This is a genomic window from Kineosporia mesophila (assembly GCF_021129235.1).
Lineage (GTDB): Bacteria > Actinomycetota > Actinomycetes > Actinomycetales > Kineosporiaceae > Kineosporia > Kineosporia mesophila.
Map to the genome: position 1 here is coordinate 172,131 of NZ_JAJOMA010000003.1, position 57,671 is coordinate 229,801.

Below are 57,671 nucleotides of genomic sequence, written 5' to 3' on the forward strand. Positions count from 1 at the left end.
GCTGCACCGGGCCCTGGACTGGCCCGACGTGTCCGACGCCGCCCTGCTGGAGCGCGCGCAGGAATGGCTCCTCAGCGCCCGCCGGCGCTCCGACCTGCAGCGCGTCGACCTGGTCCAGGCCCTGCGGGGCCTCCTCGACCATCGGGAGAGGGCACAACTCGACGCTCTGGCACCCGAGCGGATCGTCGTCCCCAGTTCCTCGAACATCGCCCTCACCTACTCCGACGACCTGACCGACCCCGCCGACCCGGTGCTCGCGGTGAGACTCCAGGAGGTGTTCGGCTGGGCCGCGGCGCCACGGATCGCCGATGGCCGGGTGCCCGTCGTGCTGCACCTGCTGTCCCCGGCGGGCCGCGCGCTGGCCGTGACGAGTGACCTGGAGTCGTTCTGGCAGAACGCCTATCCGGGGGTGCGGTCCGAGATGCGGGGGCGGTACCCGAAACACCCGTGGCCCGACGACCCGGCGAGCGCCGTGCCCACGAAGCGGACGAAGCATCCGGCCCGACGGTAATTCGTTCGACCTGCTGGGAAAGGGCGAGTAAGGTGCCCCCTCGTGTCTGCCGCCCTTGATGATGTCCTCGGTTCGGAGCAGGACTACCTGGCCCGGGCCCGTGCCGACCTCGAAATGATGCGCCAGCAGGTGCTTTCGCTGGACGTGCAGGGCGGGAACGAGGTGTCCGCCCAGTACCTGAGTGCCGCCCTGTACCACCGCGCGCAGGCCCTGCGGGACGATCCGGGCACCACGCTGTTCTTCGGCCGCACCGACCACGACAACGGCAACCGCTGGTACGTGGGACGCCGGCACGTCGCCGACCCCCAGGGCGACCCGGTCGTCATCGACTGGCGCGCCGAGGTGGCCAAGGCCTTCTACCAGGCCGGCCGCAACGACCGGATGGGCGTGCAGAAACGCCGCCGGTTCGGCATCGAGCAGGGCGCGATCACCGCGTACGAGGACGAGGTGCTCACCGACCCCGCCACCCCGGAGAAGAAGAGCCAGATCCTGGCGCACGAGATCGAGCGCCCGCGGGCCGGGCCGATGCGCGACATCGTCGCGACGATCCAGCCCGAGCAGGACGTCATCGTGCGGGCCGGCATCGAGACCTCGGTCTGTATCCAGGGGGCGCCCGGCACCGGGAAGACCGCGGTCGGACTGCACCGCGCGGCCTGGCTGCTCTACGCGTTCCGCGACCGCCTGGCCCGCTCCGGGGTGCTCGTGGTCGGGCCCAACGAGTCGTTCCTGGAGCACGTCAACGCGGTGCTGCCGAGCCTGGGCGAGGCGCAGGTGCGGCACGCCACGGTCGAGCAGCTGGTGGTGACCTCACCCGGCGGGGCCGAGGTCCTGCTCACCGTGAAGGGTTCCGACACCCCGGCCGTGACCGGGCTGAAGGGTGATGCCCGGATGGCCGAGGTGCTGCGACGCGCGGTCTGGGCCGGGGTCACGAAGCCGGCCGAGGCTCTCGTCGTTCCCCGCGGTGCCCGCAAGTACCGGCTGCCCGGCTATCAGCTCGCCGAGATCGTCGAGGAGCTGACGAACCGCGGCGTGCGGTATGCCGCGGCCAAGGACATGCTGCCGCAGCGCATCTCGCACGCCGTGCTGCTGATGATGGAAGAGGCCGGTGACTCCCCCGACGACCGGGTGCAGGACGCCGTGGCCCGCAGCCGCGAGGTGAAGAAGTACGCCGACGCGGTCTGGCCCGCCATCGACCCGAAGAAGCTGCTGTTCTCGCTGCTCTCCGACCCCACGGTGCTGGCCCGGCACGCCGAGGGCGTTCTCACGCAGGACGAGCAGCAGCAGCTGATCTGGGCCAGGCCGGCCCGCACGGCCGGTTCGGCGCGGTGGAGCCAGGCCGACGCGGTGCTGCTCGACGAGCTGACCGACCTCACCCGGCGTTCGCCCAGCATGGGTCACGTGGTGCTGGACGAGGCCCAGGACCTCTCCCCGATGCAGCTGCGTGCGGTCGGCCGGCGGTGCTCGACCGGCTCGATGACCGTGCTGGGTGACATCGCGCAGGGCACCACGCCCTGGGCCACCCCGTCGTGGGAGGTCACGCTGGAGCACCTGGGTCAGGTCGGCGCCGTGATCGACGAGCTGGACCGCGGCTTCCGCGTGCCCGACGCCGTGATCCGTTACGCGGCCAGGCTCCTGCCCTCGATCGCCCCCGGCCTGAACGCCCCGACCTCGGTGCGTGACTCACCGGGCAGTCTGCGGATCCTTCCTGCGGTGGACGAGGAGGAACGGCGGACGCTCGTGGAGACGTCCGTGCGGGAGGCCCTGGCCGAGCTGGGGTCGATCGGGCTGATCGTGCCGGACTCGCAGGTGCTCGCGGTTGCCGCGCAGCTGCGGGAGGCGGGGATCGAGCATTCCGTGCTCGGGCCGCACGGAGCCGAGCTGGACGGCGCCTCCGGTGCCCCCGATCCCCTGAGCCTGCGGGTCAGCGTGGTGCCCGCCACCACCGCCAAGGGTCTGGAGTACGACTGGGTGATCGTGCTGGAGCCCACGACGATCGCCGCCGAGGAACCGGACGAGCGCACCGGGCTGCGCCGGCTCTACGTGGTGCTGACCCGTGCCGTCACCGGGCTCACCGTGGTGCACCAGAAGCCGCTGCCGGAGGTGCTGGCCCGGTGATCGACGCTGCGGTCGAGGGTTTCGCCTGGGCAATGGCCGAGCTGGGCTCGAACACGCCGGCCGGGGCCCTCGAGCGGCACGGTGACGCGACCGTGCTGGTGTCCGGCGCGGCGGTCCCGTCGCTGAACTACGTCATGGTGATGACGCAGGCCCCGGACCCGGCCGACGTGGCGAGCGCCGCCACCGCGATCCAGGCCTACGGGGTGCCGTGGGGCATGGAGTTCCGGCACGCGCCCACCGACGAGATCATCGCCCTGGCCGCCGGTCTCGGACTCGGGCGACACACGCGTCCTCAGTTCATGACCGTCCGGCCCGAGGATCTCGTCCGCCGCCGGACCGCTCTGACGATCGAGACCGTCGGGCCGGAGCACTGGGAGGAGTACACCGACGTCCTCACCCGGGGTTTCGAGGCTCCGGCCGGGATCTTCGGCGCGACGATGGGCGGCCCCGTGCTCGGCCTGCCCGGATTCCGCGGCTACCTGGCCCGCACCGCCGACGGTGCGGTCGGCACCGCGCTGAGCACGGTGAAAGACGGCGCGCTCTGTGTGTTCAACGTCGCGGTGCGGCCGTCGGCGCGCGGGCGGGGCATCGGCCGGGCCCTGACCGAAGCCGCTCTCGCACAGGACTTCACCGTGGCCTGCTTGCAAAGCAGTACCGCCGGGCGGCCGTTGTACGAGTCGATGGGCTTTCGGGCCGCGGAGCGCTGGCACACCCTCGAACCGGCCTAGAGCTTCGCCTGCACGGCCCGGATCCCCTCGACCATGAGCTCCACGCCGAGGTTCAGGTAGTGGTCTTCCATCGGCTTGCTGACCAGGATCGGCGCGCAGGCGACAATGTTCGGGTAGCGCTCCGGGGCCAGGCTCTCCAGCGCGATCCGCTTCTCCCGGGTGCGCCGGCGCACTTCTTCCTCCGACGCCCTGAACGCTCGTTCGCCCGGCTCCATCGTCACCAGCACCACCATGTTGTGCAGCGCCTGGATGCCGATCTCGCCCATCCGCTGCTGGTCGAAACCGGCCTCGTGCAGGGCGGCGAAGAACATCTCGGCCAGGTCGAGCCCACCCACGCAGCCCATGAACCGCCGGTGCACCAGGTCGGCGACCTCGGGGTGCTGCTGCAGCGACCGGAGGATCGCCAGGCAGACGTCGCGGATGCGCACGTGCCACTCGGGTAGCCCGCCGGCCGGGTAGACCGGGATCTCCACCTCGTCGAGCACCCGTTCGGCCAGGCCGTCGAGCAGCAGTTCCTTGTCCTTGAAGTGCCAGTAGAGGGCCATCGGGGTGACTCCGTGGTCGGTCGCGAGCCGCCGGATGGTGACCGCGTCCAGCCCCTCGGAATCGGCCAGGGCCAGCGCCGACGAGACGATGACCTCCCGGCTCAGGCGCTCTTTGACGCTCCTCTTGGCAACCACGACATCGACTGTACCCCGTACAGGCCGGGCTTGCGCAGGCCTTCCTCTACGCTGTACATGTACGTCGTACAGTTTTCCTTCGGAAGGTTTCGCCATGAGGCGTAGTCCCTGGTCGACGCTGGCCGTGCTGGCACTGGCCCAGTTCATGGTCGTGCTCGACGTCACGATCGTGAATGTCGCGCTGCCCGACATGCAGACCGATCTCGGTTTCAGCACCGACCGACTGCAGTGGGTGATCAGCGCCTACACCCTGGTCTTCGGTGGGTTCCTCCTGCTCGGCGGTCGCGCCGGTGACCTGCTGGGACGGCGCCGGCTGTTCGTCGCGGGCCTGGTCGTGTTCGGTCTCGCGTCGCTGGCCGGAGGTTTCGCGCAGTCCCCGAACATGCTGATCGCCCTGCGGGCCGTTCAGGGCCTGGGCGGCGCGATGCTCTCCCCCGCAGCACTTTCCATTCTCACCGTGACCTTCGCGCCGGGACGCGACCGCAACATCGCCCTCGGCATCTGGGGCGGTCTGGCCGGGCTGGGCGGCACGCTCGGGGTGGTGGCCGGCGGTTTCCTGGTGGACGACGCCAGCTGGCGCTGGGTGTTCTTCGTGAACGTGCCCGTCGCCGCCGCCCTGGTCGCGATCACGCCCCTGATCGTGCGCGAGAGCCGGGTCGGGAATGCCTCAGGTGGACGCACCTTCGACCTCCCCGGCGCCCTTCTCGCCACCACCGGCACGCTGGCCCTGACCTACGGCGTGATCCGCGCCGAACCGCTCGGCTGGAGCGACCCCGAGGTGTTCGGTTCCCTGATCGCGGCGGTCGTGCTGCTGGCCGGGTTCGTGGTGGCCGAGAGCCGCTCCAGCGCACCACTGGTGCCCCTGCGGATGTTCCGTTCCCGCTCGCTCAGCCTGTCGTCGGTACAGCTGGGCCTGAACGGCGCCGCGTTCCTGTCGATGTTCTTCCTGGCCGCCATCTTCCTGCAGCAGGTGCGGGGCCGCTCGGCCGTCGAGACCGGCGTGCAGTTCCTGCCCATGGGCGTCGCCGCGATCGTCGGGGCCACCCTCGCCTCCGCCCTCGTCACCCGGATCGGCACCCGGCCGGTGCACCTCGCAGGTGCGGTGATGAGCGTGGCCGGACTACTGCTTCTCACCACGGCGGGCGCCGACGGCAGCTACGCGGCCGAACTGCTCCCCGGGTTCACCCTCTTCGGCTTCGGGATCATGTGGGTCGGCGTGCCGGGGCAGATCTCGGCGGTGTCCGAGGTGGACCACCGCGACGCCGGCGCGGCCTCCGGGCTGGTGTCGGCCGGCTACCAGATCGGCGGCGTGCTGGGCCTGGCCGTCGTGAACACGCTGTCCACGTCCCTGGCCAACAGCCGCCTGGCCGAGGGCGCCGATCCGCAGACCGCCCTGGTCGACGCCTTCCACCGGGGAATCCTGGTGGCGGCCGCGTTCGCCGCGGTGAACGCAGGACTCGCCCTGGTGCAGAAGCAGCGCGTGCCGGACGCGGAGGAGATTGCCGAGGCCGTGCCGGTCTGAGCCGGTCTGAGCTGTGGGCGGGCGGTGTCGGATCAACGACACCGCCCGCCATCGTTAACCCCATGCTTCCGTAGCGTTACAGCAAGTTGCCGGGAGTGGTCCGGACCCGGCTACCATGCCGGTCATTCCGCGTACCGCCACCGAGCCGCCTGCCAGGGAGAATCGATGTCGAGCCGGCCCCCGTCCGTTGTCCCGAACAGCCCGAGCAGCCCGAGCAGCCCGGCCGGTCCGACCCGGGCGAGAGCCCGCCGGCGGGGACTGGCCGCGCTGGGCGCCCTGGCGGTCTGCGCGCCACTGACCACGGTCGCCGTCGCGGCCGGCCCGGCCACCGCGTCCACCCGCAACACACCCACCCCGAAACAGCCGAGCGCCACCGGTTCCGGGGGTGCCGTCACCAGCGTCGACGCCGACGCCACGGCGATCGGGCTGGATGTGCTGCGCCAGGGCGGCAACGCGGCCGACGCCGCCGTGGCCACCGCCGCGGCCCTGGGCGTCACCGAGCCCTACTCCTCGGGCGTCGGCGGGGGCGGGTTCCTCGTCTACTACGACGCGAGGAAGAAGCGGGTCAGCACGATAGACGGCCGCGAGACCGCGCCGAAGACCTTCACCCCCACCACCCTCCAGAAGGCCGACGGCACCGCGCTCGACTTCGCCACCGTGGTCAGTTCCGGCCTGTCGGTGGGAGTTCCGGGCACGCCCGCGCTGTGGGAGAAGGCGTCGAAGAAGTTCGGCACCTGGAAGCTGGGCCGGACCCTCGCCCCGGCCCAGCGCCTGGCCGAGCAGGGCTTCGTGGTCGACCAGACGTTCCACGACCAGACCGCGGCCAACGCCGCACGTTTCGCCAAGTTCCCGGCCACCGCCGAGCTCTTCCTGCCCGGCGGCCAGGCCCCCGAGGTCGGCAGTGTGTTCACCAACCCCGACCTGGCCAGGACCTACGCAGTGCTGCGCCGGCAGGGCGTGCGGGCCGTCTATCGCGGCGACATCGCCGACGCCGTGGTGTCCACCGCGAGCGCGCCGCCGACCACCGACGGCTCCACCGTGTACCCGGGTCAGATCACGAAGAAAGACCTGCGCTCGTACCGGGCCCTGGTCAAGAAGCCGGTGAAGAGCCGCTACGAAGACCTCACCGTCTACGGCATGCCCACCCCCTCGTCCGGTGGCATTGCGGTGGCCGAGGCCCTGAACCTGCTCGAGGAGTACCCGGGCGGGCCGCTGGGCCGGCTGCCGGAGGCCCAGTACCTGCACCGCCTGGCCGAGGCCAGCGCCACGGCGTTCGCCGACCGCAACCGCTACGTCGGCGACCGGGTCGGCACGCCGACGGCCGAGCTGGTCTCGCAAGACTTCGCCGCCGAGCGGGCCTGCCAGCTGTTCGACCCGGAAAAGGCTGCGGCCCGGCCGATCCCGTTCGGCACCCCGGACGGCGACTACGGTGACTGCGACCGGCCGGCGGTCTCCCAGGAGGCCGCCCGCGACGACCACGGCACCACGCACCTCACGGTCGCCGACCGCTGGGGCAACGTCGCGACCTACACCCTGACCATCGAGCAGACCGGTGGCTCCGGTATCACCGTGCCCGGCTACGGCTTCCTGCTGAACAACGAGCTCACCGACTTCGACTTCGTCCCGCTCACCGCGGGCGTCCCCGACCCGAACCTGCCGGGCCCGGGCAAGCGTCCCCGCTCGTCGATGTCGCCCACGATCATGACGAAGAACGGTGAGCCCTACCTGGCCCTCGGCTCGCCCGGCGGCGCCACGATCATCACCACGGTGCTGCAGGTCGCACTCGGGACCCTGGACCGGAACCTGTCCCTGGTCGACGCGATCGCCGCCCCCCGGCTGTCGTCGCGCAACGGCGCCACGTCCGAGGCCGAGCCGGGCATCACCGGTACGGCGCTGGGCACCGAACTGGCCGCGCTGGGCCACCAGCTCAAGGCCAATCCCGAGATCGGTGCCGCCACCGGCATCCGGTTCCTCGGCGGCCGGCGGACGACCGCCGCGGCCGAGCCGACCCGGCGGGGCGGAGGCGCGGCCGGTGTGGTCAGACCGGAGTGATCCTGCCCGGCGGTACGTGACCAGGTGATGAGATCAGCGGTGCCCGCGGGCTGGGGCCGTCGCCTGGCGGCACCGACCATGAGTAACAGCATCGGGTTCATGTTGCTGTCGGTGCTGGCCTACAGCTTCTTCCCGCTCGTGGGCACATCGTCGGTCGATCAGGTCGACCCCACTCTGTTCATCGCGCTCTGCCACCTGTTCGCCTTCCTGGGTCTCCTGCCGGTCGCCCTGGTCATGATCCGGCGGCGGCGCACCGCGTTCACCGCGACGCGGCCGGCTCTGCGCTCGCGTCCCTACCTGGCCGACTGCGCCCGGAGCGGTCTGGTGAACGCGATCAGTCACGCCTCGCTGTTCGCCTCGTTCAGCTATGTGAACAGCGCCTCCAGTACGGCCATCTACGAGATCTGGCCGGTGGCCGCGGTGGTCCTGTTCTCCCGCCTGATCGCCGAGTACCGCGGCACCGAGCTGAGGGACTGGCTCTACCTGGGCCTGTCGGGCGGTGGCGTCGGCCTCATCGCCGTCTCGGTCAGCCTGGGCCGCCGGGCCGACGCCCTGCACCGCGACTGGGACACCACCATCGGCATCGCCCTGGCGCTGCTGTCCGCCGGTGCCATGGCGCTGAGCACCACGCTCAGCGCCAGAGCCTCGCGACGGCTGGGCACGATGCACGACCCGCTCTCCCAGGCGGTCCTGGCCCAGAGCACCATCAAGGTCTTCTCGACCCTGGGGATGACGACGGTCTTCCTTCTGCTGTTCGCCGTCCGCGGAGCGTCGCCACATCTCGACGCAGCGGTGGTGGGTCTGGCGGCCGGCACCGGCATCTTCATCATCGCCCTGGGCGCCGTCACCTTCCAGATCGGCAACATCCTGGCGACGTCGCCGATCATCAACCTGCTGTGGTTCCTGACCCCGGTGATATCCCTGCTCTGGCTGGACATCACCGGACTCGCCGAGATCACCCGGGGCATCGCGACCGGCGCCATCGTGATCATTGCCGGGAACCTCTTGATGACCACCCGCGCCGATCCCCAGACCGCCTACACCGGAACCGTTCTGGGCCTCTGTCTGTCCATCGGGATCTGTGGTGTCGTCCTCGGCGACAACGACGAGCACTACTTCGACATGGTGGCGACCGTCGCCGGAGTCTTCGCCATCCTGGTGGCGTTCATGCTCCAGCGCGTCACCGAGAAGGGGCAGCGCGTCGGCGAGGCGGCCATCGATCTCCTGGAAGCGGTTCGCCGCTCTTCCCAGTTCCCGGACGAGCAGCGGGCCCGCCTGACGGCGAGCATCCTCACCTGGCTGGGGAACCGGCACGTGCGCCCCACCCGGCCGCCGGAGGGAACCGAAGGCCTGGTTCCCCCGGAACTGGCGGGAAAGGACGACATGGTGGACGAGCGCGCACGTCGTCTCGTGGCCTCCACCGCCGCTGTGGTCTCGTTCGGTGAACGCCTGGTCCTCGTGATCCTCGCCGGGCTGATCATCGTGATCCTGCACATCAGCCGGCCCAACACGTTCGCCGGTGACCTCTTCCCGGTGGTCCTCAGCGGCGTCGTCATCTTCCTCGGCGTCCGGGTCTGGGAAGAGCACGACTCGGTCCGGGTGGCATCCATCCGTCGCATCTACGGCGGGCCGCAGACGCCGGAACCCTCCTCAGGGACCGGGTCCCGGTTCATGGCCACCGTGAGCGCGTTGCTCCTGGTCGGGATTCTCGCCCTCTACACGCTCACCCTGCTCCGGGTCTACGGAGTCCCTTTCACCTTCGCCCACCAATAACGCTCAGGCCCGGACGGACCGCACCCCGCCGGGCAGCACCGCGTCCAGCAGCCCGGGCCAGCGCTCGTCCAGATCGGCCCGGCGCAGGGACAGCCGGCGCTCACGCCCACTCGGCACCGAGCGCGTCACCCCGGCCTCGCGCAGCACCTTGAGGTGGTGCGACCGGGTGGACTTCGGCATCTGCGGCCCGACCGACGCGCACACCAGGGGCGTCTCGCCCTCACGCCAGACGGCCAGCTGCCCGACGATCTCCAGGCGCACCGGGTCGCTCAGGGCGAACAGCACCGCGGGCAGGCTGAGATCCGCGACGTCGGGATGCTCGTACGTGCTCATGTGCTCACTCTAACCCGGCCCGGGCGGATAGTTCGACAATTTCGGAACCTAGGCCTACGCTGCCACGGTTCCATTCTGTTCGAACTTTCTGGGGGTCCGGATGATCACGCAGTCCCGTCGGGCGGCCGGCTTCTGGCTCGTCGCCCTGACCTCGGTGGTATTCCTCTCGGCGGCCAGCGCGCCCTCGCCGCTCTACGTCGTCTACCAGCAGCAGTGGCACTTCGGGGCGCCGATGCTGACGCTCGTGTTCGCGACGTACGCGATCACGCTGCTTCTGACGCTGCTCGTGGTCGGCGGCCTGTCCGACTTCGTCGGCCGCCGGCCGGTGATCGTGACGGCCATCGCCGTGGAGATCGTCTCCCTGGTGGTCTTCCTGGTCGCGGACGGTGTCACCGAGCTGATCATCGGCCGCGCCCTGCAGGGACTGGCCACCGGCGTCGGGCTGGGCGCACTCGGGGCCACGATCAGCGACCTCGCCCCGCCGGAGCGGCCCGCGCTGGCCTCCGGGCTGAACGTCGCCTCGCCCACCTTCGGCCTGGCCGCGGGCGCCCTGCTCTCCGGTGTGCTGGTGGAGTTCGCCCCGCGCCCGACGACGCTGGTGTTCGAAGTGCTCACCGTGCTCCTGCTCATGCTGCTGGTGGCCTGCGCCGTCGTGCTGCCCCGCCTCACCGAGCCGCGGCCCGGCGCCCTGGCGAGCCTGCGCCCGACGGCATCCGTCCCACCCTCGGCCCGGCGTGCTTTCCGCAACGCCCTGCCGGTCCTGGTCGCGACCTGGTCGATCGGTGGGCTGATCCTCTCGCTCGGCGGGTCGCTGGCCGTGGGCGTCTTCGGCGTGAACAACCACGTCATCGGCGGCATCGTGGTGACGGCCATGGCCGGGTCGGGCTCCGTCGCCGCCTTCGCGGTGCGCAGCCGGCCGGCCCGCACGACGATGCTCGGGGCGTCACTGGTGCTCGCCGCCGGTATGGCCGCGGTCCTCGTGGCGGTCGACATCACTTCTCTCCCGCTGTTCTTCGTCGGCCTGGTCGTCACCGGCCTGGGCTTCGGCGCGGGATTCGTCGGGGCGCTGGGCTCCGTGGCCCAGCTGGTGCTCCCGCACGAGCGCGCCGAGCTGCTGTCGGCCGTCTTCGTCCCGAGTTACGGCGCGTTCGGTGGTGCCGCGGTCCTGGCCGGGCTGGCCGTGCCGCAGTTCGGGTTGCGGCCCACGACCACGGTGTTCGGTCTCGTGGTGATCGCCATGGCCCTGCTCGCCGTGGGCGCCGAGCTCCTGGCCCGGCGGGCGGAGCAGTCGGAACAGTCCCGGCCGGTGGGCTCCCCCGAGGTCACGCCGGCCCTGGCCACCCCCATGCAGTGACCCCTGGTTCCACCGTGATCACTGTGGATCACGGTGGATCGGGGGAAAACCCCCCGAACGGCATCCGAACCGCGAATACTTGCCTGCGTGGTAACTGAGGCCGGGGAGCCGCGACCGTTCCCCTCGTCGCCCGACCCGGATCTGCGGCGCCTGTTGTCACCCCGGTCGGTCGTGGTGGTCGGCGCTACCGACCGGGCCGGCTCCTACGCCGCCCAGACCCTGCTCAATCTGCGGCGTTCCGGATTCACCGGGGCCCTGGCGGGGGTGCACCCGCGGCAGGAAGACGTGCTCGGCGTCGCCTGCCGGCCCGACCTGGCGGGCGCGCTCGACCTGATCGGCGCCCCGGCCGACGCCGTGGTCGTGGCCACCACCGCCGCCACCGTGCCCGACTACCTGGCCGAGGCCGGGCGGCTGGGCTGCGGCGGGGCGGTGGTCTTCGCCGGTGGGTTCGCCGAGACCGGTGACCTGGCCGCCGAACAGCGCCTGGTCGCCGCGTCCGGCCGGTTCGGGCTGCCGACCCTCGGCCCGGACACCGGCGGCCTGGTCAGCAGCCACGCCCGCGCCCCTCTCTGGCGCGACCCGGTGACGCTGCCCGGTCCGGACGAGCCCGATACGGGCATCGCGCTGATCACCGAGAGCAGCGCCGTCGGCCGGCGGGTCCTGGCCCACCGCGGGGGCACCGGCCTGCACACCGTGATCTCCCTGGGCAACGGCGCCGTGGTCGACACCGCCCACGCCCTGACGGATCTGGCGACCACCGCCGGGATCCGGGCGATCGCGCTGTACCTGGAGCAGGTCCCGCCCGGCGCTCGGCTGGCCTCGGCCCTCGCCGTGTGCGCCGATGCCGGGGTGCGGCTCGCGGTGCTGCGCACGGGCCGCCGCACCGGCGACGGTTCGGTGCTCGACGCGCTGCTGCGCGAGGCCGGGGCGGTGCCGTGTGCCGACGTGCACCAGCTGATCGAGACCACGCGGGCCCTGGCCCGGGGGCGGCGGTCCCGCCGGCCCGTCGCCGTCATGACCACCTGCACGAGCGACGCCGCACTGGCCGAGGACCTGGCCGCCGGAGCCGGGGTCGAGCTGGCCGCGCTCCAGACCACCACCCGGCTCAAGCTCCGCAGTCACCTCCCGGGAACGGTGACGCCGTCCAGCCCGCTGAACCACACCACCCGGCTGCACGCCGACGCCCTGGACACCGTCACCGCCGCCGTGGCCGCGGATCCCGGTGTGGGCACGGTGGTCTACGTGCAGGACGAGCCGGCCGTCCCCCCGCCCGGCATCCACGGCGACATCGACGTGCTGGTCGTCGCCGCGATGCCCGGGCAGGAACCGGCGGGGGCGGTCTCCGGCCTGCCCTCCGCCCTGGCCGCCCTCGCCCAGCTACGCGAACCACCGCCGGACGCAACCCGTCTCGCGCGGATCGCCCGGACCGCCCGGGTGGCGGCCTCCTCCGCCCCGACCCTGCCGACCTCGGTCCGGCCGGGCCGACGCCACCTCTTCCCGCCCGAGCACACCATGAAGGCCGTGCTCGACACGGCCGGGATCGACGTGCTCCGGCACGCCGTCGTGCCGGTCCCGCCGAGCGGTTGTGACCCCGCGGCCGTCGCCACGGCCGTGGCGCTGGCCGCCGCCCAGATCGGCTTCCCGGTGACCCTGCGCCTGTCCTCCCCCGGGGCCCCGCCCGACCTCGGACCGACCGGGTCAACCGGGCCGACCGGCCTGACCAGCCTCACCAACGGTGACCGGGTCGGCCGCCGGGTCGCCGGGCTGCTCCGCGAGGCGGATGCCCTGGACATCGAAAGCCGCTGCGATGCAGCCCTCCTCATTGAGACCCAGGCGCGCCCGGGCGTACCCCTGACGATGACCGCGCATCGCGAGGGGGTGGTCCCCGCCCTCACCGTCGGCCTCGGCGGACCCTGGGCCCAGGTGCCCGGCAGCACCCGCACCGTTCCGCTGCCCGCCGACCCGGAGCGCGTCACCCTGGCGGCGGCGTCGCTGCCCGGTACCGCGACCGCCGACCTGGCCGCCGCCGGACGGGCCGGTCACCGGCTCGGAGAACTGCTCGTGGAGGGCCATTTCGCCCATCTGCGCATCACTCTCACCGATGGGACGGCCGTGAGCGCCCAGGCCCGGCGGCAGCCCTGGCCCTGAGGATCGGATTCCCGCGCCCCGGGCGCGTTCGGGGTCCTGTCCCGGCCGGTTGTGGTTGCATGACGCAATGGTGGCGAGAACAGCGACTTCGGACGAGATCTCGGTCAGCACCCTGGAAGTCTCGGTCCCGGCCCCCCGGACCGGGACATCACCGGCGCACCGGGCGAGCGCCCGGGACCGCATCGTCGAGGGCACGGCCGCGCTCCTGGCGCGACGTGGCCTCCAGGCCACATCGCTCAACGAGATCCTCAGCGCCTCGAAGGCCGCGCGCGGATCGATGTACCACTCCTTCCCCCGGGGCAAGGAACAGGTGGTCGCGCAGGCCCTCGGCCTGGCCGGTCAGCGCACCCAGGAATGGCTCGACCGGTGGGACGGTGACGCCGCCGACGTGGTCACCGAGCGATTCCTGCACAGCTGGCGGTTGCTGCTGTCCCGGTCCGACTGCACCACCGGCTGCGCCGTGCTCGCCGTGACCGTGGCCGCCGCCGACACGAAACCCCTTCTCGACGAAGCAGCTTCGGTGTTCCGCGGCTGGCGCACCCGCCTGGCCCAGTTGCTCGAGCACGGTGGCCTGCCCGCCGGCAGCGCCGCGGGCTTCGCCACCCTCCTCATCGCCGCCAGCGAGGGAGCCGTGGTGCTGGCCCGTGCCGAGCGCACCCTCGAGCCCTTCGACGCGACCGCCGAGCAGCTCCTCACCCAGGTCAGATCCCTGCTCGCCGCCCCCCACGCCTGATCCGGCGATCCCCGACCGGCCACGGGTGGGCCTCACCCGGCTGTCCGCGCGAAACCCACCCGCCGGCGGTAATTCTCCGTTCCCGGAACCTACTTGTTCAGCAGCCCGGCGCGACGCAGCGCATCCGCCAGCGCGGTGTCCGGTACCGCAGCGCCACTGCGCCCACCGCCCTGACCACCACGTCCACTGTTCTGGCCACCCTGACCACCCTGGCCGCCCTGGCCGCCACGGTTGCCCTGGCCCCCCTGACCACCGCGTCCACCTGCACCGCCCTGGCCACCACGACCCTGGCCACCCTGGCCGCCGCCCTGGCCCTGACCACCCCGCCCCTGACCGCCACCGGGCCGCTGTCCCCGGTCGCCGCCACCGTTACCGCCGCCCCGGGAACCCCGGCCACCACCGGCGGGCGCACCGATCTCGTCGTCGAGCCGCAGGCTGAGGGAGATGCGCTTGCGGTCGACATCCACCTCCATGACCTTCACCTTGACCACGTCTCCGGGTTTGACGACCTCGCGCGGGTCGGACACGAACTTGTTCGACATGGCGCTGACGTGGACGAGGCCGTCCTGGTGCACGCCGACATCGACAAAGGCGCCGAACGCGGCGACGTTCGTGACGACACCTTCGAGCACCATGGCCGGCCGCAGGTCGGTGACGGTGTTGACCCCGTCGGCGAAGACCGCGGCCTTGAACGCCGGTCGCGGGTCCCGGCCGGGCTTGTCCAGCTCGGCCAGGATGTCCTCGACGGTGGGCAGACCGAACGTGTCGTCGGCGAACTCGTTCGGCTTCAGCGAGCGGATGAGCGCCGTGTTGCCGATCAGCTTCGGCAGGTCGACCTCGGCCCTGGTCAGGATGCGCCGCACCAGCGGGTAGGCCTCGGGGTGCACACCGGAGGCGTCGAGCGGGTCGTCGCCGCCCTGGATGCGCAGGAAGCCCGCCGACTGCTCGAAGGCCTTGGCCCCCAGCAGCGGCACGTTGCGTAGCGACTTGCGGCTCGTGAAGGGGCCGTTCGCGTCGCGGTGGGACACGATGTTCGCGGCCAGGGTCTCGCCGATGCCGGAGACCTGACGCAGCAGCGGGGCCGAGGCGGTGTTCACGTCGACGCCGACCGCGTTCACGCAGAACTCCACCACGCCGTCGAGCGAGCGGGCGAGCGACGACTCGGGCAGATCGTGCTGGTACTGGCCGACGCCGATGGACTTCGGGTCGATCTTCACCAGCTCGGCCAGCGGGTCCTGCAGGCGGCGGGCGATCGAGACCGCGCCGCGGATACTGACGTCGAGATCGGGCAGCTCGGCCGAGGCGTAGGCAGAGGCCGAGTAGACCGAGGCGCCGGCCTCGGAGACCACGACCTTGGTCATGTTCAGGTCGGCCGCCCGGGCGATGAGCTCGGCGGCCAGCTTGTCGGTCTCCCGGGAGGCCGTGCCGTTGCCGATCGCGATCAGGTCGACGTGGTGCGTGCGGGCGAGCTTCTCGAGCTCGTCGAGCGACTCGGCCCAGCGGCGGCGCGGCTCGTGCGGGTAGATCGTGCTGTGGGCGACGACCTTGCCGGTGCCGTCGACGATCGCGACCTTGACGCCGGTGCGGATGCCCGGGTCGAGGCCCATCGTGGCGCGGTTGCCGGCCGGGGCCGCGAGCAGCAGGTCGCGCAGGTTGGCGGCGAAGACGCGGATGGCCTCCTCCTCGGCGGCCGTGCGCAGCTGCGAGCGCACGTCGAGGCCGAGGTGCACGGAGATCCGGGTGCGCCAGGCCCAGCGCACGGCGTCGGTGAGGAACTTGTCGCCGGGGCGGCCCTGGTTGGACACGTCGAACCGGTGCGCGATGAACCGCTCGGAGGCGCCGAACTCACCGGGGGCGGGCGGGGCCTCGTCGTCGGCCTCGAAGGTGAGGTCGAGGATCTCCTCCTTCTCACCGCGGAACATCGCCAGCACCCGGTGGGAGGGCAGCTTGGTGTAGGCCTCGGTGAGGGCGAAGTAGTCGGAGTACTTGGCGCCCGCCGCCTCCTTGCCCTCGCGCACGCCGGCGGCCAGCCGGCCCTTGCTCCACATCCGCTCGCGCAGGGTGCCGATCAGGTCGGCGTCCTCGCTGAAGGTCTCGACCAGGATCGAGCGCGCGCCCTCGAGCGCGGCGACGGCGTCGGCCACGCCCTTCTCGGCGTCGACGTACTGCCCGGCCACGACCCGTGGGTCCTGCGTGGGGTCGGCGAGCAGCCCGGTGGCCAGCGGCTCCAGCCCGGCCTCGCGGGCGATCTGGGCCTTGGTGCGGCGCTTGGTCTTGTACGGCATGTAGATGTCTTCGAGGCGGGACTTGGTCTCCGCCTCGCGCACCTGGGCCTCGAGCTCGGGGGTCAGCTTCCCCTGGGACCCGATGGACTCCAGGATCGCCTCACGCCGCTTCTCCAGCTCGCGCAGGTACGCCAGGCGCTCCTGCAGCGTGCGCAACTGCGCGTCGTCGAGGGTGCCGGTGACCTCTTTCCGGTACCGGGCGACGAACGGCACGGTCGCGCCGTCGTCAAGGAGTCCGATCGCGGCGACCACCTGCCACAGCTGCACCTGCAGCTCGTCGGCGATGCGCTGTTCGACGGAAACTGTCACGTTCTTCCACCTCTTGCCCGGTGCTCCTGAAGGACGATCACAGACTCTATGGGGTACCACCGACAGGTTGCGGTCCCGACAGCCGACGGGGAGCCCCCCGAGAGAGCACTCCCGGCCCATCCCCTCCCATATCCGCAGCAAGCGGGCCTGCGGACCGGTGCGGGTGGCGGGCGTCACCCGGTCGGCAGATATCCGGAGGGGAATACCGGCAGCCCTCCTCTACGCTGCACTCCCCGGTTAGTTGCCGTCCGCAACGAACTGCCATCGTCCCCGGGTACATCCCCACGTCAGCGACGACGTGTGCGCTTCACACCCTCAGCAAGAGAAGGCGGAGTACAAGCTTCATGGTCGCGGTCGACTCGTCGAGTCCCACATCCAAGTCCGAGAACGGGCAGCCGCAGACGGGCCTCCTGGTCGTCGGCCTGGCCACGGCGGTGATGACGCTGTCGCTGCTGCAGACCCTCGTCGTCCCCGTTCTTTCCCGTATCGCCGAACAGCTCGACGCCGACCTCACCGCCGTCGCCTGGGTCCTCACCGCCAACCTGCTGGCCGCCGCCGTCGCCACCCCGGTCCTCGGGCGCATGGGCGACGTGTACGGCCGCCGCCCGGTGATGCTCGGCATCCTGGTCACCGTGCTGATCGGCATCCTGCTGGCGCTGTTCACCAGCTCGCTGCCCATCCTGATCCTGGCCCGCGTGCTCCAGGGCACCTCGTACGGCCTGTTCCCGCTCTCCATGGGCGTGCTGCGCGAAGAGGTCCCCCCGCACCAGCTCACCTCGTCGATGGCTCTGGTCAGCGCCACCCTCGGCGTCGGCGGCGTGGTCGGCCTGCTGGCCACCGGCCTGCTCACGCAGGGCGACGCCAGCTACCACCGCCCGTTCTGGTTCGGCCTCGCCGTCACCCTGATCGCCCTGGTCATCGGCTTCTTCACGCTCCCCCGACGCGCCCCCGACGGCCACCACACCTCGGTCGACTGGATCGGCGGCTTCATCCTCGGCGGCGGCCTGGTGCTGCTGCTCCTGCCGATCTCGCAGGGTGAGCGCTGGGGCTGGGGCTCGCCCCTGACCATCGGCCTGTTCGTCGCCGCCGTCGTGGTGCTCGGCGGATGGCTCGTCGTCGAGGGCCGCATCGCCCAGCCGCTCGCCAGCCCGAAGCTCCTGGCCAACCGGGGCGTCGCGATGACCAACCTGGCCGGCCTGCTCGTCGGTTTCGGCCTGTTCGGCGCGTTCCTCGGCATCACCGACTTCGTCGAGACGCCCAGCCAGGTCACCGGCTACGGCTTCGGTGCCAGCGTGCTGCGCGCCAGCGCCCTGTACCTGCTGCCCGGTGGTGTCGCCGGCGTCATCGCGGCCCCGTTCATCGGCAAGTACGTGCACAAGGTCGGCGGCGGCCGGGCCCTGGCCACCGGCGCGATCTTCGGCCTGATCGGCTTCGCCGGCATGGCCCTGTTCCACGACCGCTCGTGGCACATGATCGTGTTCGGCATCTTCACCCAGCTCGCCGTCACCTTCGGCTTCGCCACCCTGCCCGCCCTGCTCGTGCAGAGCGTCTCCCCCGCCGAGACCGGTGTCGCCAACAGCGTGAACTCGATCATGCGGTCGGTCGGCAGCGCCGTGGCCAGCGCCCTCATCGTCAGCCTGCTCACGGCCATGGCCGACGACAGGACCGGGCTCCCCTCCGAGGGCGCCTACGTGGTCATCTTCACCATGGGGGCCGTCGCCTTCGCGATCGTCGCGCTGATCGGCCTGTTCGGCGTGCGCGGCCACCGCCCGGTGCCCGCGCAGGAAGAGCGCGAGGAGGCCGCCGTCAGTATGGCCGGCGAGTTCTCCCCGGTGTCGGGCCTGTCGTCCTGATCCTCCACCAGCCAGGTGCGGTCCGGGTTCGTTCCCGGGCCGCACCTTTGTTTTTGCCTGCTTGCGGACGCCGTCCCGCCCCCGGTTCCGGAGATCAGTTCGCGTCGCACTCGGCTTCCGCCCAGTGCGCAGACCCACCGTGCACCCTTTGACGGAAGTATAATTCCGTGAACTATACTTCTGTGACTTGGACCACCTGGGAGGTCGTGCCGTGGAAAAGGCCCCACACATCTTCGGCAGGTCCCGCGAATGGGACGGCCTGGCCGCCTTCGCCGGCACCCCCCTGGCAGCGACCCAGGGTGGCGCCTCCCTGGGAATCGTCAGCGGTCGGCGTCGGCAGGGAAAGAGCTTCCTGCTTCAGGCCATGGCCGAGGCGGTCGGGGGGCTGTACTTCGCGGCCACCGAGGCTACCGAGGCCGAGTCGCTCCGCCTCTTCGCCGAAGCCCTCGCCCGCCACACCGGGCAGTTCACCGGCGCGCTCTTCCGGGACTGGAACGACGCGATCGCGCACCTGTTCCGTAGCCCGTGGAACGGGCCGACCTTCGTCGCCATCGACGAATTCCCGTTCCTCTCCAAGGCGTCGCCGGCCCTGCCGTCCATCATCCAGCGCGAGCTCGGCCCGGGCGGCAGCGGCCGCACCAGCCCGGTCCGCCTGGTGCTGTGCGGGTCGGCGATGTCGGTCATGGGAAGTCTCCTGGCCGGTCAGGCGCCGCTGCGCGGGCGGGCCGGTCTCGAGCTCGTGGTTCAGCCGTTCCGGTATCGGGAGGCAGCCCGGTTCTGGGGTATCACCGACCCCCGGCTCGCGGTGCTCGTACACGCGGTCGTCGGCGGCACCCCCGCCTACCGTTATGAATTCACCCGGGGAGACGCGCCTTCGAGCATCGAGGACTTCGACTCGTGGGTGGTACGTAACGCCCTGAACCCGCAGACGCCCCTGTTCCGGGAGGCGCGGTACCTCCTTGCCGAGGAGTCCGCCATTCGCGACCCCGCGCTGTACCACTCGGTGCTGGCGGCCCTTGCCGCCGGGAACACCACGAACGGGAGGATCGCGAATTTCATCGGGCGCCGGTCCGACCAGATCTCCCACCCTCTCAACGTTCTCGAGAACTGCGCCCTGATCACCCGGGAACCGGACATGTTCCGGCCCGGCCGGTCGCACTACCGGATCGTGGAACCCCTGATCACGTTCTACGAGGCGATCATGCGGCAGCGCTGGGCCGAACTGGAGATCCACCGGGCCCAGCCGGTCTGGGCCAGCACCCGGCAGACCTTTCTCACCCAGGTCGTGGGACCGCACCTGGAGTCCCTGTGCCGGTCGTTCGCACTCGACGAGGGCGCCGACCTCTTCGGCGAGCAACCCTCCGAGGTCGGCTCCGGTGTCATCAATGACCCGGCGAACCGGACCCAGATCGAGATCGATGTGGTTGCGTTCTCGGCCCAGCAGTCGAACGGCCCCCGGAACGTCGTCTCCCTGGGCGAGGTCAAGTGGGGCGAAGTCATCGGGGTCGACCATCTCAGACGCCTGAAAAAAGCACGGGACCTGCTGCAGGCCAAGAGCTACCACACCGAGAACACCGTTCTCGCCCTGTACGGTGGCGCCGGGTTCACCGACGAACTCACCGCCCTCGCCACCAAGGACGACCAGGTTCTGCTCGTCGACCTCGAGCGCCTGTACTCCTGAGGAAAAGAACGGACGACGTCATGAGCACTCCGGTGGACCCCCGGTTCCTCCAGTCCCTGCGCACCGCGCATCCCCTGTTGACGGTGGCCGAACCGGTCTGCGCCATCGAGGATTCGCGGCTCGTCGTCCGGTTCCGGTTCACCGTGGGGCAACACACCTTCGAACCCTCGATCACGCTGAGCGGTCTGGAGGCGCACGAGCTGGCCCGGGCCAACGACGCTCCGGCCCGCGAACTCCTCCGGGCCCTCGCCGTGGTCGAGGCCTTCTCCTACTGGAAGGCGTTCTGCAGCCCGGAACTGGTCATCCCCGGCACCGACGACCAGCTCGGCTGGTGGAACGGCTTCTGGGCCCCGGCCATGGGGGAATTCTTCTACCGCAACGACATCGACTTCACACAGCCCGGCTTCCTCGAACTGAGGGCCACCGGAGGTCCCGCCCCGGCCGGCGGAACCGCTCCCGAAGGGCCCGCCCTGGTCATGTTCTCCGGCGGCAAGGACTCGCTCGCCCTGACGCTCACCACCCGGAAAGCCCTGCCCATCGACGTCTTTCTCTACAACCCGACCCCGAACCAGATCGCGCTCACGCAGTCGCTGGAGCCCGGCCGGGTGATCACCCTCGAGCGGCAGATCCGGCCCGAGCTGCTGCGGCTGAACGACGAAGGGCGTCCCAACGGGCACACGCCGTACTCGGCCTACCTGGCGTTCGCCGCGATGCTGGCCGGCTACCTGCGCGGCAACCGCCTGGTGCTGGCCGGCAACTCGCGCAGCGACGACGAGCCGAACATCAGCGCCTACCGCGGCCGTCCCATCAATCATCAGTGGACGAAGACGTACGAGTTCGAGGCGAACCTCGCCGACTACCGGCACCGCTGGGTGCCGGCGGCTCCCCCGTACGCCAGCCCGCTGCGTCCCTTGTTCGAACTCCAGATCATCTCCCTGCTGGCCGACGACGTCGACGCCTACCTGCGCACCGCGAGCTGCAACCAGACCAGGAGCACGGGCTGGTGCCGGGCCTGCGCCAAGTGTGCCTGGGTCTTCCTGGCCACCTCGGTGCTGTTCGGGCACGACCTGGCGGTCACCAAACTCGGCGGTGACCTGCTCGAAGACCGTTCGCTGGCCGGGCTCTACGAGCGGATGGCCGGTCTGCACGGCACCAAACCGTTCGAGTGCACCGGCAGTGAGGACGAAGTGAGGGCCTCCCTGCGGTCGGTGCTGGAACGTGACGCCCCGGTTCCGGCGGCCCTGCTGCTCATGGCCGAGGACACCCGGCTCCAGCAGGCACCCACCCTGGGCGAGGTGCTGGCCGACTGGGGCGCCGACGACCTGGTGCCGGAGGCGATCCGGCCCCACGTCGAGAAGGCTCGCGGCCAGGGATAAATCCAGGAAACCGAGGGAGAGTCCGGTGCTGAAGGCGTGTCTCAACGGGTCCCGCACCCGGTCGGAACATCCTGGTCTGCCGGTCACGCCGGACCAGCTCGCCGCGGCCGCGCGCGAAGCGGTGGAGGCCGGGGCCGACGCCCTGCATCTGCACCCGCGAGGGAGAGATGCGGCCGAGTCACTGCGGGCGGCCGACGTGGCGGCGGCCGTCAGCGCCGTGCGTCAGGCGTGCCCGGGAATCCCGGTGGGTGTGTCCACCGGGCTGTGGATCACCGCTCGCGACGTGTCCGCACGGCGTGATCTGGTCGAGGGCTGGTCGGCGCTACGAGCTTTCGAGCGGCCTGACTTCGCCTCGGTGAACCTCTCCGAACCTGGCCGGCTCGAGCTCGCGGCGACCCTGCACACGATCGGCATCGGGGTCGAGGCCGGGGTCTGGAGCAACCGCGACGCCCAGCTCCTCGCGTCCGCCCGCCCCGCCGGCATCATCCGGGTACTCGTCGAGATCATCGATGTGCCACCGGAGAACGCGGTGGCCGAGGCCGACGCCATTCTCCGCGAGTTCGGCGATCCGGGTGTGCCGGTCCTGTTGCACGGCGAGCAGGAGGCGTGCTGGCCGGTGCTGCGTCATGCCGTGGCCCTGGGCCTCGACACCCGGATCGGCCTGGAGGACACGCTGACCGGGCCGGACGGCGGGCCGGTCACCGGCAATGCGGACCTCACCCGCCGTGCCCGCGAGCTGATCAACACCTGATCGGCGCCCCGACACCGGTGCCGAACCGCGTCAGGTCGTGCGGCCCACGGTGTTCCCACTGTGGCCGTTCTCCTCAGTTCGAGGGCGCCGGCCTCAACGGCCACTCTGCTGTGCCACCTGACGACGCGCCTCGTCGTGCAACTCAGGTGTGTACCGGACCTCCCCGCCCCGGCCCGCGTAAGGACAATTCTTCACACCGGCGGTGCGCCGCAGGATGGTGACGCTGTTCTGCATCAGCTTCTGTGACTCCAGCAGGTTCACGACCTCCAGCTCGCCCGGGTGTGCCTTCTGCACCTCCTGGATGTAGTGCAGCACCGCCTCGCCCTCGGGGTAGGTCATCAGGTAATGCATGACGACCAATCCGCCGTCCGGGTTGATCAGGTCCCAGAAGTGGTCGAAGAAGTAGAGACATTCCCAGGCATCGACCCAGGCGAAGTCGATCGGCCGGAAGTCCGCCGGCAGCTAACCGATCGAGTCCCGTAGATCGGCGTTGACCACCGTGACCAGATCGTCGAGGCCGAGCTCGCGCAGTACCTCACCGGCCCGGTCCGCCGACGACTCCTCGATCGAAAGATTGTCCACCGCGACCAGACTCGGCCGGTACGGCTGCAGGTACGAAGCCGGGGAAAGCAACGGCGGCTCATCCAGCAACCATGAATCACCGAGCTGATCGCCCTCGGCCAGATGACGGCTGGTCTTGGCCGCCAGGGCCACCTGCTCGGCCACGGACTGCTGCCGGATGCCGGAGAGCGCGGCGGCCAGGAACGGGGTCGTGTATCCCATCCCGACCTCGAGCACCCGTCCGGTCGATCAGTTCTCCGGTGCCCGGACGGTGGACGAACTTCTCGGCCGTGAGTTCTGGACGGCCCAGATACCCCAGGGCCACTCCCGGACCCCCGACGCAGAGCTCACCGAAATCACCGGCGGGCACCGGGGAGAGCTGCTCGTCCAGGATGACCAGGCTGGTGTTCTGCAGGGGAAAACCAATCGGAATTCGTTCCAGATCAGCCAAATTCTGATTGGTGCAATCGAAATATGCTGCGAAGGTGGTTGTCTCGGTTGGTCCGTAGCCATTGACCAGCCGCCCGGGCGGATCGGCCGCCAGCACCCGGCGCACGGCCCCCAGCTCCAGTTGTTCACCGCCGATCACGAGCGTGTCCAGTCCGGAGAAGGCCGAGGGCCGCTCCCGGGCCACGGTGTGGAACAGCGAGGTGGTGAGGAACAGCGCGCTCAGCCGTTCCGTACGGGTCAGCGCGATCCAGTCGTCCAGCGGCAGGTCAGCGACGTCGGGCAACACGACCACCGACCCACCGGCGACGAGCGGGTTCCAGATCTCGAACGTGGTGGCGTCGAAGGCGGGGTTGGCGGCATTGCCCACCCTGTCGCCGGGCCCGACGGTGCAGAACAGCGCTTCGGTCGCCAGCCGGCGGACGGCGCGGTGCGGAACCACGACCCCTTTGGGCCGGCCGGTGGACCCCGAGGTGAAGGCGACGTAGGCCGGGTCGTCACCGCGCAGCCCGGGCGCCCAGTCCTGGTCGCCGCCCCGCTCCAGGCCCTGGTCCGGATCCTGGTCCGGGCCCAGGTCCGGGACAGTGATCGACCGCAGGTCCGACGGCAGCTGGGGCCAGGCCAGGCCGGCCCCGGCGTCGAGCACCACGAGGTCGGTCCCGGCGTCCTGAAGGATGCCGGCGATCCGGTCGGCCGGCGCCATCGCATCCAGCGGAAGGTACGCGGCGCCGGCCCGGAGAACACCGAGAAAACTGACAACCATGGAAACCGAACGCTTCTGGGCCACAGCGACCACATCCCCCCGGCCCACGCCCCGTTCGGCCAGGGCCCCGGCCAGCCGGCCGGCCCGCCACCAGAGTTCGGAGTAGCTGAGGTTCTCCCCGGTCAGCGGGTCACGCACGGCCAGTGCCTGCGGTCGCCGCTGGACCCAGTGCCCGACCAGTCCGGGGACGACCTGGTCAATGCCGGCCGGTTGCGGAAACGTGCTGTCGTGCTCCACGTTGCTCCTCCATTCACTGATCAGCATCACGGCGCATCGTCACGGCTGGAAGAAACCAGGACCGGGACGCGGCGAAATCTTTACGAACATTCGCGACGGCTCAGCAATTGACCGGTCAGCGAATTCGCTATTTCACCGGGCCGATATCCTTCGGCCCCACCCATGATCAGCCCCAACCATCTCTCCCACCGGCCCGAATGGATCGACGAATTGATCCGGAATAGACGTGAGGCATCGGCGCACAAGAATTCCGAAAGGCAATTTTCCCCCAGAAACATTCCAGTTTGCATCGGGCCGTGTACACGTTCCCCCGCCCATCGTGATCACGCAAAGCTCACTCTTCACATCTTTGCGCAATGCACAATCGTGATCAAAGGTCCCTTAAGGTACATCCGGTGACTTGGCAAGCCGTCGGCAATGTCCACTCGGTTAACTACGCCCGGCCCCCGCCGCCGAACGCCCGGCCGGACTCAGGAATGGCGAAACGCCGGCCAGCGCTTAACCGCCGCTCGACCCGGGACCGGTCATCAGCCTCTCCCGGCCACGGCGACGCCTTTGACAGACACCCGCGATCCCATAACATTGCCCCGCGCGCCCGGGGGTCGATATCTCAGTCGGCTTCGTTTCCTGACCCAGCATCCGGTGGTACCCGCGAATCCGCCCCGGCACACCACCGAGCGAATGAAATTGAGGTGCATGAATGACAGGCGCAGATCGCATCGGCTCCGTGATGCGGACCTGGCTGACCGAGATCGTCCCGGGTCAGGGAGCTGCTCGTCGCCTCGCCGTGCTGACGATTGTGCAGTCCATCGGGTACGGCCTCTTCCTCACCTCGAGCGCGATCTTCTTCCGTGAGACCGTCGGCCTCACCATCACCCAGGTGGGTCTCGGCCTGTCCGTCGCCGGCCTGGCCGGGCTGCTCTTCACGGTGCCGATCGGCCGCCTGGCCGACCGGTTCGGCGCCCGTTTGCCTCTTCTCACGCTGTACGCCGCGCTGGTCGTCCTGTTCGCCGCGTACTGCGGGGTGACAAATTTCGCGGGCTTCGTGGTGATCGCCAGCTTGATCTCGATCTGCGAGACATCGGTGACCCCGCTGCGCGCCACCCTCACCCACGCGCTGTTCCCGCCGGAAGACCGGGTCCGGGTCAGCGCCCAGATGCGTAGTCTGCTCAATGTCGGCTTCATGATCGGCGCGGCCTGTGCCGGTGCGGCGCTGGCCGTCGGTACCCGGTCCGCCTTCTTCGCGGTGGTGCTGCTCTCCGCCTTCGGTCACGCGGTCTGCGCCGTGATCGTCGCGCGGCTCCCGCAGTCCACGCAGGCACCGGCGGTGGCCACCCCCGGCTCGAACCAGGCCCGATCAGGGCTGCGCGATCTCCGTTTTCTCGGGCTGTCGCTGCTGGCCGGGGTTCTCGAGTTCTACCAGCCGATACTGACTGTGGCCCTGCCACTCTGGATCGTCGCCCGCACCGACGCACCGACCTCGGTCAACGCCGTGCTGCTGATGCTCGACACCATCCTGGTCATCCTGCTCCAGGTCGCCGCCAGCCGCGGCGCCGAGACCGTACCCGGCGCCGCGCGCATGCTTCGCCGATCCGGGCTCGTGCTGGCGGTCTCGTGCGCGATCTTCGCGACGACGCAGGGAGCTTCGGCGGTCGTCGCGATACCGCTGCTCCTGATCGGCACCGCGGTCCTGGTGTGGGGCGAGCTGAGCCAGGCAGCCGGGTCCTGGGGGCTGGCCCTGCACCTTCCGCCGCCCGGCAAGCAGGGTGAGTATCAGGGAGTATTCGCCCTGGGCCGGGGACTTCAGCAGACCACGGGGCCGGCGGTGGTGACCTTCCTGGCCGTCACTCAGGGGTGGTGGGGCTGGCTCGTGCTGGGAGCGTTGCTCGCAGTGTGCGGGATCGCCTGCCCGCCGCTGGCTCGTTCCGCGGAACGAGCCCTGACCGGCGGGTCGCTCCCCGGGTCCGTAGATGCCGGGTCATCCCTCGCCCCGGGCCCCACTCCCGCCTCCTGAGACGGTCGGCCCGCCCGGTCAGGTACCACCGAGGCCGCGCTACTCAGCCGGCTGAATCGGATGGGCGGCCGGGCGCCGGCCCGGCGCATTCTCCGGGAAGTGGCAGGCCACCTCATGTCTCGGCGCAGCAGCGGCAAGCAGCGGCTCCTGCACCGAGCAGATCTCCTGCGCTTTCCAGCACCGGGTATGAAACCGGCACCCGGGCGGCGGGTTCAGCGGGCTGGGGGTCTCGCCGCGCAGCCGGATCCGCTCGCGGTCGGTACGCACGTCCGGGTCGGGAACCGGCACGGCCGACAGCAGCGCATGCGTGTACGGATGCATCGGCTGCTCGTACAAGCTGTCCCGGTCGGCGATCTCGACAATCTTGCCCAGGTACATCACGGCGACCCGGTCGGAGATGTGCCGCACGACGGACAGGTCGTGGGCGATCACCACGTAGGTCAGGCCGAACTCGTTCTGCAGGTCTTCGAGCAGGTTGATGACCTGAGCCTGGATCGACACGTCCAGGGCGGAGACCGGCTCGTCGGCGATGATCAGCTTGGGCCGCAGCGCGATCGCCCGGGCCACACCGATGCGCTGACGCTGACCGCCGGAGAACTCGTGCGGGTACCGGTTGTAGTGCTCCGGGTTCAGGCCCACGAGCTGGAGCAGTTCCTGCACGGCGGGCTTGATCTTCGCGACCGGCAGGGTCTTGTGGAGACGGAACGGGGCCCCGACGATCGAGCCCACGGTGTGACGCGGGTTCAGCGACGAGTACGGGTCCTGGAAAATCATCTGCACGTCACGACGCAACGGGCGCATCGCCCCGCGCGACAGGTGCGCGATGTCCCGGCCCTCCAGCTCGATCGAGCCCTCGGTCGGTTCGTCCAGACGGGTCAGCAGGCGGCCGGTGGTCGTCTTGCCGCAGCCGGACTCCCCCACCAAACCCAGGGTCTCGCCCTTGCGCACCTGGAAGTCGATGCCGTCCACGGCTTTCACCGCGCCGACCTGGCGGCGCAGGACAGCACCGCGGTTCACCGGGAAATGCCGCTTCAGGCCCTTGACGTCGAGCAGGAGGTCTTCAGAGGAGTCGCTCACAGCCGCGGTGACACCTCTTCCGTCCAGAGCTGCCGTCGCGTGGCGTGCGGCAGGTGGCAGGCCACGCTGTGCGTGGTCCCACCCGGTACCGGGAGCAGTTCGGGCACGTCGGTCAGCGCCTTCCCGTCGGTCAGTTCGTCGTAGGGGCAGCGCGGGCTGAACGCACAGCCGGGCGGCAGGCTGATCAGGCTCGGCGGGCTACCGGGAACAGGCAGCAGCCGCTCGGCGCGGACCCGGTCCATCCGCGGCATCGAGCTGAGCAGCCCCCAGGTGTAAGGATGCTCGGGGGCCTTGAAGAGTTCCCGCACCGGCGCGTGCTCCACGGCCTTGCCGCCGTACATGACCAGCACGTCGTCGGCCAGCTCGGCGATCACGCCGAGGTCGTGGGTGATCATGATGACCGCCGAGCCGAACTCCTGCTGCAGATCGCGGATCAGGTCGAGGATCTCGGCCTGCACGGTGACGTCCAGCGCTGTGGTCGGCTCGTCGGCGATCAGCAGCTCGGGATCACAGGCGAGTGCCATCGCGATCATCGCGCGCTGGCGCATGCCACCGGAGAACTGGTGCGGGTAGTCGTCCACCCGTGAGGAGGGCTCCGGAATGCCGACCCGGCCGAGCAGATCGATCGCGTGCTGGCGGGCCTGCTTCTTGCTGACGTCGTTGTACAGCCGGTAGGCCTCGATGATCTGCGCGCCGACCTTGAAATACGGGTGCAGCGACGACAGCGGGTCCTGGAAGATCATGGCCATCTTGCGGCCCCGCAGCTTCCGGACGAAATCGGCACTGGCCGAGATCAGCTCGTCGCCGTCCAGCCAGATCTCGCCGGAGACGCGGGCGTTCGTAGTGCGGTGCAGGCCCATGATGCCCATGCTGGACACACTCTTGCCCGAGCCGGACTCGCCCACGATTCCCAGCGTCTTTCCGCGTTCCAGTGAGAAGCTGAGCCCGTCGACCGATTTCACCAGACCGTCGTCGGTCGGGAAGTGGATACGCAGGTCCCGGACCTCAAGGAAGGGACGCTTGTCCTCCGTCACTTACAGCCTCACCCTCGGGTCGATCACGGCGTAGAGAATGTCGACGACCAGGTTGGCTATCACCACGAAGGTGGCGGCCAGCAGGGTCACGCCGAGCACCTTGGGCAGGTCGTTGTGGGAGATCGCCTGCACCGTGTACGAGCCGAGACCGGGCAGCGAGAACGTCGACTCGGTCAGGATGGCGCCACCCACCAGCAGACCCAGGTCGAGACCGAAGATCGTCAGCACCGGGGTGAGCGTGGAGCGCAGGGCGTGTTTCAGAACCACCGTGCGCTCGGGCAGGCCCTTGGCCCGGGCCGTGCGGATGTAGTCCTCGTTCATCGTCTCGAGCATCCCGGCCCGGGTCAGCCGGGCGTACCCGGCCGCGTACAGGAAGGCCAGCGTGACCCAGGGCAGGATCAGGTCGTAGGCCCACTGGATCGGGTTCTCCAGCAACGGGGTGTAGCTACTGCCCGGCGGGAAGATGTTCAGGGTGTAGCTGAACACCGACAGGGCCAGCAGACCGGTGAAGAACACCGGCAGCGAGACACCCGCGAGCGCCACGGCCATGGCCGCCCGGTCGAACACCGTGCCCCGGCGCAGCGCGGAGAGCACTCCGACCCCGACGCCGCTGATCAGCCAGATCAGCGCCGCGCCGGCGGCCAGGGACAGTGTCACCGGCAGCCGGTCGAGCAGGTCGGGCAGCACCGGGTTCTGGTCGATGAACGAGAACCCGAGGCAGGGAGCCGGGCAGTGCTCCGGGGCCGGCCCGCCGAGGTCGTAGTCGCGGCCCGCGAAGATGCCCTTCACGAAGTCGCCGTACTGCACGTACACCGGGTCGGTGAAGCCGAGCTGTACGGCCCGCTCGTGCACCTGCTCGGCGCCGGCCGTCTTGCCCACGTAGCGCGAGGCCAGGTCGTCGGCACTCGCCCCGGCCAGCCTCGGCACCAGGAAGAAGATCGCGAAGGTGATGAAGCTGACCAGGGCCAGGATGACGACGGCGGCGACCGCGCGCCTGGCGATGAATGCCGTCACTGCTCAGTCCTTTCCGGTCGCCGTCGTCGTCGATTCACGGTGCTGTATTGCCTTTCAGCTCTTCGCCACGCCGAGCGCGGAGTAGTCGTACCCGTCGTAGGAGCTGCTGACGAACACGTTGGTCAGGGTCTTGGGCCGGTACAGCAGCACCTTGGCCCAGACACCGGGGTACACCCAGGCGCCTTCCATGACCTTCTTGTCGATGTCGGCCCACTCCTGCTCACGCTTGGCCGTGTCCTGCTCGTTGACGGCCAGGTCGATGAGCTTGTCGACCTCGGGGTCGCGCACGCTCAGGTTCGAGGCGCCACCGGTCTCCCGGATGACCCGGCTGTCGACCAGCTGCGACAGGAAGCCGTAACCGTCGGCCCAGTCGGCGCCCCAGCCGTTGGCCATCAGGCCGAGGCCTTCCTTCTTGGCGAAGGACGGCTTGCCGGCGTAGAGCGAGAAGTAGTCGCTCTGCGGGTAGGGCTTCAGCGTCAGCTTGATGCCGACCTTGGCCAGCGACTGCTGCATCGACTCGGCGGCGGCCTTCTCGGCCGGGCGCTCGACGCGGTAGCTGTAGCTGGTCTCGAAACCGTCCGGCTTGCCGCAGGCGGTGAGCGCCTCCTTGGCCTTGGCCTCGTCACCGGTCGGCGAGCTGACCGGGTACAGGTCGATCTTCTGCTGGCCCGGGATGGTCGGGGGCAGCAGGCTGGTGGCCACGTCGCCGCCACCGATCGAGCCGCCGAAGGCTGTCTGGTAACCGGTCCGATCGGCCGCGTAGATGACGGCCTTGCGGCAGTCGATGTTGTCGAACGGCGCGACCTCGCTGTTGATCGAGGTGAACCAGGTGCGGTTCAGCGGAGCCGAGTCGGCGTTCTTCTTCTGCTCGGGGTCGGCCAGCACCTGCGCCTTGGCGGCCGCGCCGATACCCAGCTGGGTGACGGAGACGTCCAGGTCACCCGAGAGCAGACGCTGGTCGATGTCGTCCTTGTTGACGTTGAGCGTCACGTCGATGTTGTCCGGCAGGGCCGGGCGCACCTCGTCGGTGGCCGCGTCCCACTGGTCGTTGCGGACCAGCTTGAAGCTCTTGCCCGACTGGTAGTCCGCGAACTTGTAGGGCCCGGACGAGACCACGGAGGACTTGTACTTCGAGCCGGTGTCCTTGTCCTTCGGCACCGGGACCGTGGAGGGCAGGGCGGCGAAGTAGTCGAACCCGCTGAACGCCTGGTTCAGGTGGAAGACGATGGTCTTGTCGTCGGGCGTCTCGATCGAGTCGAGGTCCTTCTTGTCCTTGTAGACCGAGTAGCCCTCGGGCACGTCGGCCAGGAAGTCGTTGAAGTACGTCGGGCCGTGCGGGAACGTGGTCTTGTCGAGCTGGCGCTCCACCGCGTACCGGATGTCGCCCGAGGTGATCGGCGAGCCGTCCTCGAACTTCAGGCCGTCCTTCAGCGTGTAGGTCCAGGTCTTGCCGCCGTCGGACGACTTGCCCAGGCTGGTCGCGAGGTCCGGCACCAGGGTGGCACCCTCGGCGCCGGGCGCGGACTTGTAGGTCACCAGCGTGCGCGTGTAGTACCGGGCGAAGTTCCAGGAGTACCCGTAGTAGGTGTCACCCGGGTCGGTGGAGTCCCACTCACCCTCGTTCGCGTAGCGGAGGGTGCCGCCCTTGGCGTCGGAGGAGTTGACGACACCGGTGACAGCCGCGTCGAACTTGGCCGCGCCACCGGAGGCCCCGCCGTCGCCGGACGAGGATCCCCCGCCGCACGCCGTCAGGCTCACCGTCAGCGCGGCAGCGCCGGCGACGGCGATGGTCGTGCGCCTTCTTCTCATGGTGTGTTCCACCTTCACTGTCTTGGCCAGCACGGCACCTTCTTGGAAAATCGTTGCAGGGGAACAGCGCCGAACCCCCGTACGAGTGGGACGTCAGCGGGCGCGGGGGTCCAGGGCGTCCCTCAGGCCGTCACCGAGGATGTTGAAGGCCAGCACCGTCACGAAGATCGCGACACCGGGCACCATCATGAAGGTGGGGTCGACCCGGTAGTACGTGGTGGCCTCGGAGAGCATGCCGCCCCAGGTCGGGGTGGGCGGGCGCACACCCACGCCGAGGAAGGACAGGGCCGCCTCGAACAGGATGTTGGTCGGGATCAGCAGCGTGGCGTACACCAGGATCGGCGCGGCCAGGTTCGGCAGCAGCTCGCGGAACAGGATGTACGGCGTGCGGGCGCCGAGACTACGTGCGGCGTCGACGAACTCACGCTCACGCAGCGACAGGGTCTGCCCGCGCACGATGCGGCCGATGTAGGGCCAGTTGAAGAAGCCGATGATGAAGATCAGCAGCGCGATGCGCAGGGCGTCGCCGTTCAGCCCGAACGCCTTGTCGGGCACCACGCCGGCCAGGGCCAGGGCGAACACCAGCAGCGGGAACGCCAGGAAGAGGTCCATGGTGCGGCTGATCAGGGTGTCGACCCAGCGGCCGTAGTAGCCGGCGACGACCCCGAGCACCGTGCCGATGAGCACCGACAGCAGCGTCGCGAGAAACGCGATGAGCAGAGAGATCCGGGCCCCGTAGACCACCCGGCTGAACAGGTCGCGACCGTTCAGCGGTTCCACGCCGAGCAGGAAGTCGCCGGTGATGCCACCCAGCGGGTGGATCGGCGTGGCCAGGTCCGGGTCGATCTGGTCGGGGTGGAACTCGTTGGGCGGGTGGCCCAGGAGACCCACGACCAGCGGCGCGAAGATCGCGATCAGGATGAGCAGGACGACGATGACGCCGCCGGCCAGCGCCCAGCGGTCACGCCGGAGCCGCAGCCAGGCGATCCGCGTGAGGGAGCGCCCCTGGATCGCCACCCCGGCACCGGAGAGAACGGCCTCGGGCTGTGCTTCGGTCGCACCCCCGGGTACGTCGAGCGGAGCTGACATACGGGTCGGACTCTCCTTCTGGCGGACCTACGACCGGGCGGTGCGGGTTCGGGAACGGGACCTGGTGGAACGCGTTGACAGGAACAGGCAGTGCGACGGAGCTGGACTTCCGGCGGAGCAGAGGAGCAGACGCGACTGGATCACCCCGGAACGGGGCTGGGACACGGTATGACCAGAACGGGAACGAAGTGCAAAACTTCCTGTTACCCGCGAGTTTCGGTGCACGTTAGCCACTCGGGAACCGTCTGGCCAGTAAGGTTGCCCTTAGTTCGGCCGATATGTCACTGCTGTGGGCCCGCTGTCATCTGATTGTGATGAATCCACGCTCAGGACCGCCCGGGCGGCGAAACAAAGAATTAACGCCGATCCCTGAACCCCGGACGGGCTCAGACCGGCTCGGCCAGGTCCCGGACGATCCGCTCGATCTCGGCCAGCGCGTAGCCCGCCAGACGCCGTTGCGCTTCCTCGCTCACCGCGTCGGTCTCCTCGAGATCACCGATGACGATGATGTTCTCGTCGTTCAGCGTGGTCGCCGGGCCGGTGTAGTTGAAACTGCCGATCACCAGGAGTCGTTCGTCGATCACCATGAGCTTGTGGTGCAGCTTGCGCACGCCGGTGCCCGGCCGGTTCTGGTGCAGTTCCACGCCGGCCGCCTTCAGGGGCTGCGTCGCCGACCACCGCTGCACACCCTGTCCCCGGTCGAGCACACCCCGCAGCCGGTCCAGGGCCGGCGCCAGGCGGATCATCGCGTCGTCAATACCGGACGACTGCGCGAAGGTGAACATCGCGAAGTCGATGCTGGTGGCGGCTTTGAGCATCTGCTTCATGATCTCCATCTCCGGCCCCTGACGGGGCGCGAAAACGGGCTTGACCCGCACTTTCCCGAGCCGGAACTCGACCGGACGGGCCTCCACCCGCTCGTGCGTGGCGCCGAAGAGACCCGAGCGCATCCGGTCGAACTCGGCCAGGTAGGTCTTCGCCGCAGTGCGGCCGTAGAGGATCGCGACGTGGTTGAGGTTGTTGCCGACCACCCCCGGCGACTGCGGCGGGTCGTTCGTGCCGGTGTCGGTACGGGTGAAGTTGGCCGAGCCGGTCAGCACCGCGGCGGTCGGCTCACCCGGGTCCCGCACGATGAACTTCTGGTGGAAGATGGCCGGATTCAGGTCGGTGACCACGTCGACCCCCGACCGCAGCAGCGCGGAATGGATGACGCGGTTGGTCTCGTTGTCACCGGCCGGCGCCCAGGGGTCGCCCGGCGGCCGGGTCTCGGTGAGGTAGTCGCCCTCGAGGATCAGCCGCACCCGGATCTTCGCGGCCTGCGCGGCCAGTACGGCCTCGGCCACCGATCGCGAGTCCAGTTCCTGCACCGCGACGGCCAGGCTGCGCTTGGCCCCGCCGATGAAGTCGCGCACGACCTCGTCCAGGTCGTCCGGGCCGCCGAGCGCGGGCGGGCCCATGAACAACTCGATACCGCCGACCTTGATACCCATGCGGCCTCCCCTGCCTGCAGTAGTCATCAGACACCGGCAGGACACCTCTTGACTAGACCAGCAGCGAAAGCAGCAGCACCCCGGCCAGGCCGATCACCGAGATCAGCGTCTCCATCACCGACCAGGTGCGCAGCGTCTGCCCCACGGTGAGGCCGAGATACTCCTTCACCAGCCAGAATCCGGCGTCGTTGACGTGCGAGAAGAACAGCGAGCCGGTACCGATCGCCAGCACCAGCAGCGACAGCTCGGGGTTGCTCAGGTCGGCGGCCAGCGGCACCACGATGCCGGCCGCCGTGATGGTGGCGACCGTGGCCGAGCCGGTGGCCACCCGGATCCCGACGGCCACCAGCCAGCCCAGCAGCAGGGGCGACAGGTCGGCGTCCCGGGCCGCGTCGGCGATCACCTGGCCGACCCCGGCATCGATCAGCACCTGCTTGAAACCGCCTCCGGCGGCGACAATCAGGAGGATGGCAGAGATCGACGGCAGCGCCCCGGCAATGCTGCCCGAGACCTGCGAGCGGTCCATCCCGGTGGCGAAGCCCAGGGTGAACATGGCCAGCAGCACACCGGCCAGCAGCGCGACCAGCGGCTCCCCCGCCACCTCGAGGGCCTCGCGCAGCCCGTCACCCTCGTCGAGAGTCAGCTCACCGACGGCCCGCACGAGCATCAGGACGACCGGGAGCAGGATGGTCAGCACGGCGGGCCAGAAGGCGGGGCGGCGGGTCGTCGATCCGATGGTGGACGCCGGTCCGCCCCGGTCGGTGGGCACGCCCACCTCATCGGCCGTCCCCGACCCGGGACGAACGTCCCCGGTTCCTCCTCGACGCTCGACCTCGTCCTCAGTGACCCCGCCGGAGGCCACCAGCGCCCCAGGCGCCTGGGCCACCACGTACCGCGACACCCACGACGCGAACACCGGCCCCGCCAGGATCACCGTGGGGATCGCCAGGATCAGGCCGAACATCAGCGTCAGACCGAGATCGGCGTCCAGAGCGGTGACCGCGGCCAGAGGACCGGGATGTGGGGGCACCAGACCGTGCAACACCGAGAGCCCGGCAAGTGCGGGGATGGCGACTTTCAGCAGCGGGACCTGCGTCCGCGCGGAGACCAGGAGCACCACCGGAATCAGCAGGACGACACCGATCTCGAAGAACAGCGGCAGTCCGATCAGGGCCGCCACCCCGGCCATCGCCCAGGGCAGCCGGCCCCCGGGAACCCGGCTGACCACCCGGTCGACGATCCGGTCGGCCCCGCCCGAGTCGGCCAGCAGCGCCCCGATCATGTTGCCCAGCGCGATCAGCAGGCCGACCGTTCCGGCCGTGGTCCCGACCCCGGCGGTGAAACTGTCGATGGTTCCCGTGACCCCGAGGCCGCCGACGATCCCGAGCACGGCGGACCCCAGTACCAGGGCCAGGAACGGGTGCAGTCCCGCCAGCGCGATGAGCACGATGACGACGGCGATCCCCAGCACCGCCGCCGTGATCAGCCGGGCGTCCCCCGACGCCTTCACGGTTCCGGCCGCGAGCAGCGGCAGGGCGGACGACGTCACGAGACCCTCCTTGGTCCGTACAGCCCGTAGTGGTGCAACCCCGGGACGGTAGGCAGAATATCCGTTTTGCGCATTTCCAGGGCGCCTCGCTCAGCCGCGACACAGCCTCTGCCCAGGGGGAAACTAAGTGGAATCCGCCTTTCCACTTCCACTAGGGTGTTCCGGAAACTTCTCTCCACTTCTTTCTCCCGGGGATCTCCATGTCAACCACAGAACCTCACCAGGCCGACGGGGCCGGTGCGCCGGCTCCGGCACCGGCCCCGACGGCGCCCGACGCACCGCAGGGCCTCGACCGCGGGCTGCTGCTCGTGGCGGCCTGCGTCGTGCTCGGCGCCATCATGTCCATCCTCGACGTCACCGTCGTCAACGTGGCACTGCCGTCGCTGGTCGACGACTTCAACACCAACCTCGCCACGATTCAGTGGGTGGCCACCGGCTACACCCTGGCGCTGGCCACGGTCATCCCGCTGACCGGCTGGGGCGCAGAGCGTTTCGGCACCAAGCGGCTCTACATGACCTCGATCTTCCTGTTCGTGATCGGCTCGGTGCTGTCCGGCATTGCCTGGAACGACACGTCTCTCATCGCCTTCCGGGTGCTGCAGGGTCTCGGCGGCGGCATGGTGATGCCGGCCGGTATGACGATCCTGACCCGCGCCGCCGGCCCGCAGCGCCTGGGCCGCGTGATGGCCGTGATGGGTGTGCCGATGCTGCTCGGCCCGATCCTCGGCCCGATCCTCGGCGGCTGGCTGGTGGAAGATTTCAGCTGGCGCTGGATCTTCATCATCAACGCCCCGATCGGCGCGCTGGCTCTGTTCATGTCCTTCCGCATCCTGCCGAAAGACGTTCCCACGCCCGGCCACAAGCTGGACTGGACCGGTCTGTTCCTGCTCTCCCCCGGCCTCGCCCTGCTGATCTTCGGCCTGGCCCAGTCGTCCGAGAAGAGCGGCTTCGGCCACTCCATCGTGATCGGCCCGATGGTCGTCGGCGCCGTACTGCTGGCCGTCTTCGTCTGGCACGCCCTGCGCAAGGGCGACGACGCGCTGATCGACCTGCGCCTGTTCACCAACAAGGTCTTCGCGGCCTCCTCGGTCACCATGGGCCTGATGATCATCTCGGTGTTCGGCGGCATGCTGCTGCTGCCGCTGTACCTCCAGCAGGTGCGCGGCGAGGGCGCTTTCGACACCGGTCTGCTGCTGGCCCCGCAGGGCCTCGGCGCGATGATCGCCATGCCGATCGCCGGCATCCTCGTCGACCGCACCGGCGTCGGCCGGGTCGCCCCGTTCGGCCTGCTGGCCGTGGCGCTGTCGTTCATCGGCCTGACCCAGATCGCCGCCGACACGTCCTACTGGGAGCTGTCGGCCTACCTGTTCCTCCAGGGTGTCGGCATGGGCTTCTCGATGATGCCGCTGATGACCGGCGCCATGCAGACGCTGCGCCACGCCGCCGTGGCCAAGGCCAGCACCACGCTGAACATCATTCAGCAGGCCGGCTCGTCCATCGGTACCGCGGTGATGGTCGTGATCCTCACGGCCGCCATCAAGGACAAGGTGCCCGCCGAGGCGCTCGCCGCCCAGGGGGCCGTCGCGGCCGACCCGTCCAAGGCCCAGGACCCCACCGTCCTGGCCGGTCTCCAGGAGGCTCTGGCCCGCACGGCCGAGGCCTTCGGCCACACCTTCTGGTGGGCCACGGCCATGGTCGCCGTCGCCTTCGTGGTGGCCGCCGTGCTGCTGCCGAAGCGCAAGCCGCAGATCAGCGACGAAGAGGCCGCGCAGATGCAGGCCCACATGATGATGGGCTGACCGACCGGCGAAACCCGGCGGGAACCCGGCATCATGGTCGAGACACAGTGGTTTTCCCTCTGGGAGGTCCGGCAATGACGCTGGAACAGACAGTAGGGCGGGAAGAACGACGGCCGCTGCGGGCCGACGCCGAGCGCAACCGGCGCCGGATCCTCGCGGCGGCGGCCGAGGTGTTCGCCGAACGCGGCCTCGACGCCGGCCTGGACGAGATCGCTCGTCGTGCCGGCGTCGGCACCGGCACGGTCTACCGCCGGTTCCCGGACAAGTCCTCGCTCATCGAGGCCCTGTTCGTGAGCCGGGTGGAGGCCCTGGTCGAGCTGACCGAGCAGGCCCGCGACGCGCCCGACGCGTGGACCGGGCTGGTCACTCTCATCACCCGGTCGGTCGAGATGCAGATCGCCGACCGGGGGCTGAAAGAGCTGCTCTTCGGCGATGTCTCGGTAGCGGCGTCAATGCAGGCGCAGGTGGTGGAGAAGGTGGCCCGGATCCGGCCCACCGTCGCCGCGATCCTGGCCCAGGCCAAGGCCGAAGGCGCTGTGCGTCAAGACGTCTCGGTCACCGACCTGGCCGTCACGCAGTTCATGCTGCACGGGGTGGGAAAGTTCTCCACCCCCGACGCCTGGCGGCGGCAGCTGGCGCTCGTGCTGGCCGGGCTGCGACCCGACAACAGCACGCTCCCATTGCCCGGTGTGCCGCTGAGCGACCAGCAACTGCTCCAGATCTGCGCCCCGGACTGCGTGGGGCCCCCGGGACACCTCTCGGTGGTCCCGGACTGATCGCCGGTCACGGGGCCCGGGCCGATATCGGCCCGGGCCCCGTGACGTTCAGGCCGGCAGGCGGAAGCTCGAGATCAGGCTGTTCAGCTGCTGCCGCAGGGAGGCGATCTGCTGGGCGTTGTCGGTGCCCTGCTGCATCGACGCCGCATTGGTCGCGGCGTCCTGGGCGGCCGAGGCGATCGAGCCGGCGATCTGCGTGGAGCCGTTCGCCGCCTCGTTCACCCCCGAGTTGATGGCCTGCGTGGTGGCACTCTGCTCCTCCACCGCCGAGGCGATCGTGGCCTGGTACTCGTTGATCCGGTTGATGACGGCGGCGACCCCCTGGATCGCCTCACCGGCCTGCACGGCGTCGGCCTGGATGGTCTCGACCCGGCTGGAGATGTCCTCGGTGGCCCGGGCCGTCTCCTGCGCCAGCTGCTTCACCTCGTCCGCGACCACCGCGAACCCCTTACCGGCATCCCCGGCCCGCGCCGCCTCGATCGTGGCGTTCAGCGCGAGCAGATTGGTCTGCTCGGCGATCGAGGTGATCAGCTTGATCACGTCACCGATCTCCCGCGAGCTGTCCCCCAGCTTGTTCATGGTTCCGGTGGTCGACTCCACGGCGTTCACCGCGGCGGTCGCCTCCCGGGCGGCATCACCGGCGCTGCGGGCGATCTCACCGATCGAGGCGCCCATCTCCTCGGAGCCGGCCGCGACCGCCTGGATGTTGGCCGACACCTCGTTGGCCGTGGCCGAGACCGCGCCCATCTGGGTGGAGGTGCGCTCGGACGAGGCCCCCACCTCGGAGAAAATGCCGCTCAGGCTCACCGCCGAGTCGCCCAGCCGGTTGCTGGAGTCCGCCAGCTGCCGGAACATCTGCACCAACTTCAGGCGCATGGTCTCCAGGGACCCGGCCATCAGCGCCAGCTCGTCCCGGCCGTGCACCGGCACGACATGGGTCAGGTCGCCCTTCGACACCTCGTCCACGGCCGTGCGCAGCTCGTCGACGCTGCTGCTGATCCGCCGGCCGTAGGCCAGCAGCGAACCACCGATCAGCAGGGCGGTGAAGGCGCACAGGGCCAGGGTGACGATGTTGGTGGTCTTGCCGACGCTGTGAATCTCGTTGTTCAGCGCCACGATCCGGGTATAGGCCGTCTTCTGGGCCGTCGCGGTGGCGGCGCTGGTGGCCGCTGACAGCGCTGTGAGCTGCTTGGTCTGCTCGGCCTGATCGGCCTGGTCCTTGACCGCGCCGGCCGCGGAGAGGTAGTCCCCGAGCGCGGAGTAGGCCGACCCGATCGCGGTGATCTCCCGCTGGAGACGATCCGAGATGTCGAGTGCCGTGTTCGTCTCGACCAGGGTCTGCATGGTCGCCAGATCTGTCGTCAGCCTCTTCCTGTAGGCCTCGGCGGCGGACGGTACGTAGTTCACGACCGTGTTGTCGAGAACGATGCTCGAACCGGTGTTCTGTATGTCCTTGGTACCGATGTACGCCAGGACGAGCTGGTCGTACTCGGTCCGCTTGGACGTCTGGCTGCGGTACGAGAGGTTCACCACGATCGCGATCGCCACCAGCGTGATGACGGTGAGGGCCACCAGCACGTTGAACACCCGGCGGATCGGCCAGGCCGAGAGACGAGACATGTACCAGCTACCCCTAACAGCGAAACCCGAGTTGTCGAGGTTCGTATCGGGACCGCCGGAGTCTCGCTGAAGGCCCCGGCACCCGTTCAGGGGGCAGCGACGATCTCGACCAGATCGGCCCGTTTCGGCAGCAGCGCGTCGCCGCTGGAGACCCCGCGCAGACGGCGGCCGATCCACGGCGCCAGGAACGTGCGGGCCCAGCGCAGGTCGGAGGCGATGTCCGCGACCCGGCCGGTGACGACCTTCTCCGGCAGCGACGCCCGCCACCAGCCGGTCTCCCCCGCCAGCAGCGCCGGATCACCCAGGCCGAGCGACTCCATCGCCGCCGCGGCCACCCGGGCGTGCCCCTCCGGGGCCAGGTGCAGCCGGTCCTCGTGCCAGAAGCGGCGGTCGAGCAGGGCGGGGGCGGTGCCGATGTCGGCCAGGGCGCACTCGTAACGGTCGGCCACGCGGCGCACGCAGGTGTTGAACGCGGTGAATTTACTGATCAGGCCGGACGTGCCGCGAGCCACCCGGTCGCCGGGGGCGCGGGGCGGGCCGAGTGAGGTGAACAGCAGCACCTGCGAACCGTTCTCCCGCAGCCGGGCCACGTTCTCCTCGAAGGTCGCGAACACCCGGCCCAGGTCGGCGCGCGGGCGCAGCGTGTCGTTGCCCCCGGCGTTGAACGCGACCAGCGCCGGCTTCAGGGCCAGCGCCACCGGCACCTGTTCGGCCACCACCTGATCGAGCAGACGGCCGCGGATGGCCAGGTTGGCGTAGCGCACCCGGCCGTTGGCGGTGGCCAGGCCGTCGGCGACGCGGTCGGCCCAGCCCCGGTGCCGCCCGTCCGGCCCGATCTCGTCGTGCAGACCCTCGGTGAACGAGTCCCCGAGGGCGACGAAGCTGTCGAGGGACGCGGGGTCGATGGTGCGCAGGGCCATGGGTGCCTTCCTGAGGCCGGAGGTCGGTGAGAACCTTCTTTGTTCGTGATCATGCAAGGTGTCCCCAGCGTTCTAGAACTGTCACCGCCGGGGTTCTAGAACTCCGGGGACACCTTGCATGATCACGAAGGTGATGGGGAGGGGCTCGGTGCCCTGGCTGCCGCGTGGGCCTCCAGCCTCTCCCGGCGCTCGGCCGGGAGCTGGCGGGGGCAGCTGAGGCACTTACCCATCGGCACCCGGTAGATCAGGCAGCACGAGACCCGGTGCACGTAGGTGCTCGGTGCAGCGCCGGGGCGACCTGGCACTTCGACGAAGCGGGGCGTGGGGCTCAGCGGCGAACAGGCGGCGGCGACCTGCGCGGCCAGGGCGGCCGGGTCGGGAGCCCGGGAGGCGAGCAGCCGGGTGGCCAGGGAATCGGCGGCGACCGCCCACAACGACTGGGACGTGACCTGGCCGACGTCACCGAGCGCCGCGATCACCGGGGCGAGGGCGGCATCGAGATGGCGGCCGAAGGCGGCGGGACCGGGGGCCAGGGGGTGTCCGGGTACGACCCGCTCCAGACCGGACGGCCGCGCGGTCATCCGCAGCACCGCCGGGTCGAGCGAGAGGCCGGCCCCGAGCAGGACGAGTTCGTGGACGGACTGCCCGATCAGCACCGCACTCGTGGAGTACCACCAGAGGGTGGCGCTCAGGCGGGGCTCCTGGCAGCCGTAGAAGGTGCCTGTGTCACGCACCTGACCGGACAGCCAGTCACGATCCAGGAGCAGGCTGCCGGGCAGGAGACCGATGGGTTCGGGCAGACCGCCGGTGATGCCGACGGTCATGCCCGACTCCCTCATCGAGAAGAACTGAACACCCGGGTGACCAAGGTCACAGCTTTGGGGCAACGACCGTAGCGGTGCAGGAACCCAAAATTCCGGGCCCTGCACCGCGTACGTCACCCGTGGAGGTGAACAGCCAGAGTGGTGCGAGGTGTTGCTGGGTGGTGCCGAGCTAGGAGCTGATCAGCGCGAGTAGTACTCGACGACGAGCTGCTCGTTGCAGGTCACCGGAACCTCTTCGCGGACCGGCAGGCGAACCAGCCGGGCGTGGAGCTGCGGGAGCAGCACCTCGAGGTAGGGCGGGGTGGTGGCCAGCTGGTGCGCACCGGCGGCCGCGACCTGGAACGGTGCCTTGTTGCGGCTGCGCGGCGCGACCGCGATCACGTCTTCCGGCTTGACCTGGTACGACGGCTTGTCGACCAGGATGCCGTTGACGGTGATGTGACGGTGAACCACGTTCTGGCGGGCCTGGTAGATGGTGCGGGCGAAGCCGCTGCGCAGCACCAGGGCGTCGAGACGGGTCTCGAGCGAGACGACCAGCGCCTCGCCGGTCTTCGAGGCGCCGCGGTGAGCCTTCTCGAAGGCCCGGGCCATCTGCGTCTCGCTGATGTTGTACTGGAAGCGCAGACGCTGCTTCTCGAGCAGACGCACCTTGTAGTCCGAGGTGGACTTGCGCGCACGACCGTGGTCGCCCGGCGGGTAGGGGCGCTGCTCGAAGTACTTCACGCACTTCGGGGTGAGCGGGATGCCGAGGGCGCGAGACAACTTCGCCTTGGGACGGGGGTTATTCACTGACTGATCTCCACGGTAGTTTAGGTAAGGCTTACCTATGTTGCTGGAGGCGCAAGTGGACACCCGCACGCACACCCCCACCCGCCCGTCACAGGCGGAAAGAGCTCGAACTGTTCTGGCCGCGGCCGCCTCGGTGTCGGTCCGGTGGGACGGCGGTCGCGTTGACCTTCTCGGATGTCATCACGACGACCCGATGGGCGACGTGATCCTAACGCTAGAGACAAGCAGCACGTTAGCTCGGGCTGCTCAGGCAGCCCGAGGAACTTCCGAGGAAGATATTCCAGTCACCGTAGAGCTTACCGAACTCTGCGCGGTCAGTGTGCGCGACCGGGTCCGGTCACGCGTCTGCCTGGGTGGCTGGATGTCGCTCGCCCACCCCGCCCCACCGGGCCGGGCCGCCTCGACCGGGTCCGTCGGCCTGCGGATCGACGTGGCCGAAGTCATGCTCGAGGAGGACGGCCGCCACGACTGGGTCACCGTGGAGGACTACCGGCGCAGCGAGCCGGACCCCCTCCACCTCGGCGCCGCCGACCAGCTCCAGCACCTCGTCGCCCATCATCCGGACGCGATCGTCACGCTGTCCCGGCTCTGCGAGCCCGAGGCGATGCTCGGGGTGATCAGGGTGATGCCGATCGCCCTCGACCGCTACGGCATCGTGCTGCGGGTCGAGAAGCTCCGCGACCACACGGACGTCCGCCTGGCGTTTCGCCGCCGGGTCGACTCCGGCACGGAGGCGGCCGCCGAGCTACGACATCTCCTGGCCGAGGGGAGCCGCCGCCGGCCGTGCGCCCGATGACCGGTCTAGGGTGAAAAACTTCCCGATCGTCCCCGGACCGAAGGCGGAAGAGCCATGTCGGACAAGGAATCGCCGTTCGTCACCCTGCTCCAGGAGCAGATCAACCACGAGTTCACCGCCCAGCAGCAGTACGTCGCCCTGGCGGTGTGGTTCGACGCACGCGATCTTCCGCAGCTGGCCGGGTTCTACTACCGGCAGGCCGTCGAGGAGCGCAACCACGCGATGATGATGGTCAAGTACCTCCTGGACCGGGACATCCCGCCGCGGATCCCCGGCTTCGGCAACATCCGCAACGACTTCGGCGAGCCGACCGAACTGGTGGCCCTGGCCCTCGCCCAGGAAGAGACCGTCACCCGCCAGATCGAGGCGCTGTTCAAGGCGGCCCGGGACGGCGGTGACTTCCTGGGCGAGCAGTTCATGCTCTGGTTCCTCAAGGAGCAGGTCGAGGAGGTCGCCTCGATGCAGACGCTGCTGACCATCTGCGAGCGGGCCGGCACCGACTACTTCAAGATCGAGGACTTCGTGGCCCGGGAGACCGGGTCCGAGCCGGCCGACCCGTCCGCCCCGGCCGTGGCCGGGGGAGCTCTGTAACCACAAGTGCATCAAACAATCCCAAAGTATTACAGGTAGGCTGTAGACGGACAGAGCGGGGCGTCTGTAATGCTGGGCGCCCCGCTCCTCGCGTTCCCCCACTCCCGTTCGCCCTTGCTCGTACTGCCCTGCCGTCCGGCCTGCCGTCGAACCGTCGAAGGATTCCCCCCAGATGACCCAGCGCTCCGCCCTGACCCCGCCGGACTCCCCGGCACCCACCCTGCCCTTCTCCGCCGGCGTGCGGGCGGGTAACACCGTGCAGGTCTCGGGTCAGGGCCCGACCGACCCCGCGACCGGTGAGTTCGTGCACCAGGGCGATGTGAAGGCCCAGACCCTGCGGGTGCTGGAGAACGTCGAGGCCGTGCTCAGCGCCGGTGGCGCCACGTTCGACGACGTGATCATGCTGCGCGTCTACCTCACCACCCGCGACCACTTCAGCGCGATGAACGAGGCCTACGCCGAATACCTCACCGCCCGCTGCGAGAGCGGCGTGCTGCCCTCGCGCACCACGGTGATGGTCGGCCTGCCCCACCCCGACATGCTGGTGGAGATCGACGCCCTGGCCGTCGTCGTCCGGAGCTGATGAACTGACCGGATGCCGCTGCTCACCTCGCTGACCGAGACCGTCACCGACCCGGGCGACGCCGTGCGGATCGGCGCGGTGGGCCTGGGCCGTGAGCAACTGCTGGCGGCCGCCACCGCGGTCGCCGACCGGGTGGCGGGGGCGAAGGCAGTGGCGATCGAGGCCACCGCGGACGCCCGCACGGTCACCGGCATCGTCGGCTGCCTGCTGGCGGGCGTGCCGGTGGTGCCCGTGCCCCCGGACAGCGGCGACACCGAGCGCGCGCACATCCTGCGTGACGGCGGCGCCGACCTCGTCCTCGATCCACAGACGATCGATCTGGGGGCGAAGGGCACGGGCAGCCACCCCGACCCCGCGCCCGACCGCATCGCGCTGATTCTCTACACCAGCGGCACCACCGGAGCCCCCAAGGGCGTACCGGTCACCCACGCCGCGATCGCCGCCGGTCTGGACTCCCTGGCCCAGGCCTGGGACTGGACCCCGGACGACACCCTCGTCCACGGACTGCCGATCTTCCACGTGCACGGCCTGGTACTGGGTGTCCTGGGCCCTCTGCGTCACGGGTCCCGGCTGGTGCACACGGTGCGCCCGAAACCCACCGAGTACGCCCGGGCCGCCGTGGAACAGCAGGGTTCGCTGTTCTTCGGCGTGCCCACGGTGTGGTCGCGGGTCGCCGCCGACCTGGCATCGGCCACCGCCCTGCGCCGGGCCCGGCTCCTGGTCTCGGGCAGCGCTCCCCTGCCGGCCCCGGTGTTCGGCCGGGTCGAGGAGCTCACCGGGCACCGTCCGGTGGAGCGCTACGGCATGACCGAGACCCTGATCACGGTGAGCAGCCGGGCCGACGGCGAGCGCCGTCCGGGTCTGGTCGGCGTCCCGCTGTCCGGCGTGCGTACCCGATTGGTGGACGACGAGGGCTGCCCCCTGCCCCACGACGGCGAGGCCGTCGGTGAGCTCCAGGTCCATGGCCCCACCGTGTTCGGCGGTTACCTCGGCCGTCCGGACGCGAACGCGTCCGCCTTCACGCCCGACGGCTGGTTCCGCACGGGCGACGTCGCCACGATCCACCCCGACGGCTGGCACCGCATCGTCGGGCGGGCGTCCACCGATCTGATCAAGAGTGGCGGTTACCGTATCGGTGCCGGTGAGATCGAGGACGTTCTGCTCGCCCTGGCGGGCGTGCGCGAGGCCGCGGTGGTCGGGGTTCCCGATGACGATCTGGGCGAGCGCATCGTGGCTTTCGTGGTCGGCGAGGGTCTGACCGCGCAGCCGGTCATCGATCACGTGGCGCGGCAGCTGTCGGTGCACAAGCGGCCGCGTGAGGTCGTGTTCCTGCCCGAGCTGCCGCGTAATGCCATGGGCAAGGTGGTGAAGCAGCTGCTCGGTTAGGATCACTGCATGTGAGAGACATCGCCATCTTCTCCGGCAGCGCCCACGTCGAGCTGGCGGAGGAAATCTGCCAGTACCTCTCCGTGCCGCTCCTTCCCTCGCGCACCTCACGCTTCGCGAACGACTGCCTCGAGGTCCAGTTGCAGGCCAACTGCCGCGAGCGTGACGTGTACCTGATCCAGCCGCTGGTTCCGCCGGTGCAGGACAATCTGGTCGAGCTGCTCCTGCTGCTCGACGCCGCCCGGGGGGCATCGGCCGCGCGCACCACCGTGGTGATGCCGCACTACGCCTACGCGCGCTCGGACAAGAAGGACGCCCCGCGCATCTCGATCGGTGGCCGTCTGGTCGCCGATCTGCTCAGCACCGCGGGGGCGGGGCGGGTCCTGACGATGACGCTGCACTCCCCCCAGGTGCACGGATTCTTCAGCGTCCCGGTCGATCACCTGCACGCTCTGCGGGAACTCGCGGCGCACTTCCAGCCGAACGACCTGTCCAACACCGTCGTCGTCTCCCCCGACCTCGGTAACGCCAAGGCCGCCACGGCTTTCGCGCGCATCCTCGGGGTGCCGGTCGCGGCGGGCGCCAAGCAGCGCTTCTCCGACGACAAGGTCGTCATCACCGACATCATCGGCGACGTCCGGGGCCGCGACGTCATCGTCCTGGACGACGAGATCGCCAAGGGCAGCACCATTCTCGAGCTGCTCGACCGTCTGCGCGAGCGGGACGTGGGGCAGATCCGGGTGGCCTGCACGCACGGCCTGTTCTCCTCCGGCGCGCTCGACAAGCTCCAGGCCCAGGACGACGTGCTCGAGGTGGTCTGCACCAACACCGTGCCGATCGGCAAGGACAAACACGTACCCAAGCTCACGGTGCTGTCGATCGCCCCCGCTCTCGCCGAGGCGATCCGCCGCATCCACAACGGCGAGTCGGTGTCGTCGCTGTTCCACTGACCTTCATGAATTGAGGACGATGCCGGGCGCGGGTTTCCGGGGTGGGGTCAACCCCGGCGGCCCGTTCAGTACCCCCGGTAGACCTGGTCGGCGGCGTCCGGGTCGGGGAGGTAGTCCTCCCAGTCGGCGTTGGCGAGGCTGAGGTTCGCGAAGATCGAGTAGAGCTCGTCGGCGGTCGCCCGCAGGGTGCGGCTGACCCCCTCGACCGGCTCGTAGTCCTCGCTCGCCTCCGGCAGATCGGGGTTCACCACCAGCACCGGGTAGTCCTCGCCGGTCAGGGCCTCGTGGTCGGCGATGAAGACGATCGCGATCTCGTCCCGGTTCGGCACGGCGGCCAGCACCTCGTCCGGTGTGGCACCGGCCCACCCCGGGTCGTCCACGGGCACCGTCTCGCTGTCCTCGAACAGGTCGCCCTGGCTGCTCGCCGCGTGGAACAGGGCGGCCCAGGCCTCGTCGTCGGAGTAGTCGGTGCGGACCAGCACGAACTCCTGGGCGGGAAGCGGGGGCCGCCCGGGCGGGGCGACGACGACCTCCGGCTCGGGCGATTCCGCGAGGGAGGCCGGCACCAGACCGCCGAGCACCGGGCCGTTCACGTCGTCGGCCGTGGGCGTGACGCCGGCGACCAGGCCGACGAACTCCAGGCCGGCGCACGAGGCGATCCAGTCGACGTTGCCCTTCAGATGGGGCTCCACGTCGGCCTCACCGGCGGCGCGCAGCAGCTCGGGCCGGTTCATCCCGATGCGGCGCCTGGGTCGCTCCTCGCGCAGGTGGCTCACGGTCGCGCCGTCGACGTGCATCGACCATTCCTCGCTCCCGCCGCAGCCGGGCCGGCGGGACTCCCGGACGGCGGTGGTCCCGGTGGAGAGCGGGTCGCCCGGCAGCCCCGGCGCCCCGGCCATCAGCAGGGTGTGCGGGCCCAGCGCGACGGCCGCGACCGGGATCCGGTCGCCGCGCCGGGCCTGGAGTTCCTGCCAGGTGGTCGTGACCTGTTCCTCCCCCGCCAGACCCCAGCGGCCCAGCGCCCGGTCCGGGCTCACATCCCGCACCACCGCGACGGTGTAGCCGTGCTCCGGTGCCAGGGAATCGAAAAGGGCCGCGAGCCGGTGCTGCCGATCGGGAGCCGGGCCCTCCTCACGGGGAGCCGGGGGCTCGTAGGGCGGGAACGGGTCGTAGGACGGCGCGGTGCCGCTGCTCCAGACCGTGGCCCCGTCGGAGTCGAGCAGCACCACGTCACCGGCGTCGGTCAGCCGCAGCAGCACGGCGCCACGCCCGGCCGTACCGGCGCTCCAGCCCCGGTCGCGGTGGTGGTTGCGCACCATCAGGTCGCCGTCCAGACCGAACACCAGGGTGCTCTGGCCGTAGACGTTGTCGCCCGGAACCGTCCACAGCGTGGTGCCGGTGGCCTCGTCGGTCAGCTCGGTACCACCGCCGTACCGGGCGTTGCGCAGCACGAACCGCCCGGAGGGCGATGTCAGGGCGGACCGGTTCAGGAACTGCCCCGGCCGGAGCTCGGATCTACGGGTCATACCTGTCATAGCTGGTCCACGGACCGGTGGGCGCCGACCGTTCAGGCCGCCCATTTGGGTGAGCGCTCAACCTTCTCGCGCGCAGCGGGACACCGAAAGGTACGATGCACGCATGACGGAACCCCGGTGGCTGGATCAGGACGAGCACCACACCTGGCGCTCGTACCTGGCTGCGACCAGGCTTCTCAGCGCCCAGCTCGATCGCGAACTGCAGCGCGACAGCGGCATCCCGCAGTCGTACTACGAAATCTTGGTGCGGCTGTCCGAGTCGCCCGACCGCCGCCTGCGCATGAGCGACCTGGCCGAGGTCAGCGATTCCTCCCGCAGCCGCCTCTCGCACGCGGTGGCGCGGCTCGTGGCCAACGGCTGGGTGGAGCGCGAGAGCTGCCCGACCGACCGCCGGGGCGCGTTCGCCGTGCTCACCGACGCCGGCTTCGAGGCCCTCACCAACGCCGCCCCCGCCCACGTCAGCAGTGTGCGCAGCCACCTGTTCGACCGGCTCAGCCGCGAGCAGATGCTCCAGCTCGGTGAGATCACCGACGCGATCGTGGCCGGGCTGCGCGAGAGCTCCGTCGAGATCGAGCAGGAGTGCACCTCGCGTCAGCACGAGCGGGGTGTCCTGCACGAAGAGCAGCCACCCTCCCGGGTGGCCTGAGCGCGCAGGCGCACCGTCGTCCGTTGTTGGACCGTTTTGGATGCCGCCGCGCTGGCTGGTACCGATCTGAGCCGACTGGACCCGATCGTCCACCGGCCCAGAACCGGCGAGGTGGACACATCCCGGCGTATTGACAGAGTGTTAACGATGATTGACACGCAGTGATGGACTGTGGTGCGCCCGGGTCCTAGCGTGTCGGACGTGACGACTGTCGTTCCGGGGCGCCCCCACGAGGAACCGCCCATCCGCCGGGGATCGTCGGACCTTGCCGTCATCGCGCCGCGCGTGCCCGAGATCGCCGAGCCGATAGCGCAGACGCTGTCGCGCCCGGCCACGATCCGCAGCATCCACCGGCCGGTCGTGGCGCTGGCCGACGGCACCTGTCTGGGCTATCAGGCCACCGTGCGGGTCGGCGACTGGGCCGCCCGCTCGGCCGCGCCGTACTTCGAGGCCGCCGCGCAGGCCGGTCTCTCCGGTCAGCTCGGGGCCCTGGCCCTGCAGGCCGCTGTGCGGGAACGCACCGCCCTGCCCGTGGAGAAGTTCCTCGCCGTGGAGATGGACGCCGACGCCCTGACCCACCGCGACGTGCTCGACGTGCTCGACCTCGCGGGCCAGATCAGCGACCTGGTGCTGAGTCTCATCACGCCACACGTCACCCCGGGACATCCCGCGATCGACGTGCTCTCCGGCCTGCGGGCCCGGGGCCTGCTGCTGGCGGCCGGGGTCGGGGCGGCGGGGCTGGGTGACCTGCTGGCGCTGGAGCACCTGGTGCCCGACCTGATCCAGATACCCGCCGAGCTGGTGCGCGACGTGCACGAGCACGCGGTGCGCCGGCGCCTGGTGGAGAACGTGGTCGACCTGGCCGAGGACCTCGGCGCGGCCGTCCTGGCCGAGGACGTCGAGAGTCTGGACGAGGCCAGCGTGCTGCGCGGCTGTGGCGTGCGCCTGGCCTCGGGCTGGCTGTTCGGGCGCGCCCGGCCGGGTTTCACCCCGCCGTCGCCGGAGGTCTGCGAGTGGCTGCGGGTCTGGAACACCCAGCCCGGGCTGATCCCGCGGCAGGGTGGGGCGACCCCGGCGTCGCACGAGAGCTGGGACGCGGCCCAGCCTCTCGCGGGTGAACCGGTGGGCGGCCGCTACATCGACCTGGACAGCTACCGCAAGAACGACGACACGCAGTGGCCCCGTCCGCTCTGACCCGGCAACCCCCGCCGAGAGCCGGGACGTGCATGGTCACGGGCAGACCCTCCCTACCGTGACCATGCACGATCCCGTCGGGCTACGGCACCCGCAGCGACCACATCGCGACGGCGGCCGCAGCCGCGACGTTCAGGGAGTCCACTCCCCCGGCCATCGGGATGGTGACGGTGCGGTCGGCGTGCTCGATCGTGACCGGGCTCAGCCCGTCACCCTCGGCGCCCAGCACCAGCGCCGCCTTCTCCGGGGCGCTCGCGACGAAGTCGTCCAGACTCACCGCGCTGGGGCTGAGAGCCAGCGCGGCCACCGTGAACCCGGCCTTCTGCAGCAGGTCGATGCCGCCGGGCCAGGGGTCGATCCGGGTCCAGGGCACCTGGAACACCGTGCCCATCGAGACCCGCACCGAGCGGCGGTAGAACGGGTCGGCGCAGCGCGGGGTGACCAGCACGGCGTCGGCGCCCAGCCCGGCCACCGACCGGAAGATCGCGCCGACGTTGGTGTGGTCGGTGATGTTCTCCAGAACGACGATGCGGCGGGCGTTCTCGATGACCTGCGCGACCGGCGGCAGTTGCGGGCGGTGCATCGCCGCGATCGCGCCCCGGTGCACGTGGAAGCCGGTGATCTTCTCGATCAGGTCGATCGGGCCGGTGAACACCGGCACGTCGGCCGCCAGCATGTCCGCGACCAGATCGTCGAGCGAGGAACGCCAGTTCTCGGCCAGCACCATCGAGCGCGGCCGGTGACCGGCCCGTAGCGCCCGGCGGATCACCTTCTCGCTCTCGGCCATGTACAGGCCGCCGGCCGGTTCGAGGCGGGTGCGCAGGACGACGTCGGTGAGGCTCACGTAGTCGGTGAGGCGTTCGTCGTTCGGGTCGTCGAGGTGGATCAGTGTCACGGTGCGCAGCTTATTAGGGCGCCTGGGCTCCCCGGTGACGCTCCTGCTCCAGCAGCGCCTCGAGATCCTTCAGCCGGCCCATCCCGGCGTAGGAGCGGCTCATCCGGTGGTTGTTCGCGAACTCGTCGCGGTTGCGCTCCAGGAACGCCCAGTACCCGGCGGTGAACGGGCAGGCGTTCTCACCCACCCGTTTCTTCGGGTCGTACCGGCACCCGCCGCAGTGGTTGCTCATCCGGTGGATGTAGGCGCCACCGGCCGCGTAGGGCTTGGTCATCATGGCGCCGCCGTCGGCGTGCAGGGCCATCCCGACCACGTTCGGCACCATCACCCAGTCGTAGCCGTCGACGAAGTTCCGGTGGAACCAGTCGGTCACCGCCACCGGGTCGTAACCCTGCTGCAGCGCCCAGTTCCCGAGAACCATCAGGCGCGGGATGTGGTGCGCCCACCCGTCCTGGCGCACCGAGGCCAGCGCGCTGGACAGGCACTTGGCCTCCACCTCGCCGTCCGGGTCGAGGTCGGCGAACCACCGGGGCAGCGTCGTGCGGGCCCTGAGCTGGTTGCGCCGCCGGTAGTCGTCGCCGAAATGCCAGTAGACGTGCCAGACGTAGTCCCGCCAGCCCACCACCTGCCGCACGAAACCCTCGGTACTCGCGAGCCCCGCGTCCCCGTCCTTCCAGGCCTGTTCGGCCCTTCTGGCCACCTCGACCGGATGCAGCAGGCCGAGATTCAGGGGCACGGAGAGCAGGGAGTGGGCCATCCAGCGGTCGTCCTGCAGGATGGCGTCCTCGTACGGGCCGAAGTCCTCCAGGCGCGTGGTCACGAACGACTCCAGCGCCTGCAGCGCCTCGTCCCGGGTGACGGCGAACCGGCGCGGCCCGTCGTCGCCGATGAACTCCACCCCCTCGGCGGCCCAGCGGTCGAGGTCGGCCCGCACCTCCTCGTCGATCGCGTCCTCCTGTGGCCACCACGGCTCGGGGACGCCGGTGGCCTCCCCGAGCGTGGCGGTGCGGGGAGGGGGTTCGCGGTTGTCCTGGTCGTAGTTCCACCGTCCGCCGACCGGTTCCCCATCGCCCTCCAGGAGCAGGCGGTGATGCTTGCGGACGTCCCGGTAGAAGTCTTCCATCACCAGCTTGCGCCCCTGCCGGCGCTCGGCCCACTGCCCGAACTGCTCCTCCCCGATCGCGAAACCGCGGGAGGGCAGCACCTCGATCGGCAGCTTCCCGACCAGGCGCCGGGCCGCGAACGTGGTGGGCGCGCAGACGCTGAGATTCTTCAGCGACCTCGGCAGCCCTTCCTGGTAGGTGTCGACCCGCCGCACCTGGGCCCGGTCCCCCAGCTCGGCCGCCCGGTGCCGCAGGGCCGACAGCACCAGATGAGCCTTGCGCCGATGAAAGCGCCGCCGCTCGAACACCCGCCGCGACTCGATCAGCAGCACCGGCTGCTCGTCGTCGTCCAGAAAATGCGGCCCCAGCTGATCCGCGAACAACCAGCGCCGTCCCGTCGTATTCCCCACACCGGCCACCCTGCCGCTACAGAGAGCAACCGCATCCCGAGACCGCCGGGACCCAGGTGGCCCCCAACCTTCCGTGATCATGCAAAACCTCCCCGGAGTTCTAGAACTCTCGCACCCACAGTTCTAGAACGCCGGGGAGGTTTTGCATGATCACGGAGAAAGGGGGGCGGCTCGTCAAGGCTCGCCCGGCCCGCGCCGATCCCTGGAGGTGTGTCTCGATCCCCGCTGCCCGTGACCGGCCGGTTGCTGCTGACCTTCGTCATCGCCGTCGGGGTGCTCGTCCCGGCGGCCGGGACGGCCCGGGCCGCCTCCGTGAACGCGACCGACGCCGAGCGCCGGGCGGCGCGGGCGCGGGTTCGGGTCGATCGGCTGGTGGATCAGTACGAGGAGGCGGAGAAGGCCGCGGCACGGCAGCTTTCGCGGGTTTCGCGGGCGTTCTCGGTGGCCGACGCGGCGAGCGCGGACGCGCAGCGGCTGGGGCGGCTGGAACGCCGGGCCACGGTGCGGCGGGCTCAGGACGTGCGGGCCGTCTACGCCGCCGGTGGGGCGGCGGGGCTGATGGCGACACTGTTGTCCGCGGACTCGCCCAGCGACGTGCTCTGGCGGCGCAGCACCAACGACCGGCTGCTGAAGAGCGTGCTCGACTCCGACCAGCAGGTCCTGCACGACAGCCGGGCGGTGGCGCGGCGGGCCACGCAGAAGGTGGCGCAGGCCGCTGCGGCGGCGGACGAACAGTCGGCGGCGATGGGCGAACTACGGCAGGACGCCGATCGGGCCCGGATCGCGCTCGCGAGGGCGCAGATGACGCTGGCCCGCCTGGATCGCCGGGCCCAGGAGGCCCGGGCGGCGCAGGAGGCCCGCGAGCGCATCGCACAGGCGCAGCGGGAGGCCCGGACCCGACGGCGCCGGGCCACGGGTGCTGTCACCGCGCTGGGGATCCCGGCCGAGTACCAGAGCGCGTACCAGGAGGCGGCGGGTACCTGTGCCGGGCTGCGCTGGACGCTGCTGGCGGCGGTGGGTCAGGTGGAGAGCGGGCACGGGCGCAACGTGGGGCCCTCGTCGGCGGGGGCGCAGGGGCCCATGCAGTTCATGCCGGCGACGTTCGCGGCCTACGGCGTGGACGGTGACCTGGACGGGGTGACGGACATCCAGGACCCCCAGGACGCGATCTTCTCGGCGGCGAAGTATCTGTGTGCCGGCGGGATCGGGCGGGGAACGGGAGACAGCGCGGCCCGGGACCGGGCCGCGCTGCTCACGTACAACCGGGCCGACTGGTACGTCGACCTGGTGCTCTCGGCCGAGCAGGCGATCATCGCCCGCGCGGCCGCGGTGGGCCAGTGACGACTACTGCGCCGGCGGGGTGCCGTAGTCGTCGTCGTTGCCCGGAATGGGCTGCGTGTACCCGGCCGGGCCGGTGGTGCCCGATGCCTTGCGGGCGTCGGCAGCGGCTTCGGCGGACGCCGAGGCGGCCTCCTGCCGGGCCCGCTCCAGGGCCTCGTTCGGGTCTTCCAGCGTGGTTTCGCTGAACGGGTTGTCGCCGACCTCGTTGTCCGGCGAGGAGTACCGGGCGGCCGAGGGGGCCGAGATCGTCGCGTCGTTGCCGCCGAGGGCACCGCTGATGCTGCTGAGCGCCTGGGTGAGCTCGGTCGGCACGATCCACATCTTGCTGGCCGTGCCGTTCGCGATCTGCGGCAGCATCTGCAGGTACTGGTAGGCCAGCAGCTTGGGGTCGGCGTCGCCGCGGTGGATGGCGTCGAACACCTGGAGGATGGCCCGGGACTCACCCTGGGCCTTCAGCACCGCGGCCTGGGCCTGGCCCTCGGCCCGCAGGATGGCGGACTGCTTGTCACCCTCGGCGGTGAGGATCTGCGACTGCTTCACGCCCTCCGCGTTCAGGATCGTCGCGCGCCGGTCCCGCTCGGCCCGCATCTGCTTCTCCATCGAGTCCTGCACCGAGGCCGGCGGGTCGATGGCCTTGAGCTCGACCCGGTTGACCCGGATGCCCCAGCGGCCCGTGGCGTCGTCGAGCACCCCGCGCAGCTGACCGTTGATCTGGTCGCGGCTGGTCAGGGTCTGCTCCAGGTCGAGCGAGCCGATCACGTTCCGCAGGGTGGTGACGGTGAGCTGCTCGATGCCCTGGATGTAGTTGTAGATCTCGTAGACGGCGGCCTTGGGGTCGGTCGGCTGGAAGTAGATGACCGTGTCGATGTTGACCACCAGGTTGTCCGAGGTGATCACCGGCTGCGGCGGGAACGAGACGACCTGCTCGCGCATGTCGACCACGGCCCGCGGCCGGTCGACGAACGGGACCAGGAAGTGCAGGCCCGGCTCCAGGGTGCGCGAGTAGCGGCCCAGCCGTTCGACGAGCACGGAGGTGGCCTGCGGGACGATCCGGACCGCTTTCGCGATCGTCGTCAGTACCAGCAGCACCACCAGTGCGAGGACGACGAGGAGCACGACATCACCTGGTTCCATGACTACAGCCTTCCTTCGGGAAGTTCGTGCGAGGGCGCCACCACGGCGGTGGCACCCTCGATCCTGATCACATACACGGGACTGTCGATCTCCAGGGACGGCCGGCCCGGGTCGACCCGGGCGGTCCAGGTCTCGCCGGAGAGCTTGACCAGACCGCTGGTCTCCGTCACCGGCTCGAGCACCCGCGCCTCGTTACCCACCAGCGCGGCCGTACCCGTGATCGTGCTCTCGCCCCGCGCGGCCCACGCCTTGAGCGGTGGACGCACGGCGAACAGCAAGGCGCCCGAGGCGATCGCGAAGACGATCACCTGGAGGGGGACCCCGGCGCCGAGGGCGTCGGACAGCGAGGCGGCGAGCGCCCCACCGGCCAGCATCAGGAAGAAGAAGTCGAGTGACGTGATCTCGATCAGGCCGAACACCACGGCCACACCGATCCAGATCAGCCAGGCGTGGTCTCCCCAGTTGTCCACTGTGCGTCCTCCCGTCTCGTGGAGGGCGGCATCAGCGCCCCTCCACTACTCCTGACGCAGCACTGCCGACCAGCGTTGCGCGTTGCGCCTGACATTCAGGGGAACGTCGAAGGTGGTGCTCAGGTTCTCGCCGGTGAGGGTCTCGTCGATCGGCCCGGCGACGACGGTCTTGCCGGCCTGCAGCATGAGGACGTGGGTGAACCCCGGCGGGATCTCCTCCACATGGTGGGTGACCAGCACCAGCACCGGCGACTTCTTGTCGCCGGCCAGCTCGGCCAGGTCGCGCACCAGGGTCTCGCGGCTGCCCAGGTCCAGGCCCGCGGCCGGCTCGTCGAGCAGCACCAGCTCCGGGTCGGTCATCAGGGAGCGGGCCAGCTGGACCCGCTTGCGCTCGCCCTCGCTCAGGGTGCCGAAGGTACGGTCGGCCAGGTGCCCCACACCGAACGCCGCGAGCAGGTCTTTCGCCCGGCCGTGGTCGAGGGTGTCGTACTCCTCGCGCCAGCGCCCGGAGATCGCGTAGGCGGCGGTCAGCACCACGTCGCGCACCAGCTCTTCGGCCGGAATACGTTCCGCCAGAGCGGCACTCGCCAGGCCGATGCGCGGGCGCAGCTCGAACACGTCGGTGCCGCCGAGGGTCTCGCCGAGGATCGTCGCGCTGCCCTTGGTGGGATGCATGCGCGCCGCGGCGACCTGGAGGAGCGTGGTCTTACCGGCGCCGTTGGGGCCCAGTACCACCCACCGCTCGCCTTCGCTGACCTCCCAGCTCACGTCGTCCAGGAGAGCGTTGCCGCCACGCATGATCGTGACGCCGTCCAGGTCCAGCACGTCGGCCATGAGCACGACCCTATGGCACTCGCGACCCGGCGCGCCGCCGGGTCCGGCCATCAGGACGATGATCACTTTTCCGTTGCCCGCCAGATGAAGCTTTAGGCTTGGTGGATGCTCCTGCTGCCACGGTCCGCCCGTCTCGCCGCCTGGGGCACGGCCGTGCTCGCGGACGGCGCGGACCCGGCCCAGGCCGTCCGCGCCGTCACCCGTGACGACGAACCGCACCAGGTCACGGCCGACTTCGAGGTCGCGGCCACGCTGGGCCTGCCGCCCGCGGGCAGCCTGCTCGACCTGCTCCTCAGCCTGCAACGGCACGGCACCCCCTCGCTGCACGTGGCCCTCCCCGCGCCCGGCGACCTGCTCGGGCTGCCGGGCCCGCCGGCGTTCAACGAGGCGGCCGTGGACACCGGTGAGGCGGTTCTCGCCGGCGACGGCGTCAACGACCCGGCCGGCCCGGCCATCGGGCTCACGGCCGAGATCACCGAATTCGGTTCGGTCTACGAGCCCGGCGCGATGGTGACGTGGAAGGCGCAGTCGGTGGGGCGCCGCCGGGTCACCGACATCGGCAGCGTCGCGGACGCCGACCGCGAGCTGCGCTCGGCCCTGACCGAGGCGGTCGAGGAACTGGCCCGGCTCGACGTGGCCCGCTGGCGCGACGACGCCGCCGACCGGGTCGCGGCCATCCGCGACGGCGGCCTGGAGACCGGCATGATCCCCCCGACCACGCCGAAACGCGTGGTGCAGGTGCTGTCCCGGGCCGCCCGGGTGCGCGCGATCGTCGAGCTGGCGAGCGAGGACGACGGCGCGGCGGTCACCCAGGCCGAGGCCCAGCGGCGCAGTCAGGCGCTACGCCGTCTCGACGCGGTCTCCCGCCGGGCGATGGTCGCGGCCGTCAACGGCATCAAGGAACCCGAGGACGACTAGGCGAGCACGGCCCCTGTCCTCGTTCGTGATCATGCCGACGTTCCCCGGGGAAGGTCGGCACGATCACGAACAGCGGGACCTCGAGCGCAGGATGGCCCGACAGTGCCGGCCGCCCACCCGCCGGGGGCACCTCCCGGGCTGGGATCTCAATTCACCGACAGCACCGAGCGGTAGACCTCGATCGTCGTCTCCGAGATGGCGTCCCAGGAGAAGTGGCTCTCGGCGCGCTGCCGGCCGGCGCGGCCCCAGGCCCGGGCCCGCTCCGGGTCGGCGCAGACCTCGGTCAGCGCCGCGGCCAGGTCGGCCACGAACTTCTCCGGATCCAGCGGGGTTCCGGTGCCGTCGTCGACCTGCTCGATCGGCACCAGCCGGCCGGTGACGCCGTCCTGCACGACCTCCGGGATACCGCCCGTGGCCGTGCCGACCACGGCCGCCTCACAGGCCATGGCCTCCAGGTTCACGATGCCCAGCGGCTCGTAGACCGACGGGCAGACGAACGCGGTGGCGGCGGAGAGCACGGTGCACAGCTCGTCGCGAGGCAGCATGCGCTGGATCCAGACCACGCCGTCGCGGGTCCGGCCCAGCTCCTCCACCAGCGAGGAGACCTCGGCCCTGATCTCCGGGGTGTCGGGGGCCCCGGCGCAGAGCACCAGCTGGATCTCCGGCGGCAGCAGGGCCGCGGCGCGCAGCAGGTAGGGCAGGCCCTTCTGCCGGGTGATGCGGCCGACGAAGACCACACTCGGCCGGGTGGGGTCGATACCCAGCGACCGCACGGTCGCCTCGTCCTCAATTCTCTTCCAGCCCGACAGGTCGATGCCGTTGTGCACGACCTTGACCTTGTCCGGGTCGACCGAGGGGTAGGACCGCAG

49 protein-coding genes (2 of these 49 cut by a window edge) are annotated in these 57,671 nt (G+C 70.3%); 25 read left to right on the forward strand and 24 right to left on the reverse strand.

Features of this window, described 5'->3' with window-relative positions; translation table 11 throughout:
* The 3 genes in view from hrpB to LR393_RS36210 are tightly spaced (at most 42 nt apart) and all read left to right on the forward strand, a layout consistent with a single transcriptional unit that may run on beyond the window.
* A protein-coding gene (hrpB, locus tag LR393_RS05705; RefSeq protein ID WP_231482125.1) for an ATP-dependent helicase HrpB crosses the window boundary here: on the forward strand, positions 1-511 show its end. The gene continues 2,000 nt to the left of window position 1, outside the view; the window shows 511 of its 2,511 coding nt (coding positions 2,001-2,511); the start codon falls outside the window, past its left edge; the stop codon is at positions 509-511.
* Between the two features lie 42 nt (positions 512-553).
* Entirely contained in the window at positions 554-2,626 is a 2,073-nt protein-coding gene (locus LR393_RS05710) for a HelD family protein (RefSeq protein ID WP_231482126.1), read from the forward strand.
* On the forward strand, positions 2,623-3,354 hold the full coding sequence (locus tag LR393_RS36210; RefSeq protein ID WP_231482127.1) for a GNAT family N-acetyltransferase: 732 nt from the start codon (positions 2,623-2,625) through the stop codon (positions 3,352-3,354). Before LR393_RS05710 ends, LR393_RS36210 begins: the two co-directional genes overlap by 4 nt.
* Here LR393_RS36210 and LR393_RS05720 read toward each other — a convergent pair.
* Positions 3,351-4,034 carry a TetR/AcrR family transcriptional regulator gene (locus LR393_RS05720; RefSeq protein WP_231482128.1) on the reverse strand — a complete coding sequence of 228 codons (684 nt, stop codon included), beginning with the start codon at positions 4,032-4,034 and terminating at the stop codon, positions 3,351-3,353. The genes LR393_RS36210 and LR393_RS05720 overlap by 4 nt on opposite strands.
* A 94-nt stretch (positions 4,035-4,128) precedes the next feature.
* Between LR393_RS05720 and LR393_RS05725 the strand changes: the two genes are divergently transcribed.
* The 3 genes from LR393_RS05725 (at position 4,129) to LR393_RS05735 (ending at position 9,381) form a co-directional block, all read left to right on the forward strand.
* Entirely contained in the window at positions 4,129-5,556 is a 1,428-nt protein-coding gene (locus LR393_RS05725) for an MFS transporter (protein ID WP_231482129.1), read from the forward strand.
* Positions 5,557-5,721: 165 nt separating this feature from the next.
* On the forward strand, positions 5,722-7,608 hold the full coding sequence (gene ggt, locus LR393_RS05730; protein ID WP_231482130.1) for a gamma-glutamyltransferase: 1,887 nt from the start codon (positions 5,722-5,724) through the stop codon (positions 7,606-7,608).
* 39 nt (positions 7,609-7,647) lie between these two features.
* The gene (locus LR393_RS05735; protein WP_231482131.1) at positions 7,648-9,381 is read left to right on the forward strand and encodes a DMT family transporter; all 1,734 of its coding nucleotides are present in this window, start codon (positions 7,648-7,650) and stop codon (positions 9,379-9,381) included.
* Positions 9,382-9,384: 3 nt separating this feature from the next.
* On the opposite strand, the gene LR393_RS05740 is transcribed toward LR393_RS05735, so the two are convergent.
* A complete protein-coding gene (locus LR393_RS05740) occupies positions 9,385-9,714 on the reverse strand; it encodes an ArsR/SmtB family transcription factor (RefSeq protein ID WP_231482132.1) in 330 nt (109 codons plus the stop codon).
* A 100-nt stretch (positions 9,715-9,814) separates the two neighbouring features.
* Between LR393_RS05740 and LR393_RS05745 the strand changes: the two genes are divergently transcribed.
* The 3 genes from LR393_RS05745 (at position 9,815) to LR393_RS05755 (ending at position 13,949) form a co-directional block, all read left to right on the forward strand.
* Entirely contained in the window at positions 9,815-11,068 is a 1,254-nt protein-coding gene (locus LR393_RS05745; RefSeq protein ID WP_231482133.1) for an MFS transporter, read from the forward strand.
* Between the two features lie 87 nt (positions 11,069-11,155).
* A complete protein-coding gene (locus LR393_RS05750) occupies positions 11,156-13,216 on the forward strand; it encodes a CoA-binding protein (protein WP_231482134.1) in 2,061 nt (686 codons plus the stop codon).
* A 67-nt stretch (positions 13,217-13,283) separates the two neighbouring features.
* Positions 13,284-13,949 (forward strand): TetR/AcrR family transcriptional regulator, encoded by a 666-nt coding sequence (locus LR393_RS05755; RefSeq protein ID WP_231482306.1) that lies wholly within the window; start codon positions 13,284-13,286, stop codon positions 13,947-13,949.
* 89 nt (positions 13,950-14,038) lie between these two features.
* On the opposite strand, the gene LR393_RS05765 is transcribed toward LR393_RS05755, so the two are convergent.
* Positions 14,039-16,543: a Tex family protein gene (locus LR393_RS05765; protein WP_331282909.1), complete on the reverse strand. Its 2,505-nt coding sequence runs from the start codon at positions 16,541-16,543 to the stop codon at positions 14,039-14,041.
* A gap of 344 nt (positions 16,544-16,887) precedes the next feature.
* Between LR393_RS05765 and LR393_RS05770 the strand changes: the two genes are divergently transcribed.
* From LR393_RS05770 to LR393_RS05785, 4 genes are all read left to right on the forward strand, one after another.
* On the forward strand, positions 16,888-18,396 hold the full coding sequence (locus LR393_RS05770) for an MFS transporter (protein ID WP_231482135.1): 1,509 nt from the start codon (positions 16,888-16,890) through the stop codon (positions 18,394-18,396).
* Between the two features lie 211 nt (positions 18,397-18,607).
* A complete protein-coding gene (locus LR393_RS05775; RefSeq protein ID WP_231482136.1) occupies positions 18,608-20,077 on the forward strand; it encodes an AAA family ATPase in 1,470 nt (489 codons plus the stop codon).
* 20 nt (positions 20,078-20,097) lie between these two features.
* Positions 20,098-21,453, forward strand: coding sequence for a hypothetical protein (locus tag LR393_RS05780; protein WP_231482137.1), 1,356 nt, complete (start codon positions 20,098-20,100; stop codon positions 21,451-21,453).
* A gap of 25 nt (positions 21,454-21,478) precedes the next feature.
* Positions 21,479-22,204 (forward strand): 3-keto-5-aminohexanoate cleavage protein, encoded by a 726-nt coding sequence (locus tag LR393_RS05785; protein WP_231482138.1) that lies wholly within the window; start codon positions 21,479-21,481, stop codon positions 22,202-22,204.
* 93 nt (positions 22,205-22,297) lie between these two features.
* Here the strand turns inward: LR393_RS05785 and LR393_RS05790 are convergent, their stop codons facing one another.
* The 3 genes from LR393_RS05790 to LR393_RS05800 form a co-directional block, all read right to left on the reverse strand.
* Positions 22,298-22,555 (reverse strand): hypothetical protein, encoded by a 258-nt coding sequence (locus tag LR393_RS05790; protein ID WP_231482139.1) that lies wholly within the window; start codon positions 22,553-22,555, stop codon positions 22,298-22,300.
* A 111-nt stretch (positions 22,556-22,666) separates the two neighbouring features.
* Complete coding sequence (locus tag LR393_RS05795) at positions 22,667-22,930, reverse strand: hypothetical protein (RefSeq protein WP_231482140.1); 264 nt, start codon at positions 22,928-22,930, stop codon at positions 22,667-22,669.
* Complete coding sequence (locus LR393_RS05800) at positions 22,863-24,212, reverse strand: AMP-binding protein (protein WP_231482141.1); 1,350 nt, start codon at positions 24,210-24,212, stop codon at positions 22,863-22,865. Before LR393_RS05800 ends, LR393_RS05795 begins: the two co-directional genes overlap by 68 nt.
* Before the next feature lie 700 nt (positions 24,213-24,912).
* On the opposite strand from LR393_RS05800, the gene LR393_RS05805 reads away from it, so the two are divergent.
* A complete protein-coding gene (locus LR393_RS05805; RefSeq protein ID WP_231482142.1) occupies positions 24,913-26,226 on the forward strand; it encodes an MFS transporter in 1,314 nt (437 codons plus the stop codon).
* 39 nt (positions 26,227-26,265) lie between these two features.
* Here the strand turns inward: LR393_RS05805 and LR393_RS05810 are convergent, their stop codons facing one another.
* From LR393_RS05810 to LR393_RS05840, 7 genes are all read right to left on the reverse strand, one after another.
* On the reverse strand, positions 26,266-27,330 hold the full coding sequence (locus LR393_RS05810; RefSeq protein WP_269326764.1) for an ABC transporter ATP-binding protein: 1,065 nt from the start codon (positions 27,328-27,330) through the stop codon (positions 26,266-26,268).
* Positions 27,300-28,337, reverse strand: coding sequence for an ABC transporter ATP-binding protein (locus tag LR393_RS05815; protein WP_231482144.1), 1,038 nt, complete (start codon positions 28,335-28,337; stop codon positions 27,300-27,302). The genes LR393_RS05810 and LR393_RS05815 overlap by 31 nt, the downstream gene beginning before the upstream one ends.
* On the reverse strand, positions 28,338-29,351 hold the full coding sequence (locus tag LR393_RS36215; RefSeq protein ID WP_231482145.1) for an ABC transporter permease: 1,014 nt from the start codon (positions 29,349-29,351) through the stop codon (positions 28,338-28,340). It lies immediately after the preceding gene.
* Positions 29,352-29,405: 54 nt separating this feature from the next.
* Positions 29,406-31,193 carry an ABC transporter substrate-binding protein gene (locus tag LR393_RS05825; protein ID WP_231482146.1) on the reverse strand — a complete coding sequence of 596 codons (1,788 nt, stop codon included), beginning with the start codon at positions 31,191-31,193 and terminating at the stop codon, positions 29,406-29,408.
* Positions 31,194-31,253: 60 nt separating this feature from the next.
* Complete coding sequence (locus tag LR393_RS05830; RefSeq protein WP_231482147.1) at positions 31,254-32,249, reverse strand: ABC transporter permease; 996 nt, start codon at positions 32,247-32,249, stop codon at positions 31,254-31,256.
* 386 nt (positions 32,250-32,635) lie between these two features.
* Positions 32,636-33,739, reverse strand: coding sequence for a phospholipase D-like domain-containing protein (locus LR393_RS05835; protein WP_231482148.1), 1,104 nt, complete (start codon positions 33,737-33,739; stop codon positions 32,636-32,638).
* Positions 33,740-33,791: 52 nt separating this feature from the next.
* The gene (locus tag LR393_RS05840) at positions 33,792-35,288 is read right to left on the reverse strand and encodes a GntT/GntP/DsdX family permease (RefSeq protein ID WP_231482149.1); all 1,497 of its coding nucleotides are present in this window, start codon (positions 35,286-35,288) and stop codon (positions 33,792-33,794) included.
* A 200-nt stretch (positions 35,289-35,488) separates the two neighbouring features.
* On the opposite strand from LR393_RS05840, the gene LR393_RS05845 reads away from it, so the two are divergent.
* A complete protein-coding gene (locus LR393_RS05845) occupies positions 35,489-37,087 on the forward strand; it encodes a DHA2 family efflux MFS transporter permease subunit (protein WP_231482150.1) in 1,599 nt (532 codons plus the stop codon).
* A gap of 74 nt (positions 37,088-37,161) precedes the next feature.
* On the forward strand, positions 37,162-37,863 hold the full coding sequence (locus LR393_RS05850) for a TetR/AcrR family transcriptional regulator (protein ID WP_231482151.1): 702 nt from the start codon (positions 37,162-37,164) through the stop codon (positions 37,861-37,863).
* A 48-nt stretch (positions 37,864-37,911) separates the two neighbouring features.
* Here LR393_RS05850 and LR393_RS05855 read toward each other — a convergent pair whose 3' ends face one another.
* The 4 genes from LR393_RS05855 to rpsD all read right to left on the reverse strand — a co-directional run bounded on the left by LR393_RS05855 (position 37,912) and on the right by rpsD (position 42,016).
* Positions 37,912-39,483, reverse strand: a complete 1,572-nt coding sequence (locus tag LR393_RS05855) for a methyl-accepting chemotaxis protein (protein WP_231482152.1) — start codon at positions 39,481-39,483, stop codon at positions 37,912-37,914.
* 86 nt (positions 39,484-39,569) lie between these two features.
* Positions 39,570-40,403: an SGNH/GDSL hydrolase family protein gene (locus LR393_RS05860; protein WP_231482153.1), complete on the reverse strand. Its 834-nt coding sequence runs from the start codon at positions 40,401-40,403 to the stop codon at positions 39,570-39,572.
* Positions 40,404-40,525: 122 nt separating this feature from the next.
* A complete protein-coding gene (locus tag LR393_RS05865; RefSeq protein ID WP_231482154.1) occupies positions 40,526-41,227 on the reverse strand; it encodes a (2Fe-2S)-binding protein in 702 nt (233 codons plus the stop codon).
* 180 nt (positions 41,228-41,407) lie between these two features.
* On the reverse strand, positions 41,408-42,016 hold the full coding sequence (rpsD, locus tag LR393_RS05870) for a 30S ribosomal protein S4 (protein ID WP_231482155.1): 609 nt from the start codon (positions 42,014-42,016) through the stop codon (positions 41,408-41,410).
* A gap of 361 nt (positions 42,017-42,377) precedes the next feature.
* On the opposite strand from rpsD, the gene LR393_RS05875 reads away from it, so the two are divergent.
* The 5 genes from LR393_RS05875 to LR393_RS05895 all read left to right on the forward strand — a co-directional run bounded on the left by LR393_RS05875 (position 42,378) and on the right by LR393_RS05895 (position 46,322).
* The gene (locus tag LR393_RS05875; RefSeq protein ID WP_231482156.1) at positions 42,378-42,812 is read left to right on the forward strand and encodes a DUF2470 domain-containing protein; all 435 of its coding nucleotides are present in this window, start codon (positions 42,378-42,380) and stop codon (positions 42,810-42,812) included.
* 54 nt (positions 42,813-42,866) lie between these two features.
* Positions 42,867-43,403: a ferritin gene (locus LR393_RS05880; RefSeq protein ID WP_231482157.1), complete on the forward strand. Its 537-nt coding sequence runs from the start codon at positions 42,867-42,869 to the stop codon at positions 43,401-43,403.
* A gap of 172 nt (positions 43,404-43,575) precedes the next feature.
* A complete protein-coding gene (locus LR393_RS05885; RefSeq protein WP_231482158.1) occupies positions 43,576-43,986 on the forward strand; it encodes a RidA family protein in 411 nt (136 codons plus the stop codon).
* Between the two features lie 12 nt (positions 43,987-43,998).
* Complete coding sequence (locus LR393_RS05890; RefSeq protein WP_231482159.1) at positions 43,999-45,372, forward strand: acyl-CoA synthetase; 1,374 nt, start codon at positions 43,999-44,001, stop codon at positions 45,370-45,372.
* An 11-nt stretch (positions 45,373-45,383) separates the two neighbouring features.
* Positions 45,384-46,322: a ribose-phosphate diphosphokinase gene (locus LR393_RS05895; protein WP_231482160.1), complete on the forward strand. Its 939-nt coding sequence runs from the start codon at positions 45,384-45,386 to the stop codon at positions 46,320-46,322.
* A 65-nt stretch (positions 46,323-46,387) separates the two neighbouring features.
* Here the strand turns inward: LR393_RS05895 and LR393_RS05900 are convergent, their stop codons facing one another.
* On the reverse strand, positions 46,388-47,848 hold the full coding sequence (locus tag LR393_RS05900) for a DUF6924 domain-containing protein (RefSeq protein ID WP_231482161.1): 1,461 nt from the start codon (positions 47,846-47,848) through the stop codon (positions 46,388-46,390).
* 112 nt (positions 47,849-47,960) lie between these two features.
* Between LR393_RS05900 and LR393_RS05905 the strand changes: the two genes are divergently transcribed.
* Positions 47,961-48,503, forward strand: coding sequence for a MarR family winged helix-turn-helix transcriptional regulator (locus tag LR393_RS05905; RefSeq protein ID WP_231482162.1), 543 nt, complete (start codon positions 47,961-47,963; stop codon positions 48,501-48,503).
* Between the two features lie 201 nt (positions 48,504-48,704).
* A complete protein-coding gene (locus LR393_RS05910) occupies positions 48,705-49,697 on the forward strand; it encodes an EAL domain-containing protein (RefSeq protein WP_231482163.1) in 993 nt (330 codons plus the stop codon).
* Between the two features lie 82 nt (positions 49,698-49,779).
* Here LR393_RS05910 and LR393_RS05915 read toward each other — a convergent pair whose 3' ends face one another.
* Positions 49,780-50,592, reverse strand: coding sequence for a TrmH family RNA methyltransferase (locus LR393_RS05915; RefSeq protein ID WP_231482164.1), 813 nt, complete (start codon positions 50,590-50,592; stop codon positions 49,780-49,782).
* A 13-nt stretch (positions 50,593-50,605) separates the two neighbouring features.
* A complete protein-coding gene (locus LR393_RS05920; protein WP_407937290.1) occupies positions 50,606-52,186 on the reverse strand; it encodes a cryptochrome/photolyase family protein in 1,581 nt (526 codons plus the stop codon).
* Positions 52,187-52,315: 129 nt separating this feature from the next.
* Between LR393_RS05920 and LR393_RS36220 the strand changes: the two genes are divergently transcribed.
* Positions 52,316-53,446 (forward strand): lytic transglycosylase domain-containing protein, encoded by a 1,131-nt coding sequence (locus LR393_RS36220; RefSeq protein ID WP_331282910.1) that lies wholly within the window; start codon positions 52,316-52,318, stop codon positions 53,444-53,446.
* A gap of 3 nt (positions 53,447-53,449) precedes the next feature.
* Here LR393_RS36220 and LR393_RS05930 read toward each other — a convergent pair whose 3' ends face one another.
* Genes LR393_RS05930 through LR393_RS05940 form a run of 3 tightly spaced genes read right to left on the reverse strand, consistent with a single transcriptional unit; the run spans position 53,450 to position 55,935 of the window.
* Positions 53,450-54,580 (reverse strand): SPFH domain-containing protein, encoded by a 1,131-nt coding sequence (locus LR393_RS05930; protein WP_231482166.1) that lies wholly within the window; start codon positions 54,578-54,580, stop codon positions 53,450-53,452.
* A 2-nt stretch (positions 54,581-54,582) separates the two neighbouring features.
* The gene (locus LR393_RS05935) at positions 54,583-55,050 is read right to left on the reverse strand and encodes an NfeD family protein (RefSeq protein WP_231482167.1); all 468 of its coding nucleotides are present in this window, start codon (positions 55,048-55,050) and stop codon (positions 54,583-54,585) included.
* A 45-nt stretch (positions 55,051-55,095) separates the two neighbouring features.
* The gene (locus tag LR393_RS05940) at positions 55,096-55,935 is read right to left on the reverse strand and encodes an ABC transporter ATP-binding protein (RefSeq protein ID WP_407937291.1); all 840 of its coding nucleotides are present in this window, start codon (positions 55,933-55,935) and stop codon (positions 55,096-55,098) included.
* 54 nt (positions 55,936-55,989) lie between these two features.
* Between LR393_RS05940 and LR393_RS05945 the strand changes: the two genes are divergently transcribed.
* Positions 55,990-56,802, forward strand: a complete 813-nt coding sequence (locus tag LR393_RS05945; protein WP_231482169.1) for a hypothetical protein — start codon at positions 55,990-55,992, stop codon at positions 56,800-56,802.
* Between the two features lie 146 nt (positions 56,803-56,948).
* Here the strand turns inward: LR393_RS05945 and glgA are convergent, their stop codons facing one another.
* Positions 56,949-57,671 carry the 3' portion of a glycogen synthase gene (gene glgA, locus LR393_RS05950; RefSeq protein WP_231482170.1) on the reverse strand. The gene runs 468 nt beyond the window's last position, so 723 of the gene's 1,191 nt are visible here — the last part of the coding sequence; the start codon falls outside the window, past its right edge; the stop codon is at positions 56,949-56,951.

Excerpts from the sequence above, each read along its gene's own strand:
- LR393_RS05865 (WP_231482154.1), bottom strand. The coding sequence starts at position 41,227 with ATGACCGTCGGCATCACCGGCGGTCTGCCCGAACCCATCGGTCTCCTG.
- LR393_RS05740 (WP_231482132.1), bottom strand. The coding sequence starts at position 9,714 with ATGAGCACGTACGAGCATCCCGACGTCGCGGATCTCAGCCTGCCCGCG.
- ggt (WP_231482130.1), top strand. The coding sequence starts at position 5,722 with ATGTCGAGCCGGCCCCCGTCCGTTGTCCCGAACAGCCCGAGCAGCCCG.
- LR393_RS05770 (WP_231482135.1), top strand. The coding sequence starts at position 16,888 with ATGGTCGCGGTCGACTCGTCGAGTCCCACATCCAAGTCCGAGAACGGG.
- LR393_RS05780 (WP_231482137.1), top strand. The coding sequence starts at position 20,098 with ATGAGCACTCCGGTGGACCCCCGGTTCCTCCAGTCCCTGCGCACCGCG.
- LR393_RS05850 (WP_231482151.1), top strand. The coding sequence starts at position 37,162 with ATGACGCTGGAACAGACAGTAGGGCGGGAAGAACGACGGCCGCTGCGG.
- LR393_RS05945 (WP_231482169.1), top strand. The coding sequence starts at position 55,990 with ATGCTCCTGCTGCCACGGTCCGCCCGTCTCGCCGCCTGGGGCACGGCC.
- LR393_RS05890 (WP_231482159.1), top strand. The coding sequence starts at position 43,999 with ATGCCGCTGCTCACCTCGCTGACCGAGACCGTCACCGACCCGGGCGAC.
- LR393_RS05930 (WP_231482166.1), bottom strand. The coding sequence starts at position 54,580 with ATGGAACCAGGTGATGTCGTGCTCCTCGTCGTCCTCGCACTGGTGGTG.
- LR393_RS05845 (WP_231482150.1), top strand. The coding sequence starts at position 35,489 with ATGTCAACCACAGAACCTCACCAGGCCGACGGGGCCGGTGCGCCGGCT.
- LR393_RS05835 (WP_231482148.1), bottom strand. The coding sequence starts at position 33,739 with ATGGGTATCAAGGTCGGCGGTATCGAGTTGTTCATGGGCCCGCCCGCG.
- LR393_RS05900 (WP_231482161.1), bottom strand. The coding sequence starts at position 47,848 with ATGACCCGTAGATCCGAGCTCCGGCCGGGGCAGTTCCTGAACCGGTCC.
- LR393_RS05755 (WP_231482306.1), top strand. The coding sequence starts at position 13,284 with ATGGTGGCGAGAACAGCGACTTCGGACGAGATCTCGGTCAGCACCCTG.
- LR393_RS05885 (WP_231482158.1), top strand. The coding sequence starts at position 43,576 with ATGACCCAGCGCTCCGCCCTGACCCCGCCGGACTCCCCGGCACCCACC.
- LR393_RS05805 (WP_231482142.1), top strand. The coding sequence starts at position 24,913 with ATGACAGGCGCAGATCGCATCGGCTCCGTGATGCGGACCTGGCTGACC.
- LR393_RS05940 (WP_407937291.1), bottom strand. The coding sequence starts at position 55,935 with ATGGCCGGACCCGGCGGCGCGCCGGGTCGCGAGTGCCATAGGGTCGTG.
- LR393_RS05860 (WP_231482153.1), bottom strand. The coding sequence starts at position 40,403 with ATGGCCCTGCGCACCATCGACCCCGCGTCCCTCGACAGCTTCGTCGCC.
- LR393_RS05830 (WP_231482147.1), bottom strand. The coding sequence starts at position 32,249 with ATGTCAGCTCCGCTCGACGTACCCGGGGGTGCGACCGAAGCACAGCCC.
- LR393_RS05790 (WP_231482139.1), bottom strand. The coding sequence starts at position 22,555 with ATGCATTACCTGATGACCTACCCCGAGGGCGAGGCGGTGCTGCACTAC.
- LR393_RS05745 (WP_231482133.1), top strand. The coding sequence starts at position 9,815 with ATGATCACGCAGTCCCGTCGGGCGGCCGGCTTCTGGCTCGTCGCCCTG.
- LR393_RS05920 (WP_407937290.1), bottom strand. The coding sequence starts at position 52,186 with ATGATCACGGAAGGTTGGGGGCCACCTGGGTCCCGGCGGTCTCGGGAT.
- LR393_RS05905 (WP_231482162.1), top strand. The coding sequence starts at position 47,961 with ATGACGGAACCCCGGTGGCTGGATCAGGACGAGCACCACACCTGGCGC.
- LR393_RS05875 (WP_231482156.1), top strand. The coding sequence starts at position 42,378 with ATGTCGCTCGCCCACCCCGCCCCACCGGGCCGGGCCGCCTCGACCGGG.
- LR393_RS05855 (WP_231482152.1), bottom strand. The coding sequence starts at position 39,483 with ATGTCTCGTCTCTCGGCCTGGCCGATCCGCCGGGTGTTCAACGTGCTG.
- LR393_RS05880 (WP_231482157.1), top strand. The coding sequence starts at position 42,867 with ATGTCGGACAAGGAATCGCCGTTCGTCACCCTGCTCCAGGAGCAGATC.
- LR393_RS05725 (WP_231482129.1), top strand. The coding sequence starts at position 4,129 with ATGAGGCGTAGTCCCTGGTCGACGCTGGCCGTGCTGGCACTGGCCCAG.